Below are 56,419 nucleotides of genomic sequence, written 5' to 3' on the forward strand. Positions count from 1 at the left end.
CTCGACCAGCTGGGCGGGCAGATCAACCGCGGGCGCCGGCTGCGCATCGGCGACCGCCATCGTGGGGCCGAACAGCAGATCCGCACCCTGATCCACCAGTGGGCCGCCGCGGTCCGCGCCGGCGACCTCGACGGGGTCCTGGCCGACCACACGGCCGATATCGTCATGTTCGACGTACCGCCGCCGCAGGATGGCGTGCGTGGCATCGACGCCTACCGGGCGACGTGGCCGCCGTTCTTCGCCTGGCTCGTCGACGGCGCGGCCTTCGACATCGTCGACCTGACGGTGACCGCGGGCGCCGACACCGCGTTCGCGCACGCGCTGCTGCGCTGCGGCCGCCCCGAAGAGCTTGCCGCCGAACCCGATACGCGATTGCGGCTCACCCTCGGCCTGCGCAAGGAGGGGGGACGGTGGGTGGTCGCGCACGAACACCACTCGTTCCCCGACACCACCGTGGCCGACCCGGCCGCGCTCAGTCCGCGCGGGTGAAGGTCACCAGCGGGAGCGGCTTGTCGGTCTTGGACTGGTAGTCGGCCAGCAGCGGGTTCTGTGCCAGCGCCCAGGTCGCGAACTCGGCGTAGCGGTCCCCGGTGAGGACATCGGCTGTGGCGGCGAACTTCTCGCCGCCCAGTTCGATCGTCACCCGCGGATTCGCCTTGGCGTTGTGGTACCAGGCCGGGTAGCGGTCCTCCATGAACGAGCTCACGTACAGCACGTCATCGCGATACAGCGCGCCGAGCGGAACCACATGTGGCTTACCGCTCTTGGCGCCGGTGGTGGTGAGCAACAGCAGCGTGGCGCCCGCGTAGTCGCCGCCGACCTTGCCGCCGTTCTCCCGGAACTCCCGGATCACGTCGTCGTTCCAGCCGACCATCTCGTCGGGGGAGAACTTCTTGTTCCACGGTGCGTCCGGATCGTCGTAGGAAGTGACCTGCTTCTCTGCGTCCATGCCCGAAGTGTGACAGGGCCCACCGACAGATTCGGTGGACGTCGTTCAGCTCGGTGGGCGCAGGGCGGCGAACTCGTCGGTGACGCGCAGGCCCGAGTCGGTGAAGCGGTAGAGCGCGGCGGGGCGTCCGCCCGCGCGGCCCGACGGCGCGGTGTCGCCGGTGGGGGTGATCACCTTGCGGCGGGAGAGGACGCGTTGGAGGTTGGTGGTGTCCACGTCGTATCCCAGTGCCGCGCAGTAGATCTCGCGCAGCGTCGACATCGTGAAGGTGTCGGGAGCCAGGGCGTAGGCGATGTTGGTGTAGGAGAGTTTGGCGGCCAGGCGGGTGCGCGCGTGGTCGACGACGGTGCGGTGATCGAAGGACATGTCCGGCAGCGCCGCGACCGGGTGCCAGGTGGTGTCGAGCGGCAGTTCGGGCTCGGTGGTGAGCGGGACGAGGCCGAGGTAGGCCGAGGCGATGCGGCGCGGGGCGGGAACGCGATCGGGGGCGCTGAACACCGAGAGCTGCTCCAGATGGGCCAGCTCGCGCACGTCGACCTTCTCGGCCAGCTGACGGCGGGCCGAGGTGTCGAGGTCCTCGTCGTCGCGCAGCCTCCCGCCGGGTAGCGACCACGTGCCCTTCTGTGGGTCCAGGGCCCGCTCCCACAGCAGCACCGCCAGCTCTGGATACCGCGCACCGCGACTACCTGCGGAAACGTCGGTGGGGAAGCGGCGAACCTGGAACACCGCGGTGAGCGATTCATGGATGGTGTTACTATGGGGCACGTTTTCGATTCTAAGTCGAAAACCTGGTTTGGTGCGAATCGAGGCGATGAGCCGCTCGCACGAGGAAGGGAGCCACCATGGCGACGACGACCACACAGCCGACGCTGATGGGTTCGGTCTTCGACGGACCCACCGGGTACGCGGGTGTCGAAGCGACGCCGGAGTGGGCGAAGGAGGTGCGGCGGTTGGCGCGCGAGCGCAACGCCACGATCCTCGCGCACAACTACCAGCTGCCCGAGATCCAGGACGTGGCCGACCACGTCGGCGACTCGCTCGCCCTCTCGCGGATCGCGGCCGAGGCCCCGGAGGACACCATCGTGTTCTGCGGCGTGCACTTCATGGCCGAGACCGCCAAGATCCTCAGCCCGGCCAAGACCGTGCTGATCCCCGACCAGCGCGCGGGGTGCTCGCTGGCCGACTCCATCTCCGCCGAGGAACTGCGCGCCTGGAAGGCCGAGCACCCCGACGCGATGGTCGTGTCGTACGTGAACACCACCGCCGAGGTGAAGGCGCTCACCGACATCTGCTGCACCTCGTCCAACGCCGTCGACGTGGTCGCCTCGATCGACCCCGACACCGAGGTGCTGTTCCTGCCCGACCAGTTCCTCGGCGCGCACGTGAAGCGGGTCACCGGCCGCGAGAACATGCACATCTGGGCCGGCGAGTGCCACGTGCACGCCGGCATCAACGGTGACGAGCTCACCGAGCAGGCGCGTACGCACCCCGACGCCGAGCTGTTCGTGCACCCGGAGTGCGGTTGCGCCACCTCCGCGCTGTACCTGGCCGGTGAGGGCGCGTTCCCGGCCGACCGGGTGCACATCCTGTCGACCGGCGGCATGATCGACGCGGCCAAGGCGTCCACGTCGAACCAGGTGCTGGTGGCCACCGAGGTCGGCATGCTGCACCAGCTGCGCAAGGCGGCGCCGGGGATCGATTTCCAGGCCGTCAACGACCGGGCCTCCTGCAAGTACATGAAGATGATCACCCCGGCCGCGCTGCTGCGCTGCCTGGTCGAGGGCGCCGACGAGGTACACGTCGACCTGGCGATGGCCGAGGCCGGTCGCGCCTCGGTGCAGCGGATGATCGCGATCGGCAACCCCGGCGGTGGGGAGTGACCCCGCGCGCGTCGAACCGGTAGCGACCATGACGGCGACGGTTCCGGTCTCCTGGGAGGCCGAGGTCGATCTGGTGGTCGTCGGTGGTGGCGTCGCCGGGCTCACGGCCGCGCGCACGGCCTCGCTACGCGGGCTGCGCGTGCTGATCCTCAGCAAGGGCGGCCCCACCGACACCTCCACCCAGTACGCGCAGGGCGGCATCGCGGTCGTCGCGCCGCGGGGCGATTCGGTCGATTCGCACGTGCACGACACGGTCGAGGCCGGCGCCGGGCTGTGCGAGGTCGAGGCGGTGCGCTCGATCGTCGCGGGCGGCCAGGCGGCGGTGGCCGCGCTGACCGACCTGGGTGCGGTGTTCGATCTGGGCCGCGACGGGCAGATCTCGCGTACCCGCGAAGGCGGGCACAGCACCCGCCGCATCATCCACGCCGGTGGCGACGCGACCGGTGCCGAGGTTCAGCGCGCGCTGAACGCGGCCGGGCTGCCGGTGATCTTCGGTGCCGCGGCGCTGCGGGTGCTGACCGGACCGGGCGGGGTGCGCGGCGTTGTCGCGGTGTCGGACAACGGCTTCGGGCTCGTGCGGACTCCCGCGGTCCTGCTGGCCACCGGTGGGCTCGGACAGCTCTACGCGTCGAGCACCAACCCGCCCGGCGCGACCGGGGACGGGGTGGCGCTGGCGCTGTGGGCCGGCGCCGCGGTGGCCGATCTCGAATTCGTGCAGTTCCATCCGACGGTGCTCTACACGCCGGGCGGCGTGGGCCGACGGCCGCTGATCAGCGAAGCCGTGCGCGGCGAAGGCGCCATTCTCGTCGACGCCGCGGGCGATTCGGTGACGGCGGGCGTCCACCCGCGCGGCGATCTGGCGCCGCGTGATGTGGTGTCGCGGGCGATCGCGGAGCGGATGCGGGTGACGGGGACCGATCACGTCTTCCTCGACGCGCGCGGCATCACCGGTTTCGCCCAGCGCTTTCCCACGATCACCGCCTCCTGCCTCGCGGCGGGCATCGACCCCGCGGCACAACTGATTCCGGTCGCCCCGGGCGCGCACTACCAGTGCGGTGGGGTACTGACCGACACGCACGGGGGCACGGCGGTTCCCGGGCTCTACGCCGCCGGCGAGGTCGCCAGGACGGGACTGCACGGGGCGAACCGGTTGGCCTCCAACAGTCTGCTCGAGGGATTGGTCGTCGGCGAACGGGCGGGCGCGGCGGCGTCCGAACGGCTCGGTGTCCGCTCCGATGTCGATGAGATCCCTTCGTGGAGTGTGGAAGTCGCGGATCGATCGGTCGTCCAGCAGGCCATGACCGAGCACGCCTCCGTCGTGCGCGACGGCGCCGGGCTCGCGGTGGCCGCGTCGCGGATAGACGCGGCGCGGGCGCGGGTCGCGCTGTTCGAGGTCACGGCAACGCGGGCCGACGAGCAGAGCGCCCCGACCCGGACCGATCAACCGACCGGCGCATCGCGAGCGGTGGCGGACGGCCCGCGGCGCGATGGCACCCGATCGCCGGAGGACCAGCTCACCGGAACCGATTCCGCCGAGCGGACTTTCGCCGCCACACACGTGCTGCGCCGGATCGAGGACGCCGCGCTCACGCTGACCGCCCGTGCGCTGCTGGCCGCTGCCGCCGATCGGGCCGAGAGCCGGGGATGTCACACCCGCGCGGAGTATCCGGGCCCGGTCGAGGATCAGCGGCACAGCACCGCGGTTCGCCTCGGCGCGGACGGCGCGCTCCACCTGTCCACCGTCGCGATCGATGCCCACGCGGTTCCGATCGGTGCGCGGTGAACGACGGACCGCCGGAGCCGGTGGTCCGTGGCGCGATTCATACGGTGGCGAACCACGCAGGATCGAACGGGCGCGCGATGCGTCCGAGAACAGGAGTGCTGTAGTCATGGCTCTGGATGCCGCCCTCGATCGCGAGGAACTGCTGACGTTGATCCGTACCGCCCTCGACGAGGACCTGCGCTACGGACCTGACGTCACCACCGTGGCGACCGTGCCCGCCGACGCCGTGAGCAAGGCGTCGGTGGTGTCGCGCCAGCACGGCACCGTCGCCGGCCTCGAGGTCGGGTTGCTGGTGCTCGACGAGGTGATCGGGACCGGGAACTACACCGTCACCGATCGCGTGGCCGATGGCACCAGGGTCGAGCCGGGCACCGCCGTGCTGAGCGTCGAGGCGCCGACGCGGGGCCTGCTGACCGCCGAGCGGACCATGCTGAACCTGGTCTGCCACCTGTCCGGCATCGCCACCGCGACCGCCGCCTGGGTCGACGAGGTCGACGGGACCGGCTGTGCGATCCGGGACAGCCGCAAGACCCTGCCCGGCCTGCGTGCGCTGCAGAAGTACGCGGTGCGGGTGGGCGGCGGCGTCAACCACCGCATGGGCCTCGGCGACGCGGCGCTCATCAAGGACAACCACGTGGTCGCGGCCGGGTCGGTGGTCAACGCCTTGCGCGCGGTCCGGGAGCTGGCCCCCGACATCGCCTGCGAGGTGGAGGTCGACAGCCTCGAACAGCTCGACGCCGTGCTGGCCGAGAACGTCGAACTCGTGCTGCTGGACAACTTCCCGCTGTGGCAGACCCAGGCCGCGGTCCAGCGCCGCGACGCCGCCGCCCCGAACACGAAACTCGAATCCTCGGGCGGACTCTCACTCGAGCAGGCCGCCGACTACGCCCGCACCGGCGTCGACTACCTCGCCATCGGCGCCCTCACCCACTCGGTGCGCGTGCTGGACCTCGGCCTGGACATGTGACACAGGGTCGGATCGGGCGGCGCTGCCCAGCCCGAGCCGCTGGAAAACCATGAGCCCTTCCGCCTCTCGCTGCCCTAGCGTGGGGTAGTGGAATACGCGCGGGGATGGGACAGTCGTGCGGTGCTGGTCGCGGGGCGCTGGGTGGAACGCCGACCGCGCCGTCCTGAGGTCGCCGAGCAACTGCGGCGCGAGACCCGGCTGATGCCGTGGCTGGCGCCGCGGCTGCCGCTGCCGGTACCGGTCCCACGGCTGTGGAGCGAGACGCCGCTGGCCGTACGCCACGACCTCGTGCCCGGCCGGGCGATCGAATGTGCTGGTGGACGACGGGCGGGTGTCCGGGGTGATCGACTTCGGCGACGTCCATCTCGGCGACGCCGCGAACGACCTGGCCTGGCCGCTGTACGGCGCGACGGCGGAGTTCGCCACCGCCCTCGCCGCCGCGTACGGGGTGACCGACGAGCTCCGCGAGCGCGCGCTGCTGTGGCATCGCCTCGGGCCCTGGTACGAGGTGACGCACGGGCTGGACATCGGGGACGCCGAGGTGGTCAGCGCCGGCGTCACCGGGGTGCTCGACCGGCTCGCGGAGCCCTCCTGAGCGCCGCGGCCCTCACGGCTCCACGGTGACCTTGATGGCCTCGCCGTTCTCGACGACGGTGAACGCGTCGAAAACCCGCTCCAGCGGGATGCGGTGGGTGATCAGATCCTCGACCGGCACGCGGCCGGTGGCGATGTAGTCGAGCGCGCGCCGATTGTGTTCCGGCGCCGAACCGTTGGCGCCGTGGATGTGCAGCTGACGGTAGTGCACCACGTTGGAATCACAGGTGATGGTCGGGTTCGTCTTGGGGAGGCCGCCGAAGAAGGAGATGCGGCCGTTGCGGGCGGCCATCGCGATCGCCTGCTCCTGGGTGACATTGGCCGCGGTCGCGGTGATCACCACGTCGGCGCCGCGGCCGCCGGTCAGTTCGAGCACCCGCTCGACCACATCGACCTGGGACGCGTCGATCACCTCGTCGGGCTGGACCGCCTTCGCCGAGAGCGCCAGCCGTTCGGCGTTCACGTCGACGAGATACACCGGCCCGCACCGGTGGACGCCGCGCGCGATCCGGATGTGCATGCACCCGATCGGGCCCGCGCCGAAGATCACCACCGTGTCACCGGGCTCGATCCCCAGCAGTTCCTGGGCGTTGATCGCGCAGGCCATCGGCTCGGCCGCGGACGCCTCGGCGAAACCGACGTTCGCCGGGATCCGGTTCACCCCGTCGACCCGCAGCACCTCCGCGGGCACGATCATGTACTCGGCGAATCCGCCCTCGTACTGGTAGCCGACCGAGGTCTGGTTCTGGCAGACCGCCATCCAGCCCTTCGCGCACTCGTGACACGTACCGCAGGGCACCGCCGCGATCACCTGGACACGATCGCCCACCCGCCAGTCCGTGCCGTACCGCGCGGCCACCTCGGCGCCCACCTCGACGACCTCGCCGGCGACCTCGTGCCCGAGAGTGCGTGGGGGCGTGAGGTTCTGGTGCCCGTTGTGCCGGATCTTGACATCGGTGCCGCAGGTGGAGCAGTTGCGTACCCGCAGCTTGAGCTCGCCGGGACCGCACTCGGGCTCGGGGATGTCCTCCAGGCGGAGATCCTCGGGTGCGTAATAGCGCAGGGCCTTCATGGAGCCGTTCCTTCCCGCCGTCTCCGGCCGGTGTGAGCTGGGTCGCTACGTACACGGTAGCGACCATTCGGGCACAAATACAAGCGAAAATCTGCCCAGTTGTGCCCGAATGCTTGTCATGATGCCCGATTGTGCGCTCTACTGGGGTGACCAATGTGGCTAGGGTCACATCTGATCGAGTGGTTTCGAGGAAAAGCGATGTCTGTCTCCCCACCGGAAGCCCGTACCGGGCTGCGCGTGCACGTGCAGCGGGTCGGGACGTTCCTGTCCAGCATGGTCATGCCGAACATCGGCGCCTTCATTGCCTGGGGCCTGCTCACGGCCCTGTTCATCGAGAAGGGCTGGATCACCTCCCTCACCGACGCCTGGGGCGCCGACAGCTGGGTGGCCGAGATCGGCGGCTGGGGCGATTTCGACGGCGGCGGCATCGTCTCGGCGATGATCACCTACCTGCTGCCGATCCTGATCGGCGCCCAGGGCGGACGGCTGATCTACGGCACCCGCGGCGCCGTCGTCGGCGCGATCGCCACCATGGGCGTGGTCGCCGGCGCCGAGGTGCCGATGTTCCTCGGCGCCATGATCGTCGGACCGCTCGGCGGCTGGCTGATCGAGAAGCTCGACGGGTTGTGGGAGCACCGGATCCGGCCCGGCTTCGAGATGCTGGTGAACAACTTCTCCGCCGGGATCAGCGGCGCGGTGCTCGCGGTGTTCGGCTTCTTCGGGATCGGGCCGGTGGTCACCGCGTTCAGCGAGCTGGCGAGCAATGTCGTCGACTTCCTCGTCGAACACAGCCTGCTGCCGTTGACCTCGGTGTTCATCGAACCGGCCAAGGTGCTGTTCCTCAACAACGCGATCAACCACGGCATCCTCACCCCGCTGGGCACCAATCAGGCGGCCGAGACCGGCAAGTCGATCCTGTTCCTGCTCGAGGCCAACCCGGGGCCGGGCCTCGGACTGCTGCTGGCGTTCGTCGTGTTCGGGCGGGGCGCGGCCAAGGCCTCGGCCTCCGGCGCGGCGGTGATCCACGTCCTCGGCGGCATCCACGAGATCTACTTCCCGTATGTGCTGATGAAGCCGAAGCTGATCGTCGCGGTGATCGCGGGCGGGATGACCGGTGTGCTGATCAATGTGATCTTCGATTCCGGGCTGCGCGCGCCCGCGGCGCCCGGCTCGATCCTGGCGGTGTACGCGCAGACCGCGAGCGGCAGCTACCTGGGCGTCACACTGTCGGTGATCGGCGCGACGGTGGTGGCGTTCCTGATCGCGGCAGTGCTGTTGCGGACCGATCGGGCCGACGCCGAGCCGGATCTGGCCGCGGCGACGGCCGAGATGGAGGCGATGAAGGGCACACGCTCGATCGCGTCGACGGCGCGGCGGACCGCCGCGCCGTCGGCGGTGTCGAAGATCGTGTTCGCCTGCGACGCCGGGATGGGCTCCTCGGCGATGGGCGCCTCGGTGCTGCGCAAGAAGATCCGCGCGGCGGGGTTCACCGAGGTGAGTGTCGTGAATCAGGCGATCGCGAATCTCACCGACAGCTATGACCTCGTGGTCACCCACACCGATCTGGCCGAGCGGGCCCGCGTGCGCACCCCCTCGGCCGTGCACGTCACCGTCGACAACTTCATGGACAGTCCCGCCTACCGCGAGATCGTCGAGATGCTCTCCGGGACAGCGGATCCGGCGGTGGCCGTGCCCGCATCCGAGCCGGCGGCCGGGCTGCTCGCCGAGGACGCCATCGTGCTCGCGGGCCGGGCGCGTGACGCGGCCGCGGCCATCGACGAAGTGGGCGCGCTGCTGGTGGCGTCCGGTGCGGTCGGCGCGGACTATGTCGCGGCGATGCACGAGCGGGAGCGCACGGTGTCGACGTTCATGGGCAACGGCCTGGCCATTCCGCACGGCACCCTCGCCGCCAAGGACGGCATCCGGCACAGTGCCATCGCGGTGGCGCGGTATCCGGAGACCATCGAGTGGAACGGGCATCCGGTGGAGTTCGTGATCGGCATCGCCGCCGCCGGGGACGACCATCTGGCACTGCTGTCGCGGATCGCGGCCGTCTTCGCCGACACCGACGAGGTCGAACGGCTGCGATCGGCGGCGACACGCGCGGAGGTCGCGGCCGTACTCGGTGCCGTGGACGCCGCGGCCGGTGTCGCAGAATAGCCAGGTGGATTCGGAGTCGAGGCAGTCGCTGATCGTCGAGTACGCCCGCGCCCGCGGCCGGGTGGACGTGCTCGGCCTGGCCGACGAGCTGCAGGTCGCGGCGGAGACCATCCGTCGCGACCTGCGCGCGCTCGCCGAACGCCGGCTGCTGCGGCGCGTGCACGGCGGAGCCATCCCGCTCGAGAGCGCGGCCTTCGAATCCAGCCTGGAATACCGCAGCCGGGTGGACCTGGCGCAGAAACACCGGATCGCCGCAGCCGCGGCCGAGCAATTGCACGGTGCCGAAACCGTCTATCTCGACGAGGGATTCACGCCGCGGCTGATCGCGGAGAAGCTGGCCGAGCGGGAACTCACCGTCGTCACCGCGTCGCTGCTGGCGGCCGAGGTGCTGGCCGACAGCCCCGGGATCACGGTGCTGCTGCTGGGTGGGCGCATGCGTGGCCGCACCCTGGCGACCGTCGACCACTGGGCCCTGCGCATGCTGGGCGAACTCACCATCGACCTCGCCTTCCTCGGAACCAACGGCGTCTCGGTGGAGTACGGCCTGACCACCCCGGACCCGGCGGTCGCCGCCGTGAAGGGGGCGGCGGTGACGCGGTCGCGGCGCCGCGTCCTGGTGGCGGCCGACAGCAAGTTCGGGATGAGCAGCTTCTGCCGCTTCGCCGAGATCGCCGACTTCGAGACGTTGATCACCGGGACCGAGTTGTCGTCCGCCGAGGCGCGACGTTATGAGGCGTTGGGGCCCACGGTGATCCGCGCCTGAGCCCCGTGCGAGCCGGACACCGTGTGACGAGATCTGAGGAGCACCGGTGACCGCGCGCGTCGGTCAGCTGGTGAGTTCGCGCTGGAGCGGGGTCCGGAAGCGGGGGATGGCGCGGACGTCGCCGAACCACTCCGCGGTGCGGACGATCTCGGCGTCGATGAGCTTCTCGGTGTCGCTGCCGACGTCCTCGAGCAGCCGGGTGACGATCTCGCCGTCGGCGCGCTGGGCCCAGCCGCCGACGATGCGGCCGTCGGCCCAGATGGTGGGGCCGATATTGCCGTTGCGGTCGAACAGTGCGGACGTGTGCGGGCCGAGGAACCAGTCGCGGGTCTGCCAGCCCATCGGGGTGGGGTCGAGGGCGGGCAGCAGCGCCGCCCACGGTTCGGCCGCCGGGACCGGGTCGAGGTCGTCGGTGAGCAGGATGCCGACGCTGCCGTCGTCGAGTGCCACCTCGGTGATGTCCAGCTCCGCCAAGGCCTTTCGGACGTCGCCGAGAGTCCAGCCGGTCCACCACTTGAGATCGGTCACCGGCGCGGGGCCGAAGGCGTACAGCCACCGGCGGACCAGATCGACGCGCGCCTCGGCGGCGGGTACGGGGGTGAGATCCCCGGGCAGCCAGGTTTCCACGGGCGACCAGGTGTACTGGCTGCTGGTCCAGCCGCCGTTCGGGCGGCCGCGCACGATGCGTCCCTCGGCGCCGAGCACCACCAGGACCCAGGTGGTGATGCTGGTCGGCTTCGAATAGGGCTTCCCGGGCGCGGTGTCGACCTGGGTGCGCAGCCGCGGCACCGCCTTGCTCAACTGGGCGCCGGTCGCCGCGCCCAGCGTCAGCAGCGCCGAATGCGTCTCCGTCTCGACCTCGGACCACCACGCCTGGACATCGCCGTCGACGACGCCCGCCTGCTCGAGATAGCGGCCGTAGGTCTTGCGCTGCTTGGTCGCCAGCGCGTCACAGCACGCGCCCTGCAACACCGGGACCAGCTCGGTCGGCGCCACGAACATGGTGCGCCGCATGGCGAGCAGCCGCACCAGCGCGCGGTCGTCGTAGAGGGCGCGTTCGACATCCGCGGGCGCGAGGTCGACGCCACGGGCCCCGACCGACAGATACACCGTCGCAGGGTCGGTCGCGTGCAGCACCACCAGCGAGCGGGCGATGTCCACCGGATCACCCGAGCGCGCCGAGGGCGCGAGCCGATGCCGGTCCGCCAACCTCGCCCGCCGCTGCCCGGTATCGATCGAAAGCATGCCCGGATGGTAGGCGCCCCCACCGACAGAACTGTCGAGGGCGCATGCTCCCGCGGTTATCCGCGCGCTCCGTCGGCGGCCGCGCCCTCGAGAGCGTCGAGGAACCTGGCCACTTCGCGCCGAGAGCGCAGCCGGATGAATGTGATCTCCGAGTGCGCGGGATCCTCCAGCGCGGCAAGATATCTCGTCCGGTTCGTGGCATGCGTGGTCCACGCCCACCGGATTACCGACTGCGCCGGGTCGGCCGAGAACATGCTCGACCACGATTCCCGGTTGCCGTTCCAGAGCTCGCGCCTGGTCAGGGCGCGGCCCACCGTCCGGGTGACGACCTGGTACATGACCAACCATCGGGGCAGATCGAGCCACACGACGGTGTCGGCCCGCTGCCACACCAGGTCACCGAGCTTTGTCCGGTAGTTGCCGTCGGCCACCCAGGCGTCCCCGGCGGTCCGCTCCGCGACCGCGACCCGGAAATCAGCTGCTGACATGGGTGTCCAGTTCGCCTGGTGATGGATGGCGTCCAGTTCGATGTACGGGACCTCGAGGCGCCGCGCGATGTTCCTCGCCACGGTGCTCTTGCCGGAACCCGACGTCCCCACCACCGAGATTCTCCGCATCAGGGCATTATCCACGCCGGGCGGGCGGGAATTAGTGTCCATTTTGTACAGACTCAACGGTTGCCGATTTCGCTCCGGCGGTGCGAAACACGTTGCTATCGTCCGCTCATGAGCGCAGCGCCACCGGTCGTGACCTCGGCGGAACTCGGCGTCGACGATCAGGAACGTCCGGCCAGGACGCTCGGTGGGTTCCCGGCGCGGCTGGTGGCCGTGGTGTCGTTCGGGCTGGCCTTGCTCGCGCTGTGGCAGGTGTTCCGGCCACTGCCGCAGGGGAGTCAGTACTACCTCGTCGTCTTTCTCGCCATCGCCCTGCCGCTGGTGTTCCTCGCGTATCGGTCTGGGTGGGGCAGGCTCGACCGGGTCGACGGACCCGCGCCGCTGGACTGGGCGCTCGCCGTGGTCACCGCGGTCGTCTGCCTCTATCCGGTGCTGCCGTTCACGCTCGGCGACGGCGGCGGGGGCTACGACGCGTTCCTCGACCGGCAGGGCATGCTGGCGCCCCTGGACGTGGTGATGGGCGGACTGCTGCTGGTGCTGGTGCTCGAGGCTTGCCGGCGCACCACCGGGATCATCCTGCCCGCGGTGTGCCTGGCTTTCCTCGCCTACGGCTACTACGGCGGGCTGCTGCCGCAGAACTGGACGATCGCGCACGCCGGACTCGATGTCGACCAGATCGTCGACGCGCTGTACAACTCCGGCAGCGGCTTCTACGGCACCCCGCTGGACGTCGCGGCCAGCTACATCGTGCTGTTCACCCTGTACGGCGCGGTGCTCGAATTCTCCGGCGCCGCACGGTTCTTCGTCGACCTCTCGGTCTCGCTGTTCCGCCGCTCGCACAGCGCGGCCGGGCGCACGGCCGTGGTCTCCGGCTTCCTGCTCGGCACCGTCTCGGGCTCGGGTACCGCGACCGCGGTGAGCACCGGCGCGGTCACCTGGCCGATCCTGCGCCGGGCGGGCTATCGGCCCGAACAGGCGGGCGGCATGCTCGCCGCCGCCGGTGTCGGCGCGATCCTGTCCCCGCCGACGCTCGGTGTGGCGGCGTTCATCGTCGCCGAGTACCTCGATGTCGCGTACGTGACGGTGCTCGGCTGGGCGCTGATCCCCACCCTGCTCTACTACCTCGGCATCCTGCTGTCGGTCGAGATCGACGCCCGCCGCATCCACGCCGAGGGCCGTGCGCCCGCCGACCTGGCCGACGGACCGCTGCCGACGCCGTGGTGGAAGCTACTGGGGCGCTTCGGCTATCACTTCTCCTCGCTGATCGTGATCGTCGTGCTGCTGCTGGCCGGCATGAGCGCGACCCGTGCCGTGGTCTACGCGATGGTGCTCGCCCTGATCCTGGCCGTTCCGGACCGCATCTTGCGCGCCAGGTCGGAATCCGCTGCGCGAAAGGATGATTCGGGCACACCGCGTCGGCGCTGGTCGCGGCGGGAGACCGGCGCCTTCGTCCTCGACGCGCTGCGGGCGCTGGCCTACGGCATGCGCTCGGCGCTGCCCGTGGTGGCCGTGTGTGCCGCGGCGGGCGTGATCACGGCGATGACCACCAAGACCGGTCTCGGCGCACAACTGGCGTCGCTGCTGGTGCGGGCCGGTTCGGTGCTGTCCGACGACCCCGCGGTGGTACTGGCGACCACCGCGGTGCTCGCCGCGATCGCGCTGTCGCTGCTCGGCCTCGCGGTGCCGGTGACGGCGTCGTTCGTCATCGGCTGGGTGATCATCGGCCCCGCCCTGCTCGACCTGGACGTCGCGGCGCCCGCGGCCGCCATGTTCGTCTTGTACATATCGGTGGTCTCGGAGGTGACGCCGCCGACGGCGCTGGCCGCGGTCGGCGCGGCCGCGGTCACCGGCGCCAAGGCCGTGCCGACGATGTGGGCGGCGCTGCGCTACGCGCTGCCCGCCTTCCTGGTGCCGCTGATGTTCGTGCTCACCGACTCCGGCCAGCACCTGCTCGGACGCGGGGCGGTGCTCGACGTGCTGTGGGTGAGCGCGGCAGCCTGCGTCGGCGTCGCGGCGCTGGCGGCGGCGACCGGCGGCTGGCTGTTCGGCATCGGCGCGATCGGGCCGATCCCGCGTGGGCTGGCCGCGGCGGCCGGCCTCACGTTGCTGTACCCCGATCCGACCGCGACCGCCCTCGGGCTGGCGGTGCTGCTCGCGGCGGTACTCGCGGGCACGGTCGAGCGGATGCGGCGTCGAACAGCCACGGGCACACCGTGATCCGTGGACATCAGCAGGCGGCAGCGTGGCCGTCGACGAGAGGGGACCTCATGGTCAGAACAGTTGTCACCCTGGTCGCGGTGTCGGCCGCGGCCGCCCTGCTCACCGGCTGCGGTGGGCGCCAGGACACGCCGACGGCCGACGGGGGCGGCGAGGTGACCTGCGAGGTGAAGCAGGACACCAGGATCGGCATCGCCACCGGCAACGCCACCGGCGTGTACTTCGCGCTCGGCAACGCCTACGCCGAGCAGGTCTCGGCCGCCACCGACGGCAAGGTCAAGGCGACCGCCGCCGAGACGGGCGCCTCGGTACAGAACATCCAGCAGGTCGTCGGCGGCACCTACCAGGTGGGCTTCTCGCTGGCCGACACCGCCGCCGACGCGGTCCAGGGCAAGGGCAGCTTCACCAGCGCGCAACCGGTGCGCGCGCTGGCCCGGCTCTACGACAACTACACCCAGGTACTCGTGCGCGCCGACGCGGGCATCAATTCCCTGGCCGACCTGCGTGGGAAGCGGGTGTCCACCGGATCGCCCAAGTCGGGCACCGAGGTGATCGCCCAGCGGGTGCTGCAGGCCGCCGGGCTCAACCCCGACACCGACGTCTCCGCACAGCGGCTCGATCTGACCAAGACCGTCGACGGGCTCAAGGACGGCTCGATCGACGCCATGTTCTGGTCCGGTGGCCTGCCGACACCCGGCATCACCGACCTGTTCACCACCGCCAGGGACAAGGTCCGCTTCCTCGACATCACCGGGGTGCTGCCGAAGCTGAAGGAGATCAACCCGGTCTACGAGACGGCGCCCATCCCGGCCGCCACCTACGGCCTCGCCGCCGACGTGCCCACCATCGTGGTGCCCAACCTGCTCGTCGTCCGCGACGACCTCGATGCCGATCTGGCCTGCGTCCTCACCAAGACGCTGCTGGACCGCAAACCCCAACTGGAACAGGCGAACCCGGCCGCCAAGGGCATCAACGCCGATACCGCGAGCAAGACCGCTCCGGTGCAGTTGCACCGCGGGTCCGAGGTCGCGCTCGGCTGATCAGGCGTCGGAGCGTGGGGGGCCGCCCGGCCGGCGGGGGGGGGGCGGGGCCCGGGGGACCCCCGCGCCGGTGGGGGGGGGGAAGGGGAGCAGGTGCGGGCGGCGACGGCCCCCCCGCCGGCGGCCGGCCCCGCCCCCCCCGCCCCCCTCCCCCACTCGCCATCGCCGAAGGAGCACCTCATGCCCTCCCCCATCGCGCCCGGACAGCTGAACGTGCAGTGCACCGCCGAGCAGATCCGCGCCGCGCTCTACGCCTCCAATCACGATCCCGAGTACTTCGACACCGCCGAGGCCGTCGCCGAGCGCGACGCGCGGATAGCCGCCGGGGTGCCCGTCGTTCGGGTGACCGCGTGCAACTCGGGTGGCTCCGGCCGCGAGGCGTACGCCCTGATCCAGTCCGGAATCCGGCACGCCGACGGCACCTTCTGGCCCTCGATCGAGGGCTGCCCGATCGTCCACTTCCGCCGCCGCGACGGACGGCTGACCGACGCCGAGAACGCCCGGCGGCTGCTCCACCGCCGCTTCTGGGGCGTGGAAGTGCCGATCGAGTGGGTCAACGGCTGAGCCGCGCCCGGCTCCCTCCCTCCTTTTCCTATCGACGAAAGGTTCCGATCGTGATCCGCAAGATTCTCAACAAGCTGTTCCCCCTGACCATGTTCGTGGCGGCCGCCGCGATCGGCTCCAGCCTGTACACGGCCGTGCAACGGCGCGCTTGGCTCGACGTCGCGGGCTTGCTCGTCAGCGGGACCGTGTTGTTCTGCATCGCCCGGTTCCATCGGGGCGACAGCCGCGCATGGTGGCGGACGCCGGACTACGAGGCGCGTCACGCGGCGTTCGTGGAGACCCTGACCGATCTCACCCGCACCGGCCCCTACACCGCCTGGCACGCGGGCACCCGGCAATGGCTCAGCGTCACTGTGTGCACCGCACCGTTCACCGCGATCTTCTCTGGCTACCGCTACTTCGAGGTGGTCGTCCGCGACGCCCCCGAACCGGCCCTTGCGTTCGGAGCCGACATCGAATTCGACTACGTCACCACGCGCTGCTTCCTGGTGTTCCGCCGGAACCCGTTGATCGACATCCAGGTCACCGGCGAGCTCGTGGACCCGCGCACCGGCGACCGGCATCCAGTGTCCGATGGTCCGCGCGGCACGCTGCACGCCGTAGTCACCCGCATGCGGACACCCCTCGCCGCCCGCCTCGCGGGCTCTAGCGACATCAAGGCCCTGCTCGAACTGCTCGCCACCGCAGAACCGCGCGAGCGCCACTGACACCACCTGAGCAACACCGAAGCCGGGCGGGACCGGACACCCCGCCCCCTTCGATCCCCACTCGCATATCCCCCGAAGGGAGCAGGGCAATGCCCTCCACCAAATTCGACGCTCTCGTCGCCGAGGCACGGGTGCGCTACGCACCTGAGTTGACCGCGCTGACCGAACTCGGTTACGACGCGCAGGTCCGCGTCGTAGGCCACGTGAACATCTACATTCCCGTCGGCGAAGTCCGGGGCATCCCGCTGGAGATGCTTGTGTGCAACGGCGACGGCCTGGCGCTCGACGCGGACGAAATCGCCGCTAGCACCGATTGGTGCGCCTCGGTCTACTCCCGTCTCGACGGCACCCCGCTCGAGATCTTCTGCTACGGCTACACCGCCGTGGCCGCCGTGCAGGCCGCCGCCGCGCTGCTGCACGATCCGGTCCGCGTCGCAGTCCTGTCCTCTTCCCGGCGCTGGGATTTCGCGATGCTGCCCGCCGCCGCGCTCGGCGACCCGGACCGGGAAGCCACCCTGCTCGGCCCGCTCACCTCCGACGGCTTGGTCCCTACGAACGTCATCGTGCTCGACGAGGACGTACCCGGTTGGACTCAGGGCTGCTCGACGCATTCGCACTGCTACCCGATCGAGCGCGCCGCGGCGGTGGTCGCGCACCGCGATTGCGCGCACGCCCAGCTCGCGGACTGGACAGCGCACGGCCTCGTCGACGGCTGGTGGGCCTCGCTGACCGACGAGGGGCGGGCGTGATGTCGCGCAAAGACCAGGACGCGCGGGCGTGGTCCTCGGTGCTGGACACCCCGTTCCGCGACGAGCTCGACCTCATCGACCGCTACAGCGTCGACTCCGCCCAGGTGACCCCGCTCGGGCCGACCGGCTGGATCATTCGCGGGCTGCTGGCCAACGGGCTGGCCGTCGGCGCGGCCACCGACCGCGCCGACGAGTTCGGGCTCTGGCTCGACTTCTACGACCTCGATGGGCGGCTGATCGCCTACAGCGGCGACGGCGAGCTCGAACTCCGGCTGCGCACCGCGAGCGTGCTGACGCCCGAGACCGTCGCCCTGCTGCGCCACGGCGTTCGCCCGGCGGGCCTGCCCGACAGCATCCGCGTCATGCCTCACACCGTCGTCGAAGACGCCGACGGCGACCGGCTCGAGGTCACCGACCTCGGCGACGGCCGGGAACGACTCACCATCGCCCCGGACGCCGACGCGGTGCGCTTCGGCGGGTCCTTCCAGTCGGTCGACGTTCCCCGCGACCAACTGCTCGCGCTGCTGGCACAGCTCACCGACCGGTTCGCGCGCGACTTCAGCCCGCGCTCTCTCGTCACGGGCGGCGGCACCGACGCCGAACCGGACACGGCGCGCTGACCGCCATCCGCCCATCCCCACTCGCGCATTCCCGGAGGAGTTTTCCCGTGAACAACTTCCAGCACGACGGACGTCATGACGAACAGCACGACCAGAGTTGGCTCGCCCAGGCACACGCCGTTGTGGCCACCGGCTGGCTGACCGGGGGCTCGATGTACGCCCTCGGCGCGGTGTCGTCGGAGTTCCCCGCGATCATCTCCAGCCTGATGTTCCTCGCCGGTGCGGTGGCCGTCGAGGGCGGACTACGGCACTACCGCGCCTGGCGGCGCATCACCGACGAGCTGCACGCGGCGGGCTGCACCTGCCCGCCGGGCTCGGGCGGGGTGGCCCTGCGCGTCCGCGATCGGGCGAACCGGTGACCGGGCTCGCCGTGCCCGCGGCACTGCGGGAGCAGTTCGCCGCGCACGAACCCGCGCCCCGAGTCGTGCTGTCCTATGGACTCGGGGCCGACAGCACCGCCCTGCTGCTGCGCTGGATCTTCGACCCCGACAGCCGCGACTTCGACCTGGCGGAGCTGGCCGTCATCACCGCCATGGTGGGCGACGAATGGGAAGACACCGCGCGGGACGTGGCCGAGGTCGTGCTCCCGCTACTGGCCCAGCACCGGATTCGGTTCATCCAGGTCGGGCGGGCCGACCGCCGGGTGCGCACTGATGGCACCGGCGTCATCGTCTTCGACGACTCCCGATCGCCGCACCGCCTCTATATCGAGGGCGCCTACACCCTCGGCACCGAGATGCTCACGGCCGGCACTCAGCCGCAGATCGGTGGCAGTCGTCGGTGCAGCATGTCGGCCAAGGGCGAAGTGCTCGACCCGGTGATCGCCGCGATCACACACGAACGGCCGTACCGGCACGTCGTCGGATTCGAGGCAGGTGAGCTGACGCGGGCCCGCCGCGACGCCGGATACGACACCGCGCTGCGGCGTGGTGAGTACCCACTGATCTCCTGGGGCTGGGACCGGGAACAGGTGCTGGCCTACATCCGGGAGAAGACCGGCCGAGCATGGCAGAAGTCGGCGTGCGTGTTCTGTCCCTTCGCGCTGGTCACCGCTGCCAATCGAGTCGCCACCCTGGCGCGCTACGCGGCGTTCCCAGATGCCGGGGCGCGGATGCTGCTGATGGAGCACACCGCACTCGCGCTCAACGCCAAACAGGGCCTAGTCGGCGGCAAGCGCGCCATCGACTACGTGCGCGCGGCCGGACTCACCGGCGTCCTGGCCGCCTTCGAGAGTGCGCTCGCCGAGCAACCTCACGCCCTCTACGAGGTCCGCCGCCTCGCCCGGCGCACCCAAACCGGCGGGGCCAAGATGGTCGCGCGATCGGTTCGGTCGGTCGACGTCGGCTCTCGCGAAGAGATGGCCGCCTGGCTCGACGGCGCTCCGCTGCGGGTCGATATCGGCGGGCCCGACGGCTCCCAGGCGCTCGTCGACACCCGCCGCGAGCTCGGGGACGACGGCATCGCCCGCGCGGTCGTCCCTGGCCGGGACGGCACGGGCCCGCACGAGCTGGAGCACTTCTTCGTCGTCGCCCCCGCCGTCGTCGCCGACAAGGAACGGCCAGGATTCGCCGACTGGTGGGCGCAGGCCACCGGCACCGACCTGGCGCTGTTCCCAATATCGGCCTGACCGGCGACACACACATACGCGGGAAGACTTGACTCATTCCAGATAACGGGTAATATATGACACAGAAGGCGGCGGGACCGGACACCCCGCCCCTTCATCCCCCACTCGCACACGGCGTGTGGGGTCCAGTGACGAGAAAAGTCGCGCTAAGCGGTATCTGACTTCCCTCGGTTGTCGAGATGGGTTGTGTAGCAGTTGGTTTCGGATGGATGGGCACGATGCTCGGCCCAAATCCGGGAAAAGTCGCGCTAAGGAGTTGCCGCAGACAATGGCCTATTATCTGCGGTAGCTTCGATGGCGAGCTGGCGCGATGCCTCTTCCCGGGCGGAGCGACTCCGTAAATTATCTGTGGTAGCGCCGATCGGGTCCGGTGACCGGGGGCGGAAGGACTGATCGTGGGACAGGTGCGGGCGCTGCCGGTGCGGGGCGTGCGATTGAAGGATGCGGTGGATCACTTCTTGTCCACGATCCCGAGCGCCAACACCCGCCGCGGGTATGCCGTGGCCCTCAACCGGCTGGTGAGCGATTTCGGTGCCGATTCGGATGTGGGCCTGCTGGAGGCCGAGCGGGTCGGTGGCTGGTTCGTGTTCAAGTGGGGCGGTAGTTCAGCGCAGACGTTCAATGTCCGCCTCGCGTCGCTGCGCGCGGCGTGTGAGTACTGGCGTGCGCAGCAGTGGCTGGTCGGCGATCCTCTCGTCCGACTGGTGCCGCGGAAGGTGCCGCCGGATCACTCGCGGGCGCTGACCCGCGACGAGGTGACCTGGTTGCTCGCGGCGGATGTGCCGCTACGGGAACGGGTGCTGTGGACGATGCTGTACGAGACCGCGGCTCGTGCCGAGGAGCTGCTGATGCTCGACATCCCGGACCTGGACATGGGCAACCGGTGCGCCGTGGTGACCCGCAAGGGCGGGGCCCGCGACGTGGTCGCGTGGCAGAGCGGCACCGCGCGGCTGCTGCCCCGGCTTCTGGCCGGGCGGAAGTCCGGGCCGGTGTTCCTGACCGACCGCAAGGCGAAACCCGGTGTTGCTGTGGGCGATATCGACCCTTCCACGCTGCGGGGGAGGTTGTCGTACCGGCGGGCCCTGGAATTGTTCGAGCACCACACCGGCGGGTTCGCGCGTGGACCGTTCACGCTGCATCAGTTGCGTCATTCGAAACTCACACACGCCGCCGAGGACGGGGCGTCGACACCGATGCTGATGCGGATGAGCGGGCACACCTCGGTGCGATCCCTGGGTAAGTACTCGCGGCCATCCGCGGAGGCGCTGATCCGGTGGCAGGCCCAGACCGACCCTGCCGCGCGGCGGCGGCGCTGAGCGGTCCGGGCCCAGGGTTCCCACCGCGCAGTCATCGGACATGACGGCCTCGCACTGCGCGGCCGGTGCCGTCGGCGCGGATCTTCATGATCGCTTCATCGGGGGTGTCTACCGTCGGTTCGGCAAGCATCCGAATCGATCGAGAAAGGGAGTGGGTTCGATGAACCGTAGGGCGAGGATCGCCACCACTGCCGCTGCCGGCGTCGCGATTGTGGCGGCGGCCGGGGTGGGTATCGGGTACGCCTTCGACGGTGACGATGACGAGGTGACCGGGCCGGCCGCCGATCGGGCGCGTGCCGCGGCCGTGGAGGCGGTGCCCGGCGGCACGACCGGTGAGGTCGAAACCGAATCCGATGAGGGCGCTGCCGCCTATGGGGTGCAGGTCACCGCCCCCGACGGCTCGGTGCTCGAGGTGCACTTGGACAAGGACATGAAAGTCCTGGGGACAGAACCGGCCGACGACGACGAATGACCCCGGCGGTCGGTGACGCGGATCTGGGGTAGACCGCGTGCACCACCCGTGTGGCCAGGGTCGCGGCCGGGCCCGTACTCGGCTGCGGCCTGGTCATGTGACGGGTAGTCCGAGTGCTGCGGCGGCCGCGCCGAGTGCGGCGCAAACGGTGAGTACACGCAGCATGGGCCATTTCAGCCCGAACACGAGGACTGCCGCGACGGCGGTGAGGGCGAGGGCGACGGGTTTGGCGGTGTCGAGGGCGGGCAGGGCGATGCGCAGTGGCCCGGTGTGGATGTCGCGGGTGCCGGTGAACAGGGTGTGGGTGGCGAAGAAGACGGCGAGGTTGGCGATGACGCCGACGACGGCGGCGGTGATGCCGGTCAGGGCGCCGGACAGGGTGGTGTTGTGGCGTAGTCGTTCGACGTAGGGGGCGCCGAGGAAGATGAACAGGAAGCACGGCACGAAGGTCACCCAGGTGGTGAGCAGGGCGGCGATGATGGCGGCGAGCCAGGGGTTCAGGCCGCCGGGGTGGTGGTAGGCGCCGAGGAACGCGACGAATTGCACGACCATGATCAACGGTCCCGGGGTGGATTCGGCCAGTGCCAGGCCGCGCACCATCTCCGTGGGGGTGAGCCAGGCGTAGACCTCGACGGCGCGTTGGGCCACGAAGGCGAGCACGGCGTAGGCGCCGCCGAAGGTGACCAGTGCGGTGCCGGAGAAGAAGACGGCTTGGGTGGTGAAGATGCTGTGCGCGCCGGTGAGCACGGCGACCGCGATGATCGGCAGCGCCCACGCCACCAGCCCGACGGTCAGTATTCGCAGGTTGCGGCGCGCGGAGGGGGGTTCGTGGTGCAGGGTGTCGTCGTTGATCACGGGTGCGGGGCCGTCGTCGCCGGTGTCCTTTTGGGGGTGGATGGTGTGCGGGGCCAGGCGGCTCAATGCCCACCCGATGCCCGCGGCGGCGGCGATCACGAGGGGGAAGGGGATCGCGAACAGGGTCAGGGCCGCGAACGCGGCGACGGCGATCGCCACCAGGGCGGGGTGGTGCAGGGCGCGGCGGCCGACCCGGATGACGGCTTGGGCGACGATGACGACCACGGCCGGGCCGAGCCCGGCGAAGACGGCGGTGACGGCGGTGGTGTCGCCGACGGTGACGTAGATCGCCGACAGCGCGAGCAGCGTGAGCACGCCGGGCAGTACGAACAGGGTGCCGGCGGCCAGGCCGCCGCGGGTGCCGTTGAGCAGCCAGCCGACATAGATCGCCAGCTGTTGGGCTTCGGGTCCGGGCAGCAGCATGCAGTAGGACAGGGCGTGGTTGAACCGCCGCTGTCCGATCCAGCGTTTGTCCTCCACCAGGGTGCGTTGCATGACCGCGATCTGCCCGGCCGGTCCGCCGAAGGTCTGCAACGAGATCACGAACCAGGTGCGCAGCGCGTGGCGGAACGGGACCAGATCACGCCGCGGTGGCGGTCCCGGCTTCCCGGATCCGGTGTCGTTGGGCGGTGGTGAGGCGTGGTCGGGGGCGGTCACCGGCGGGTCTCCTTCGGACGAGCGTGAGGTCGCAGCGGTAGTCGTTCGCTGTGGGCCTTTGCGACCCGTTCCTTTTGATGTAACCATGGTTGCATTGATGTAGTGAAGTGAGGGAGCGCGGCAGTGACGAACGCGACGCAGGCCGGGTGGGTGCTGCTGTGCTATCGGATGCCGCGCGAGCCGTCCACCGCCCGTATCGCGGTGTGGCGCAACCTCAAACGGCTCGGTGTCGCGCAGCTGGGCGACGGGCTGGTGGGGTTGCCTGCCGATGCCCGCACGCGCGAGCATTTGGAGTGGATCGCCGAGGAAGTCCTCGCCGCGGGCGGGGACGCGACGATCTGGCTGGCCCAGCCAACCGTCACTGCACAGGAACGTGCGCTGGCCCGGGAGCTGGCCGCTGCCCGGGCCGCCGAATACGGCGCGGTGCTGGCCGAGGCCGAGCAGGCGCGCGCCGCCGATGCGGCGACCCGGCGGCGGGTGCTGCGCAGGCTGCGCGCCGAGCTGCGGCGCATTCACCGCCGTGACTACTTCCCGCCCGCCGAGCGGCGCGCCGCCGTCGCCGCCGTTGATGCCCTGCATCCCGATCATTCCGACCGCGAGGAGATTGAATCCGCATGAAATGGGCCACCCGTGCCGGAATCCATATCGACCGCGCCGCCTGCGCGTGGTTGATCCGCCGCTTTATCGACCCCGATGCCGTGTTCGTGTTCGTCACCGACCCCGACCAGGTTCCCGATGAGGCGACCGCGTTCGACATGCGCGGAGTGGAGCTGGGCCACCATGGTGGCGATTGCAGTTTCGAGACCATCGTGGCGCGCTATGAGCTCACCGGCGACGCCGCCCTGGCTCGGATCGCCGAGATCGTCCACGAAGCCGATATCGACGACGAACGCTACGACGCTCCCGAAGCCCCGGGCCTCGATGTCGTCCTGCGCGGGCTGTCGATGATCGGCGACGACGAACACACCCTCGCCGTCACCGCACCGGTCTTCGACGGCCTCTACGAGTTCTACCGGCGCGCTACCCTCCTCGGCCGCGAACCCGCCTGACCGGCACAGACCACACCATGCCCGCCATCACCCTGGATCAGGTCAGCGTCAGTCATGGCTGCGCACCGGTGCTCGTCGAGGTCGATGCGACGTTTCCCGGTGGTGAGTGTGCGGCGGTGGTCGGGGCCAGCGGGGCCGGGAAGACCACCCTGCTGCGGCTGCTCAACCGGCTCGCCGAGCCCGACCGGGGCCGGATCCTGCTCGACGCCACCCCGATCACCCGCCTCGACGTCCTGGAACTGCGCCGCCGTATCGGACTGGTTTCCCAGCACCCGACCCTGCTCACCGACACCGTCGCCGACGAACTCCGCACCGCCCGCCCCGGCCTGTCGGACGACCGGGTCGCGGCGCTGCTGACCCGGGCGGGGTTGGCGCCGACGTTCGGGGACCGCCGCTGCGCGGAACTGTCCGGCGGTCAGGCGCAGCGGGTGTGCCTGGCACGCTCACACGCTCGAGCGCATGATCGACGGCCGACTCGACACCGTGCTGGGTGCCTGCATCGACAACACCCACAGCCCGCACTCACCCGCCGGGCAGCCGTGCCGGGCCTCGTTCATATTGTGCCTGCAATGCCCCTGTGCGCGGGCGCTACCCCGGCATCTGCCGGTGCAAGTACTCGTCCACGATCAGCTCGCCGAACGCCGTGGTGAAATGACACCGCTGCGGTGGGCGCAGGCGTTTCGCCCGTCCCCACGCTCAACTGTCGGACCTGCTCGACCAACACAGCCGCGCCGCCATCGACACCGCCCGCGCGAACGCCTCCGATGCCGAGCGCGACTTGGTGAGCCGACTTCTGAACAGAGAGCTGGACCTGCGATGATCTCACCCCACCATGCATCGATCCCCGGCACCGACACCGATGTGCCACAGCCGAATACCCGCGTACTCGAGTCGCGTCCGCTACGGCCCGGGACGGGCAGCGATCGGCTGTCTCTGCTCGCTGCCGACCGATGGGACCTTGACCCGGCGATCTTCGAGGACCACTTCAGTGGTCACAGCCTCAACTTCGCGGCCATCCCCTCGCCCTTACGGCAGGAGGTGAAGATCTACTTCTGGCACCTGCTCAACCACACCGGCGCCGCGCGGCTGCGTGGTGGGAACTCCCGGCCGTCGGTGCGCACGGTCATGACAGCGCTGGGCTTGCTGCGGCCGTTCCTCACCTGGATGCACGAGCGGGGCCACAGCAGCTTCGGTCGGGTCACCAACCCGATGCTCGACGACTACCTGGCCGCCCTTGCCCAGGAGCCGATTCGACTGCAAATGAAGTACCAGCGGTTGATGGAGGTCAAACGATTGTGGGCCTACCGCACCGTGCTTCCCGAGTGCCTGCGCTTGCCGCCCGCACCGCCCTGGGGTGGTGAGGAATCCTTCGAAATCTTCGGTCGCGCAGTCAACTACCTCGAAAACCGCACACCACGCATCGCCGAGACCACGATGCAACACCTGCTGTGCTGGGCGATCCGGTTCGTCGACGACTTCGCCGCCGACATCCTTACCGCCCACGCCGAGCACATGCGGTTGCACGACGAAGAACCCGCCCAGCGGGACAACGCCGGGCGCAGCAGCCGCCCGCCACCCGGCGATGTACCCCGCCGCTTGAACGAGTATGTCGCGCGGCTGCAGCGATGTGGCGGTGCCCTGCCCGGCAGCCTCGACGACAATGGGTGCGCGGTGGTGGATTGGCACCCCGTCGGTTTGATCATCGGAGCGGTCGGCGATGGACTGGGCGACACGGTGGCCGGCCGCCGGGTCCTTGAGGCCGGTCTTCCGGTCTCGGATCAAGCCAACCTCGATACCCCGATCTCCGCACTGCTCGACGAGCGGCCGTGGCGGGACCGTCCGATCAGCTACCACGAGGCGCCGAAACTGGCGCGGCTGCTCAGCACCGCCTGCTTCGTGGTGATCGCCTACCTCTCCGGAGCCCGCCCCGGTGAGGTGCTGAATCTGCAACGCGACTGCCTGGAATACGATGCGGTCAACGATCTGTGGTCGATGCAGGGCCTGTATTTCAAGAACGCCGTCGACGCCGACGGTAACAAGTTGGTGGAAGGACAACTTCGCCGTATCCCGTGGGTGGTCATCGGTGTCGTCGCCCGTGCCATCGAGGTCCTCGAGCAGTTGCACTCCCAGCCTCTGCTGTTCCCGACCTGGCTCGAACCCTACCGACGGCCGCGCGATACACCCGCCAAGGCAAGGCCCGCACGTCGACCACCATGGCCCGCGACATTGCCCGCTTCGTCACCTGGGTCAACGACGAATGTCGTCGGCGTGGGCGAGCCGACGCGATCCCCGCCGATCCGAACGGAGGATTGAACGCGTCCCGGTTTCGCAGAACTCTCGCGTGGTTCATTCGGCGCCGTCCGCGCGGCCTGATCGCCGCCTCGATCCAGTACGGCCACGCCCACACCCGCATGCTGCAGGGATACGCCGGAACCTACGAATCCGGATTCCCCGACGACTACGCTTTCGAGGACTGGCTCTGCCGGCTCGAGAACATCGCCGCCGATCGCCGCGCGCTCGATGCCGGTGAACATGTCAGCGGCCCTGCCGACACCGCCTACCGCCACCGCATCGCAGCGGCCGACGCTCAATTCGCCGGCCACGTTTTGCGAAGCCCGCGCCAAACCCGCGATCTACTGGGCAACCCGCTGCTGCAGATCCATCACGGCGAGGGCATGACCTGCGTATTCGACCCCGCACACGCCGCCTGCCAGCTCCGCGGCACCGCCGACGATCCGCTGGTCACTCCCGATCTTGAGGACTGCCGACCCAAATGCCGCAACATCGCCCGCACCGACCGGGACATCGTAGTGATCCGTGCCCGCTACGACGCGCTTACCCGCGTGGTCTCCGATCCACTGGCTCCACCGATCCGCCACGAACGCGAACTGCACGAATTGCACCGTCTGGCAACGATACTCGACATCCACGACCGGCCGCCACGACAGAGGAGCGCAGGTGACTGAATCCGCCTCCGAACCTGACGCGACCCGGGTAGCGATCATCGCGGCAATGGATCGCCTGCTCACCGGCACTCCGCTCCGCGCTACGGGACGGCTGAGCGTGTCCCAACTGGCAGTCGAAGCGGGTGTCAAACGCTGGCAGTTGACCCACCGGCACCTCGATCTGAAGGAGAAGTTCCAGGCGAGGGTGAGAACCACCGTGTCCCAACCAGCGGTGAGCTGCCGATGCGGCAGCGACGTTCCTCGCCTTCGCGCCGAGCGCGCCGCCCTGCTCGAGCAGGTCGCGGACCTGGAACAACGACTCCGGTTGTACGCGACAGTGATCAACACCCTCGCCGGCGAGAATGCGGCCCTAACCTCGATCCCTCACGCCAATTCCGGCACAAGGTGCCGGAATTGGCGAAAAGGTGCTCTGAACTGCGATAATTCGGCTTGTCTAAGGTCGAATCGAACAGTTTCAGGAGCACCTTTTCGGTGAGTGAGTCTATGTCGTGGTATCCGTCGCTGAAAATCGAGGTCGGCGGGTCGCCGGTCGTGTCGCAGGCCGGGGCGGGATTGCTGCTACGGACCGTGGAGAAGACCGGGTTGAGCAGGGGTTTGTCCGAGAGGCTGTCGCCGTGGCGTAGCTCGGGTGCGGTGCATGATCCGGGCAAGGTCGTGTGTGATCTGGCGGTGATGCTCGCACTCGGCGGGGACTGCGTGTCAGACCTGGCGCTGCTGCGGGCCGAGCCCTGTGTGTTCGGTGCGGTGGCCTCGGACCCGACGGTATCGCGGCTGATCACAGTGTTGGCTGGTGATTCGCGCAAAGCGTTGGCGGCCATTGCTTCCGCTCGCGCGCAGGCGCGAGCACGGGCGTGGGAATTGGCGGGAACGGCCGCCCCGGATTACGGGGTCGACGCGGCGGCGCCGTTGACGATCGATCTCGATGCCACCTTGACCGAGGCCCACTCGGACAAGGAACACGCGGCCCCGACCTTCAAACGCGGTTTCGGGTTTCACCCGTTGCGGGCGTTCGTCGACCACGGCGAGACCGGCACCGGGGAACCGGCCGCGGTCATGCTGCGCCCGGGAAACGCCGGCTCCAATACCGCGCACGACCACAAACAACTACTGGCCGACGCGTTGACGCAGCTACCGCGGGTCGACCGGTGGCGGATCGGTCGCAAAGTCCTGGTCCGCGCCGATTCCGGCGGCGGCACCCACGAATTCCTCGACTACTGCCACCGCCGCCGCGTTCAGTATTCGATCGGTTTCGTTCTCACCGACGACATCGTCGCTGCCCTCGACAACCTCATCGACACCGACTGGATCCCCGCCCTCGATGCCGGCGGGAAGACCCGGCCCGGCGCCTGGGTTACCGAGGTCACCGGCCTGCTGGACCTGTCGGGTTGGCCGCGCGGGATGCGGCTGGTGGTGCGCAAGGAACGCCCGCACCCCGGCGCGCAGTTGCGGTTCACCGACCACGACGGGCTGCGGCTGACCGCGTTCGTCACCAACACCACGACAGGGCCGCTGCCGGAATTGGAGTTACGGCACCGTCGCCGCGCCCGCTGCGAGGACCGCATCCGCGCCGCGAAAGACACCGGCCTGCGCAACCTTCCGTTCCACAGCTACAACGCCAACCGCATCTGGACAGCGATCGTCGCACTCGCCATGGACCTGACCGCCTGGACGCAAATACTGGCCTTCGGACCGGATTCCGCACGCCGCTGGGAACCGAAAACACTACGACTGCGACTGTTCTCGATCCCCGCACGCCTGGCCCGTCACGCCCGCCGGGTCCACCTGCGCCTACCCGCTCACAACCCGTGGACCGGTCTCGCTCTCACCGCTTTCGCCCGCCTCGCAGCACCCTGACCAGCAAAAACCCGCCCCTACGAAGCAAGAAAGACACCCTCCGGACTTGTGGAACCCGGCAGCCCACCCGCGGGGGGGTGACCCCGGCGCCGGACGGCTGGCGCTGGGGCGGCCTCACCTGCGGCGCGGGCGCGACCGCGCACCGCCGCAACGGACTGGCCGCGCTGCTGTGCGCCGAGCTGATCCGCTGGGGTGCCGAGCACGGCGCCACCCACGCCTACGTGCAGGTGGAGGTGGGCAATGCCGCCGGACTCGCGCTGTATCGCGAGCTCGGCTTCCTCGAACACCACAGCTACCGCTACGCCGCGCCGCCGAGCGCGGTCTAGAAAGGACCTCCGTTGCGTCTCGCCACCTGGAACGTCAACTCGGTACGCTCCCGCGTCGACCGGGTGATCGCCTTCCTGGACCGCCACGACATCGATGTGCTGGCGTTGCAGGAGACCAAGTGCCGCGACGACCAGTTCCCGTACGAGCGGTTCGACGCGGCCGGCTACGAGGTCGCCCACGTGGGCCTCAATCAGTGGAACGGCGTGGCCATCGTCTCCAGGGTGGGGCTGGCCGATGTCGAGATCGCGTTCCCCGATCAGCCCGGTTTCGACAAGAACGCGGGCGACTCGCTGATCGAGACGCCGGTCGTGGAGGCCAGGGCGCTCGGCGCCACCTGCGGCGGGGTCAGGGTGTGGAGCCTGTACGTGCCCAACGGCCGGGCGCTGAACGACCCGCACTACGCCTACAAGCTGAGCTGGCTGTCGACACTGCGCGACACCACCGCCCGCTGGCTGGCCGAGGATCCGACCGCCAAGATCGCGCTGGTCGGCGACTGGAACATCGCTCCCACCGACGACGACGTGTGGTCGCCTGCGTTCTTCGCGGGCAAGACCCACACCTCGGGTCCCGAGCGCGCCGCCTTCCAGGCGATGCTCGACACCGGCCTGCGCGATGTGGTCCGCTCCTTCACCCCGGGCGCGTTCACCTACTGGGACTACACCCAGCTGCGTTTCCCCCGCAAGGAGGGCATGCGCATCGACTTCATCCTCGCTTCACCCGCCCTGGCCGACCAGGTCAAGGACGCGTCGATCGACCGCGAGGAACGCAAGGGCAAGGGCGCCAGCGACCATGCCCCGGTGATCGCGGAGTTCACCGACTGATCACGCCGCCGGCGGTACCGTGGAAGCAGGTCCATCCGGCCTGCGACGTAGCGGGAGGTGTGGTTGTGGCGTTCTATCGGCAGGTGGGGAATGTGCCCCCGAAGCGGCATACGCAGCATCGGGACGAGCGCGGTCAGCTCTATTACGAGGAGTTGATGGGCGAGGAGGGATTCTCCGGCGACTCCTCACTCCTCTACCACCGCGGCATGCCACCGGCCATCGTCGACGCGACGGTCTGGGAGCTCCCCGATCAGACACTGACCCCGAATCATCCACTGCGCCATCGGCATCTACGCCTGCCCGAGCTGTTCCCCGGGGACACCCCGGCCGCGACCGACCCGGTGACCGGGCGCCGGCTCCTGCTCGGCAACCCCGACGTGCGGATCTCCTATGTCGTGGCCAAGGGCGCGTCACCGCTGTACCGCAATGCCATCGGCGACGAGCTGGTGTACGTGGAATCCGGTGCGGCCGTGGTGGAGAGCGTGTTCGGCACGCTGCCCGTGCGGCAGGGCGATCAGGTGATCATGCCGCGCGCCACCACGCACCGCTGGCTGCCCGCGGGCGAGGAACCGTTGCGCGCGTATGTGATCGAGGCATCGAGTCATCTCACGCCGCCCAAGCGGTACCTGTCGAAATTCGGTCAGCTGCTGGAGAATTCACCGTACTGCGAGCGCGACCTGCACGGTCCGGCGAGCCCGCTGCTCGCCGAGGGCACCGACGTGGAGGTGCTGGTGAAGCACCGGCCGGGCGCCGAGGTGGTCGGCACCAGGATGATCTACGCGACGCATCCGTTCGACGTGGTCGGCTGGGACGGGTGCCTGTATCCGTACACCTTCAACATCGCCGATTTCGAGCCGCTCACCGGCCGCGTGCATCAGCCGCCGCCGGTGCATCAGGCCTTCGAGGCGATCAACTTCGTTGTCTGCAATTTCGTCCCGCGCAAGGTGGACTATCACCCGCTGTCGATCCCGGTGCCGTACTACCACTCGAACGTCGACTCCGACGAGATCATGTTCTATTGCGGCGGAAACTACGAGGCGCGCAAGGGTTCCGGAATCGCGCAGGGTTCGGTGTCGGTGCATCCCGGCGGCTACGCGCACGGCCCGCAACCCGGCGCCTACGAGCGCAGCATCGGCGCGGAGTTCTTCGACGAGCTGGCGGTGATGGTCGATACCTTCCGGCCGCTGCAACTCGGCGAGGGCGCGCTGGCCTGCGAGGACCCGGGGTATGCCTGGACCTGGTCGGGTCGCGGGCCGGGGCTGCGATGAGCGCGCGGCTGCTGCGCGTCGAGGTCGCGCCGGACTCGCTGTTCGGGCCGGAGAACCTGCCCTACGGCGTCTTCGCGCCGCCGGGCGGCCCATTCCGGGTGGGCGCCCGCCTCGGCGACACCGTGCTCGATCTGGTCGCGCTGCTGGGTGATCCGATCTTCGCGCGGCCCGATCTGAACGCCTTCCTCGCCGCCGGGCCCGACCGCTGGCGCTCCGTCCGCGCGCGGCTGCGAGAGCTCGCCGAGGCCGAATTGCCGATCGACGCGGTGCATCCGGTCAACGCCGTCGAGCTGGCCTTGCCGGTGCGGATCGGCGACTACGTCGACTTCTACGCCAGCATCGACCACGCCACCAATCTCGGCCGGCTGTTCCGGCCGGACAGTGAACCGCTGCTGCCGAATTGGCGGCATCTGCCGGTCGGCTATCACGGCAGGGCCGGGACGGTCGTCGTCTCCGGGACGCCGGTGATCCGGCCGCGGGGACAACGTCGAACCGATTCGGGGACACCGGACTTCGGCCCTTCGCGGCGGCTGGACATCGAGGCGGAGCTGGGATTCGTGGTGGGTGCCGGGTCGCCGCTCGGCGTGCCGGTCGGGGTCGACGAGTTCGCCGAGCACGTCTTCGGCGTCGCCCTGGTGAACGACTGGTCGGCCCGCGACATCCAGGCCTGGGAGTATCAGCCGCTCGGCCCGTTCCTCGGCAAGTCGTTCAGCACCTCGCTGTCAGCCTGGATCACGCCGCTCGACGCGCTGGCCGCGGCCCGGGTCCCGCTGCCGCCCCAGACCCCCGAACCACTGCCCTACCTGCGCGGCGCCGACGACTACGGGCTCGACATCGAGCTGGCGGTGGCCTGGAACGGCCGGGTCGTCACGCGCCCGCCCTACGCGCGGATGTACTGGTCCCCGGCGCAGATGCTCGCCCATCTCACGGCCAACGGCGCCTCCGTCCGCCCCGGTGACCTGTTCGCCTCCGGCACCATCTCCGGCCCGGAACCGGACCAGCGCGGCTCCTTCATCGAATTGTCCTGGGGCGGAACACAACCCATCTCCATCGACGGCTCGGAACGGTCCTTCCTCGCCGACGGCGACGAGGTCACCATCACCGCGACCGCGCCGGGCACCGCCGGGCGAGCGATCGGCCTCGGCGAGGTACGCGGCCGGATCATCCCCGCACGAACGACGTGACGCCGCAGCGCCCCTGAGATCTGGGGCTCTCGCCGTGTCGAACACTCCAATACGCTCGGTTTCGCAATCATGCGTCGGGATATTCGATAGGAAATACACACTCATGCGCACAACCCTCGCCGCCATCGCCGGTCTGGCTCTGATCGGCCTCGTCCAGCTGCCCGCGGCCGGACCCGCCGCGGCGGCTACCTGCGGTCCCTACCCGGTGCCGTGCGCCCCGAGCTCGTCGGAACAGGCCGCCGACTTCTTCTCGCTCCTGCGCAACGCCCTGTTCAGCGGATCGGCGTAACCACCCACGGCATCCGACCAGGGGCGGAGATGGTACTCGTCTCATCTCCGCCCCGAGGGGGTATCGACAAGAATCCGTGCGGGATACGGTGACTTTCGACATTTCCTAGAGAGAGCCCCCGACGATGTTGACGAGAATCGCCCGCGCCGCCGTGGGCAAGCCACGGCTGGTGGTCGCGGTCGCCCTGCTGCTGATGATCCTGTGCGGCGCGATCGGCGCCACGGTGCACTCCCACATGAAGTCGGGCGGCTTCGTCACCGAAGATCTCGATTCGGTGCGCGCGAGCCAGTACCTGAGCGAACACTTCCCCGGCAGCGAGCCGAACTACGTCCTGCTGGTGAGCACCGAGGAGGGCGCCGATTCCCCGGCGGCCCGCGCGGCGGCGGAGGGCGCGATCGCCCAGCTGCGGACCCACCCCGACATCGTCAGCGGCGTGCAGTCGTACTGGACCTCGCGGCCCGACCTGAAGCAGGCGCTGCGCAGCAAGGACGGCAAGCGGGCGCTGATCCTGGCCAGCATCGAGGGTGACGACGCCGAGTTGCCCGTGCGCGCGGCCGCGCTCAGCGAGGAACTGCGGGTCGACAGCGGGCCGGTGACGATCGTGCCCGGCGGCCTGGCGGCCTCCTTCTCCGATATCAACACCCAGATCAGCAAGGACCTGGTGATCGCCGAGGCGGTCGCGATTCCGATCACCGGCCTGCTGCTCGCGCTGGTGTTCGGCAGTCTGATGGCCGCCGCGCTGCCCATCGCCATCGGCCTGTTCGCGATCGCCGCCGCGCTCGGCATCCTGCGGGTACTCACCGCCGTCACCGACGTGTCGATCTTCGCGCTGAACATGACCACCGCGCTCGGTTTGGCGCTGGCCATCGACTACAGCCTGTTCATCGTCAGCCGGTATCGCGAGGAACTGGCGGCGGGCGCGACCCCGGCCGCGGCGGTGCACCGGTCGATCCGGACCGCCGGCCGCACGGTCGTCTACTCGGCGCTGGTGGTCGCCCTGTCGCTGTCGGCGCTGCTGGTCTTCCCGCAGTACTTCTTCAAGTCCTTCGCCTACGCGGGCATCGCCGTCGTCGCGGCCGCCGCGGCCGCCGCGGTGATCGTGCTGCCCGCGCTGCTGATCCTCGTCGGCGACCGGATCGAGGCGGGCGATCTGCGCGCGCCGCTGCGCAGGCTGTTCCGGCTCGCGCCGCGCACGGAGAAGCAGCCACGCGAGACCTTCTGGTATCGCCTGGTCACCGCCGTGATGAAACGCCCGCTGCCGATCGCCCTGGCGACCACGGCGTTCCTGCTGCTGCTCGGTTCGCCGTTCCTCGGTGTCCAGTTCGGCTACCCCGACGACCGGTCCCTGCCCGCCGGCGTGGCCAGCCGCGATGTCGGCGATGTGCTGCGCACCGAATTCGACGCCGACATGGCGGCGAGCGCGACCGTCGTGCTGCCGGAGTTCCGCGGCGTCCCCGCCGACCTGGAGGCCTACGCGCGCGAGCTGTCGAAGGTGCCCGATGTGCCTGCCGTACTGAGCAGCGCCGCGGTCTACCGCAACGGCTTGCGGGTCGCCGCGGGCGTGCCGGAGATGTCGGACCCGGCCGAGGGCGCGTACCTGTCGGTCGCGACCAGCCTCGATCCGTACTCCGACGCCGGGCGCGCCCAGCTCGACGCGATCCGCGCCGTCGACGCGCCCACCGAGGCCCTGGTCACCGGGCCGGCCGCGCTGAACCAGGACTCGGTCGAAGCGATCACCGGCAAGCTGCCGCTGGCCGGTGCCCTGATCGCGCTGGCCACCCTGGTGCTGCTGTTCCTGTTCACCGGAAGTGTGGTGCTGTCGGTGAAGGCACTGGTGCTCAACATGCTGTCGCTGGCGGCGACGTTCGGCGCGATGGTGTGGATCTTCCAGGAGGGGCACCTGTCCGGCCTGCTCGGCTTCACCGCCACCGGCACGCTCAACCTGGCCATGCCCATCCTGATGTTCAGCCTGGCCTTCGGCGCGTCCATGGACTACGAGGTCTTCCTGCTCTCCCGCATCCGCGAGGAATGGCTGGCCGGGCCCAAGACCACCGAGGGCAATACCGAGGCGGTCGCCATGGGTGTGGCGCGCACCGGCCGCATCTTCACCGCCGCGGCACTGCTGATGAGCATCGTCTTCCTCGGCGTGGCGACATCCGGCGTGTCGATGATGAAGCTGTTCGGTCTGGGCTGCGCGCTGGCGGTGATCAGCGACGCGACCGTCATCCGCGGGCTGCTCGCACCGGCCCTGATGCGGATGATGGGCAAGTGGAACTGGTGGTCACCGAAGCCACTCGCGATGTTGCACAACAAGTTCGGGCTGAAGGAAGCCGACGAGCCGGTGCCGGCCGAACTCGGGAAACCCGAGCCGGCGGCCACCTCGGCCTGAGGCATTCGCGCGGCCCGTCCGGACTACCCGGGCGGGCCGCCGTCGTATCGGGGTAGGGTCGGCGACGGAAAATTTCACATGCCAACGGGGGCTCGCACCAGCGGGCTGAGAGGACGGCTAGCCCATTCCATGGGCGATCAGGGCCGTCGACCGTATGAACCTGACCGGGTAATGCCGGCGTAGGGAGGAAACACCATGGGCACAGCCACGTCTGTCACCACCGGCCCCATCGAGGGCAGCGTCAAGCACTACAAAGAGGTCGACGGCCTGCGCATTCCGGTGCGCCGGATCAACCTCACCAACGGCGAGCACTTCGACGTCTTCGACACCTCGGGCCCGTACACCGACGAGAACGCGGTGATCGACCTCGAGGCCGGGCTGCCGAAGCTGCGCGACGACTGGGACAAGCCGCGGGTCGACGGTCCGCGCACCCAGCTGCACTGGGCCCGCCAGGGGATCATCACCCCCGAGATGCGGTTCATCGCCGCCCGCGAGGGTGTGGCGCCGGAGCTGGTGCGCGACGAGGTCGCCGCGGGGCGCGCGGTGATCCCGGCCAACCACAACCACCCGGAGCTCGAGCCGACCATCATCGGCAAGAAGTTCCTGGTGAAGATCAACGCCAATATCGGCAACTCGGCGGTGTCGTCCTCGATCGCCGAGGAGGTCGAGAAGATGGTGTGGGCCTCGCGCTGGGGCGCCGACACCATCATGGACCTGTCGACGGGCAAGAACATCCACGAGACCCGCGAGTGGATCCTGCGCAACTCCCCCGTCCCGATCGGCACCGTACCGATCTACCAGGCGCTGGAGAAGGTCAACGGCGATCCCACCAAGCTCACCTGGGAGTTGTACCGCGACACCGTGATCGAGCAGTGCGAGCAGGGCGTGGACTACATGACCGTGCACGCGGGCGTGCTGCTGCGCTACATCCCGCTCACCGCCAAGCGCGTCACCGGCATCGTCTCGCGCGGTGGGTCCATCATGGCGGCCTGGTGTCTGGCGCATCATCAGGAGTCGTTCCTGTACACGCACTTCCGGGAACTCTGCGAGATTCTCGCGAAGTACGACGTGACGTTCTCCCTCGGTGACGGCCTGCGTCCCGGCTCGATCGCCGACGCCAACGACGAGGCCCAGTTCGCCGAACTGCGCACGCTCGGCGAGCTCACCAAGATCGCGAAATCCTATGGCGTGCAGGTGATGATCGAGGGCCCCGGCCACGTGCCGATGCACAAGATCGTCGAGAACGTCCGGCTCGAGGAGGAGCTGTGCGAGGAGGCGCCGTTCTACACCCTCGGCCCGCTGGCCACCGATATCGCGCCCGCCTACGACCACATCACCTCCGCGATCGGCGCCGCGATCATCGCGCAGGCCGGTACCGCGATGCTCTGCTATGTGACGCCCAAGGAGCATCTGGGCCTGCCCAACCGCGATGACGTGAAGGTCGGCGTGATCACCTACAAGATCGCCGCGCACGCCGCCGACCTCGCCAAGGGTCACCCGCACGCCCAGGACCGCGACAACGAATTGTCCAAGGCCCGTTTCGAATTCCGCTGGCACGACCAGTTCGCGCTCTCGCTCGACCCGGACACCGCCCGCGAATACCACGACGAGACGCTGCCCGCCGAGCCCGCCAAGACCGCCCACTTCTGCTCCATGTGCGGCCCGAAGTTCTGCTCGATGCGCATCTCCGCCGACGTCCGCGAATACGCGGAGAAGCAGGGTCTCACCGACGTGGCCGCCATCGAAGCGGGCATGGCCGAGAAGTCCGCCGAATTCGCCGACCACGGCAACCAGGTCTACCTCCCGGTCGTCTCCTGAGCACCCGGCGCCCGCCCCCACCGGGCGGGCGCCGGTACCGGGGACCGCCGCCCGACACCGGTATCGCGCGGGTACGGTCGAGCTCGTGACCGATGCCTTCTATGTTCCCGATCCGGCGGAGCCGAACCGGTTCGTCTCGACCGAGCTGACCCGGGGTCCGTGGTCGCCGGACGCGCAGCATGCCGGGCCGCCGTCGGCGCTGCTCGGGCATGTCATCGAGCGATGCGAGCCGCGCGAGGGGTTCCAGGTCGGCCGCGTCGCGGTGGAGATCCTCGGGCCCGTGCCGCTGGCCCCCCTGACCGCCGAGGCCAGGGTGGTGCGGTCGGGGCGCAGCGTCGAGTTGATCGAAGCGACGCTGTCCTCCGAGCGCGGGCCGGTGATGCAGGCCAACGCGTGGCGGCTCAAGCTGGCCGAACCGCCGCTGGACCTGCCGCCGGAGTTCCTGCCCACCGGCGAGCGCACGATGCCCGCCGAGCAGGAGCCCGCGGTGTTCCCGTCCGAGCAGAAGGTCGGCTTCCACACCGGCATCGAATACCGCTTCGCCAGTGGTTCCTTCGCCGCGCCCGGACCCGCCGTCTGCTGGATCCGGCTGAAGTACCCGATCGTCGCGGGCACCACCCCCAGTCCGCTCGAGCGCACCCTGGCCGCCGCCGATTCCGGCAACGGCGTGAGTGCCGTCCTCGACTGGTCCAAGTACCTGTTCATCAATACCGACCTCACGGTCACCCTGCACCGGCACCCGGTCGGCGAATGGGTGTGCCTGGACGCGGTGACCCATCCGCAGCCGCACGGCATCGGCCTCGCCGAATCGGCGCTGTTCGACGAGACCGGACCGCTCGGGCGCAGCACGCAGACCCTGCTCATCGCGCCGCGCGGGTGATCAGCCGATGGCGTCCAGGTCGACCAGGTCGGTGTTGCCGTGCTTGCGCAACTCGGACTCGGCGGTGCTGGTGCGCCGGAACGGATCACCGACCCCGGTGGTGAGCAGGCCGCGCAGACTGGTGGTGATGTAGGCGCCCCAGGCATTGGTGCACACCGCGTAGCACTCGCCGGTGGGCACCAATCCCCGATGGGTGAAACGCAATTCGGTGCCGGTCGCGGTTTCGGTGAGGTCGAAGACGATGTCGGTGTTCTCCCATTCGGCGGTGTCGGTGACGAACGACAGCCACGAGTCGGTCACGTGCCACACCAGGCGTCGGCCGGGTACGGACTCGGTGGTCGTCATCGTGCAGCGATGAATGCCGGGAACCTCGAAAAGGTACTTGTCACCGACCTTTCCGGTGCTGCCTTCGATGGTCTCCGACCACCACGCCCGCACGTCGTTGACCGCGGCGAACACCTCCTCGGGTGTCTTGTCGACGGTGATGGTCACGGTGTAATCGTCGGCGCCCATTGCGCTTCCTTCCGGCTCAGCCGTCGAGATGACGGCGGAGCGCGTCGAGGGGGCTGTCCCAGTCACGCGAGAGGGCAGCCAGGAATTGTTGTGCCACTTGCATCGGCGCGGAGTCGAGCCGGTAGCGCACGCGCCGCCGTTCGCCCGGTTCCGCGATCACCAGGCCCGCGTCGGCGAGCAGACCCAGGTGTTTGGCGATCGCCTGCCTGGTGATGGGCAGGCGATCGGCGAGGTCGGTCGCGGTGGCCGGGCCGTGCGCGGCGAGCGCGGCCAGGATCGACCTTCTGCTCGGATCGGCCAGCGCGACGAAGACCCGTTCGGCGGTGGCCTCCGGTTCAGGCCGCATCGAGGTACTCGACGAGCTCGCCCAGCTCGCTCTTCCAGCCGCCGACATTGCCCTCGAAGGCCTCCTTGTGCAGGTCCTCGGGCAGCTGGGCGAAGCCGGTCTCGACGACCGTGAGCCGGGTGCCGACACCGACTGGCTCGAGGGTGAACTCCACGTAGGTGCGGCGCGGGTCCTCGTCGGGCAGCCCGTTGATCGGCCAGGTGTAGCCGAATACCGACGGCTCCTCGACCCGCTCCACCCGCATATCGGCCGAGAATCCTTCCTTCCAGGTCATCCGCATATCGCCGCCGGGCCGCAGGTCGATCTCCGCGGTATTGCCGAACCAGCTCGCCAGCCCCTCGGCGGTGGTGATCGCCGCCCAGACCTTGGCGGGCGGGTGCGCGAGCTCGACGGTGCGCACGATCTGATCAGGGAATCCCATGACGCCTCCTCTAATAGCAACCAGTTGGTTGCAACTCAGAGTATGGCAACCGTTCGGTTGCGTCAAGGGTCAGTGTCCGCCGGTCACCCGGAAACCGCGCGGGACCAGCCACACCGCGCCGACGGCGACGACCGCCACGGCGGCGGCCGAGAGATAGGACGTCGCGGTGAGGGCGGTGTCGAAGGCGTGGCCGGACGCTTCGAGAAGCTGGGTGCGCGCCGGTTCGGGCAGCTCGGTGGCCACCTCCGCCGCGCCGCCGACCGAGCCGGCGGCCTGCTCCAGCCTGTCGGCGGGTACCGGTAGATCCGTCATGTGCTGACTGAAGATCCGGGCGTGCAGACTGCCGAGCAGCGCGACTCCGAAACCGACCCCGACCTCGTAATTGGTCTCCTCCACCGCGCCGGCCTGACCGGCCCGGTCGGCGGGCACGGCGCCGACGAGGACGGCGGCCGCGGCCGTCACCGCCATGCCGTCGCCGATCCCGAACGACACCAGCACCAGCGCGACCACCGGATAGGTCGTCGGCTCCGGACTCACCGCCAGCAGCAGGAAGCCCAGCGCCACCGCACCGAGGCCAACGCCGAGCACCGTGCGCACGCCGAGCCTGTGCATCAGCATGGGGGTGAGCAGTGAGGCGGTGAGCAGGGTGAGCGCGGCGGGGAGCATCCGGACACCGGCCTGCGACGGGCTGTACCCGTGGACGTACTGCAGCCACAGCGAGATCAGGAACATCGCCGCGCCGATGGCCATCATGGCCAGCAGCGTCGCGACGGCGGCGGCGGTGAACGCGCCGTTGCGGAACAGCCGCACGTCGAGCAGCGGGTCGGCCGCGGTGAGCTGACGGCGGGTGAACCAGGCCAGCGCGCCGACGCCGACCACCAGGATCACCCAGTCGACAACGCTCGCCTCCCCTTTCGCGAGATGCTTGATGCCCCAGGCCAGGCAGACGATCCCCGCCACCGAGAGCACCGCCGCGAACCAGTCGAGACCGCCCGCCTGCGGCGCTCGATATTCCGGCAACACCCACAGCCCGACGACCACTGTCACGACCACCACCGGCACGTTGAGCCAGAACGCCGAAGCCCACCCGAAGTGCTCGACCAGGAACCCGCCGATGATCGGCCCCACCGTCGCGCCGACGCCGGCCACCGCCGCCCAGATCCCGATGGCCGTGGTGCGCTCACGCGCGTCGGTGAAGATGTTGCGGATCAGCGAGAGCGTGGAGGGCATCACCATCGCGCCACCGATACCGAGCAGGACCCGTCCGCCGATCAGCTGGGCCGCGCTGCCCGCGGTCGCCGCGATCACCGAGGCGACGCCGAACAGCACGAAACCGGTGAGGAACAGCAGCTTTCGGCCGACCCGGTCGCCGAGCGCGCCCGTGGTGATGAGCAGACCGCCGAGCACCAGGCCGTAGATGTCGATGATCCACAGCTGCTCGAGCGGGCCGACCTGGAGGTCATCGATCAACGAGGGCAGCGCGACATTCAGGATCGTCGCGTCCATGGCCACCAGCAACAGGCTGGCACACAGCACACCGAGCATCACCCAGCGGATCGCACCGTAGGTCTCCGTCGTCTCGCTCACCATGTCGCCTCACCGCCGATTCCTGGTCATGGCCGGTCTCCGGATCCGTGGCGCTCGATCCGTCGCTCAACCTACCCAGTTCCGAGCGGTTCGGACGGCAACGTCGCGGTGAGCTGTCAGCGTCCGGGCAGCACCGCGTCGATGAGCGTGCGCGCGGCCCGCCCCGTGCGCTCGCGGTCCCCGGTGATCACCCGGTCCTGCAGGATCCCGCGCAGCCCGGAGACGAGCAGGGTGGCCACCACCTCGGGGTCATCGGCCAGGCCGGTGCGGCGCAGCGCCGCGGCGAGCTCGGCGACGAAGGTGGCGATCGCCGCGTGCGCGTAGTCCTGATACGGCGAATCGGGGGCGCACGCGGCGCCGATCACCTGCAACAGCACCCGCGAGCTGTCGGCCTCCACGCCCACCGAGTTCAGGTCGAAGAAACCGATCAGCCGTTCGCGCAGCTGTCCGGCCTCGGTCACGTCGGCGAAGACCGCGGCGAGGTCGGGTCGCTGCGTCGCCAGGGCCTGGACCAGCAGTTCCTCCTTGGTGCCGAAGTAGTAGATGAGCATGCGCGAGCTGGTGCCGAGGGCGGCCGCGAGCGGGCGCAACGACAGCTCGGCCAGGCCGTGCGCGGCGATGTACGCCACGACGCCTGCCAGCAGTTCGGCGCGTTTGCGGTGGTCGAGGGGGCGGGCCATGGGTTGACTGTACCGATCGCTACAGGTATTCATGACGGCATGACTGTACCGATCGCTTCAGAAACTCCAGCGCGCATCGGCCAGGTGCCTGAGGCCGTCGTCGTGACGGGCTACGCGGCGACCACCGCCCTGGCCGACACCATGGACGACACCTGGACGCGACTGCTCCGCGGCGAGAGCGGAATCCGTTCACTCGCACCGGAATTCCTCGCCGACCACGACCTTCCGGTCCGGATCGGCGGCCCGCTGGTCACCTCGCCGGACGCCGAACTGACCCGAATCGAACAGCGCAGGCATTCCTACGTAGAACGCATGGCCCTCGTGCTCGGCCGCCACGTCTGGCGGGCCGCGGGGACACCCGATGTCGACCCGGAGCGGCTGGCCGTCGCCATCGGGACCGGCCTCGGCGGCGGTGACGCGCTGATCGACGCGGTCGACGCGATGCGCGCGGGTGGCTACCGCAAGGTGTCCCCGCTGGCCGTGCCGATGGTGATGCCGAACGGCCCCGCCGCCACGGTCGGGCTCGAACTCGGCGCGCAGGCAGGCGTTTTCGCGCCGGTCTCCGCCTGTTCCTCGGGGTCGGAGGCGATCGCGCAGGCCTGGCGGCTGATCGCCACCGGCGAGGCCGACGTGGTGGTGACCGGCGGCGTGGAGGGCCATATCCACGCCGTCCCGATCGCGGGCTTCGCCATGATGCGGGCGATGAGCACCCGCAACGACGAACCCGACCGCGAGGCCGGTGCGCTGCTCGTGCTCGAATCCGAGCGGCACGCCAGGGCGCGCGGCGCGCGGGTCCATGCCAGGGTGCTCGGCGCCGGCATCACCTCCGACGCCTTCCACATCGTCGCCTCCGATCCGGCCGGCATCGGCGCGGCCCGGGCGATGCGCAAAGCTGTTCGGACAGCGGGTCTTCGGGAATCCGACATCGATCACGTGAACGCCCACGCCACCTCCACCCCGATCGGCGACGCCTCCGAGGCCGCGGCCATCACCGCGGTCGCCCCCGGAGCCTCGGTCTACGCGCCCAAGTCGGCGCTCGGCCATTCCATCGGTGCCGTCGGCGCGCTCGAATCCGTCCTCACCGTGCTGAGCCTGCGCGAGCAGATCGTGCCGCCCACCCTGAACCACGACAACGCCGATCCGGCGATCGACCTGGATGTCGTCGCCGGATCGGCGCGGACGCAGCGCATCGACTACGCGCTCAACAACTCCTTCGGCTTCGGCGGCCACAATGTGGCGCTCGCGTTCGGCCGAGCGTGACTCAGGACTTGTCGAAGCGGGTGTCGACGAAGGACTCGAAATCGACCTTGCCCGGAATGGCCTTGGCTTCGGTGAACGCGTCGGCGATCTGCTGCTCGGAGGCGATCACCTTGTCGTCCAACCTGATCGGCTCCTTGATGGACCGGGTCCAGGTGGTGCGGGAGGCGTCGACGCTGATCTGGGTGAGCTCGGCGTACTTGGTCGACCACACGTCGAGATTCTCCGACGACCACCGGGTGGCGGCGGCATAGCGCTGGAAGAAGTCGGCGATGGCGGCGGACTTGCTCGCGTCGCGGAGTGCCTTGTTGCCGGCGGCCCAGAAGTTGTAGCCGTTGGCGGCCTGGTCGGCGGTGGCGATCGATGTGGCGCCGATCTCCTTCTCCGCGATGGCCGTGTAGGGATCCCAGGTGGCCCAGGCGTCCACGTCACCGCGGGTCAATGCCGCGTATCCGTCGGCGGGAGCGAGGTAGACCGGCTCGACGTCGCGCAGGGACAGACCAGCCTTCTGCAACTGCAGCAGCAGGTTCGCGTTGGCGGAGCTGCCCTTGTAGACGGCGACCTTCTTGCCCTTCAACGCCGCGACCGAACCGATCGCCGAGTCCTTGCCGACCAGGATCGCGTCGCCCTTGCCGGTGGCCGCCAACGCTCCGACCACCTTCACGTCGGCGTCGGCCGCCGCCCCGAAGATCACCGGTGTATTGCCGGTCTGGGCGATATCGATACCGCCCGCGCTGGCCGCCTCCACCAGCGGCAGACCTGCGGTGAAGGTGGAGAACTCGATCTTGTACGGCAGGTTCTCCAGCTGGCCGGACGCCTTCATCAGCACCTCGATCGAGATCGCCTTCTGGTCACCGACTTTCAGCGTCACGGTGCTCAGGTCGACCGGTCCCGATGGCGCGGCCTCGGTGGCCGCGTCGTCACCGCAGGCGCTCAGCGACAGCGTGGCGACGACGGCGAGGGCGAGCCCGGCCAGGCGGGACTTCGGAGTGCGTTTCACAACAACAACTTTCGTGCGATGGAGCGGAGGTTCCAGCTCAGTGCGTGACACCGAGCAGTGCGAGCAGGCGGGTCGCGTACCCGGCGACCTCGCCCGAGGCGGCGGTGCGCGGACGCGGCAGCTCGATCGGGACATCGGCGGCGATGCGGCCGTCGTCGAGTACGAGCACGCGGTCGGCCAGGGTGATCGCCTCGAGCACGTCGTGGGTCACCAGCAGCACGCCGAAGGCGCGCTGGGCGTGCAGCCCGAGCAGCAGCTCGTGCATGCCCAGGCGGGTCAGCGCGTCGAGCGCGCCGAATGGCTCGTCGAGCAGCAGCAGTGTCGGCTCGGCCACCAGCGCGCGGGCCAGCGCCGCACGCTGGGCCTCGCCGCCGGACAGGGTGAGCGGCCACGCGTCGGCGCGTTCCCCGAGGCCGACCTCGGCGAGCAGGTCGCGCGCGGCCTGCTCGTCGGCGCGCCGGTTCCGCGGCCTCGGTCTGCCGAGGGCGACGTTGCGCACCACCGGTTGCCAGGGAATGAGGCGCGGTTCCTGGAAGACGATCGTCGGTGTTCCCGCGACGGAAACCTCACCGCGCGTCGCCGTGTCGAGGCCGCCGAGGATGCGCAGCAGGGTGGACTTGCCCGATCCGCTGCGCCCGACCAGGGCGACGATCTCGCCCGCGCCGATCTCGAGCTCGATCCCGTCGAGCACGGTGCGATCGCCGAAACTCTTGCGCAGACCGGTGACCCGGGCAGCGGCCACGCGCTCGGGCTGGGTGGTGACAGTGGCAGCGGTCATGGTGTGGACCTCACGATCGGGCGGCGGATGGCTGTCGGTCGAGCACGGGACGGGGTGTGTCCCGGGTCGACGGGGTCGGTACGGGTGGGTATCAGCGCGACATGGCGGGACGCCACCGCAGCGCGCGGCGTTCGAGCACGCGCACGATCGAGTCGGTGAGCAGGCCGAGCAGGCTGTAGATCACCAGGCCGAACACCACGATGTCGGTGCGCAGGAACTCGCGCGCGTTGTTGACCACGAAGCCCAATCCCGCACTGGCGTTGATCTGTTCGGCCACGATCAGCGAGAGCCACGCGATGCCGAGACTCTGCCGCGCGCCGACCAGGATCTGCGGCAGCGCGCCGGGCAGGATCAGCAGCCGCAGCCGCTCGGCCAGGCCGAGGTGCAGTGCGTCGCTGAGCTCGAGCAGTTTGGGGTCGAGCTGGCGGATGCCGGAATAGGTGTTGAGGTACAGCGGGAAGAACACGCCGAGCGCGACGAGGTAGATCTTGGGTTCCTCGCCGATCCCGAACCAGATGATGAACAGCGGGATCAGCCCGAACAGCGGAATCGTGCGGATCATCTGCAACGGCGGGTCGACGGCGTATTCACCGATCCGGCTCAGCCCGGCGAGTACACCGAGCGCGAGCGCCAGCACCGCGCCGAGCACGAAGCCGTACAGCGCGCGCTGGCCGGAGATCAGCAGGGCCTCTCCGAGCTGCCCGGACCGGTAGGTCTCGAGGCCCGCGTCGAGCACGGCGGACGGGGCGGGCAGCTTCTTGGCCGGTATCCAGCCGCTGGTGCTGCCGACCTGCCAGACGATCAGCAGCAGGATCGGCGAGATCGCCCGGAGGAACCCCGTGCGACGGTACAGCGGGGTCCGTCGCGCGCCGGTTTCGGTGGGTTTCGCCAACAGCATGCGTGCATGGTGCCCGCCCGGCCGCGCCCGCCGACAGGGTTCGAATCAGCTCGAGGCTTACTCCGCCCGGCTCGAGATCTGCTGCACTCCCCACTCGTTGCCGTCGGGATCACTGAAGAACACGAAGCCGACATTGTCGAGCGGATGCGGGGTGGGCCGCGGATTCTTACCGATCTCGCGCACCTCGGTGACCTCGACACCGCGCGCCACCAGTTCCGCGTGCGCCTGTTCGATATCCGGGACGACGAGCTGGAGTCCCTTCAGCGAACCGGGCGGCATCTCGGGCACCGCGCCCTTGCCGATGACGATCGAACAGCCCGACCCAGGCGGGGTGAGCTGCACGATGCGGACGTCGTCGGAGATCACGGTGTCGTGGTCGACGGCGAAGCCGAGCTTGTCGGCGTAGAACGCTTTGGCCCGGTCGATGTCGGAGACCGGGACGATCACCACTTCCAAGGTCCAGTTCACGCGTTCGAGTCTGCCACCGGTGGGGCCGTGGCGTCGCCCGAACGGCCAGCTCAGCCCCGGTATTCCCACCGCCACGCGTATTCGCCGTCGGCGGGCGGTGGGCCGGGTAACTCGCCCTCGGCGGTCATCCCGTCGAGCAGCAGGGCCAGCACCCGCTGACGCAGCTGCGCCGTGCGCGCCGGATCGGGCATGGTGACGGCGGCGCAGGCCTCCAGCAGCAGGCCGAGGTCCTGCGCGCCGACATCGGATCGCAGCCGGCCGCTCGCGTGGGCCCGGCGCACCAGCTCCGCGGTGACTTCGCCGGAGTGCGTGACGTCGGGCAGCATCGATTCGTCGGGCGGGAAGGTGCCCGCGAGCTTCACCGTCAGCGAGTGCACGTCGGCCTCGACGACCCGCCGCAGGAAGCCGACGAAGCCGCGCCAGCCGTCCGGATCCGCCAGCGCCGCATCGGCTTCGGCGTTGTAGCGGCGCAGGCCCTCGTGGCACAGCGTGCGCAGCAGCACCTCCTTGCTCGGATAGCGGCGATAGAGGGCGCTGATCCCGACACCCGCCCTGGTCGCGACGGCCGCGATCGGCGCGCTCGGATCGTCGAGGAAGACCGCGCGAGCGGCCTCCAGGATGAGGCCGTCGTTGCGCGCGGCCTGCGCCTTGCGGCCGGGTAGCCGGGGCTGAGCTGGGGTTTCGGTCTTGTTCGGCATGAATATCAGCCTACCACTTGAAACGGAATAATCCGTTCTGATACGTTTGAAACAGAACGAAGCATTCCGCTCCAACGAAGAGGATTCGACATGACCGCCACGGCCACCATCACCCCCTTCCGCATCGACGTCCCGCAGGCCCAGCTCGACGATCTCGCCGCCCGGCTGCGCGGCGCGCTCTACCCCGACGAGCTGCCGGGCGTCGGCGACGCCTACGGCGTCCCGGCGGGCCGGGTGCGGACGCTGGCGCAGTACTGGCTCGAGGAGTTCGACTGGCGCGCACTGGAATCCGAGCTCAATGCCTACCCGCAGTTCACCACCGAGATCGAGGGCGAGGACATCCACTTCCTGCACATCCGGTCCTCGCGCCCCGACGCGACGCCGGTGATCCTCACCCACGGCTGGCCCGGCTCGATCCTGGAATACCTCGACGTGATCGCCCCGCTGACCGAGCCGGAATCGGCCGAGGACCCGGCCTTCCACCTGGTCATTCCCTCGCTGCCCGGTTTCGGGTTCTCCGGCCCGACCCGCAGCACCGGCTGGAACCGCTACCGCACCGCCCGCGCCTGGGCCGAGCTGATGGCGCGCCTCGGCTACGAGCGCTACGGCGCCATCGGCAACGACGGCGGCTCGATGGTCTCGCCGGAGATCGGACGGATCGCGCCGGAGCATGTGATCGGCGTGCACGTCACCCAGCTGTTCTCGTTCCCGTCCGGCGACCCGGCCGAATTCGAGAACCTGTCGGAGGCCGACATGGCCGCGCTGGGGCACCTGCAGTGGTTCCACGAGAACAAGATGTCGTTCAACACCCTGCACAGCCAGCAGCCGCAGACACTGGCCTACGCCCTCGCCGATTCGCCGCTCGGCCTGCTCGGCTGGAATTCCCAGCTGTTCGGCGAATCGCTCGACGCCCAGTTCGTCGTCGCCAACGTGGCGCTGTACTGGCTCACCCGGACCGCGGGCTCCTCGCTGCGCTTCTACTACGAGGACGCGCACGCCACCGAGCACCCGACCGAGCCGACCGTGGTGCCGACCGGATTGGCGATGTTCGCCGGCGACTTCCAGTCGATCCGCCGCTTCGCCGAGCGCGACCACGGCAATATCGTCAGCTGGAATTCCTACGACACCGCCGCGGCCTCCGGCGGCGCGAACGACGCGGCCGGACACTACGCCGCGCACGAGGCGCCCGAGGTCCTCGTCGGCGACATCCGCCGATTCTTCGCCGCTCTGCGCTGACCGCGCCTCGGTGCCGCGGCCCACGCTCCCCTCATCGGTGCGTGGGTCGCGGCCCTTTCGAATCATGCACCAGCGCAGGGTGATACGCGCACCAAAGGGGGCAATCAGTGGTGTTCGTGCAGGTCACCCCAGGCGGGGAACGGATCGGCGTAGGCCGCCCAGCCCGCCGGACCCGCGGCGAACTCGGCATCGGTGAGCAGCGCGGCGTCGAGTTCGCGGCGCACCGCGGCCGCGTCGAGGCGCACGCCGATGAAGACGATCTCCTGCCCGGCGGGCACGTCGAGGGAGGACCACCACGCACCCGGCTCGAAGGTCAGATTCGGCCCCGCCTGCGACCAGATCGCGGCCAGTTCGGGGCGACTGGCGATCCAGCAGAAGCCCTTGCTGCGCAACATTCCCCGCAGCGTGGACAGCGCGTCGCCGAGGCGCTCCGGATGGAACGGCCGGTCGGCGGTGTAGGTGAGGCTGCTGATCCCGTACTCCTCGGTCTCGGGCGTGTGCCCGCCGGCCAGCTCCTCGGCCCAGCCCTCCGCCTCGGCGGCGACCACCGGGTTGTAACGGCCGGTGCCGAGCACCTCGCCCAGGTCGACGACGCCGCGTTCGGTGCGCAGGATGTGGGCGCGGGGGTTGAGCCTGCGGATCGTCGCCTCGACGGTGGCCGCGGCGTTCGCGCTCACCAGGTCGGTCTTGTTGATCAGCAGCACGTCGGCGAACTCCACCTGGTCGACCAGCAGGTCGGCGATGGTGCGCGAATCCCCCTCGCCCGCTTCGAGTTCCCGTTCGGCCAGGGCCTGGCCCTTGACCAGCTCGGCCAGGAAGGTCGAGGCGTCGACGACGGTCACCATGGTGTCGAGACGGGCGATGTCGCCGAGGCGGAAGCCGTCCTCGAACTCCCAGTCGAAGGTGGCGGCCACCGGCATCGGCTCGGAGATTCCGGTCGACTCGATCACCAGCTGGTCGAACCGGCCGTCGCGGGCCAGCCGCGCGACCGCCTCGATCAGGTCCTCGCGCAGGGTGCAGCAGATGCAACCGTTGGTGAGCTCGACGAGCTTCTCCTCGGTGCGGTCCAGGTGGCCCTGCCCCGCGACCAGCGCCGCGTCGATGTTCACCTCGCTCATGTCGTTGACGATCACCGCGACGCGGCGGCCGTCCCGGTTGGCGAGGATGTGGTTGAGCAGCGTGGTCTTGCCCGCGCCGAGGAAGCCGGACAGCACGGTGACGGGCAGGTTCGCGAGGGAGTCGGAGTTGGTCACGGGTTAATGATAATGGTTTTCATTTGCTAATGGCGGGTGGGGTCTCGAAATCGGACACGCGGTCGTAGGGTTGGAGCGTGAAGATGCTGCCGCTGACCCCCGATGGCCAGACCCCCGTTCGCGCGCTCACCATCGCGGGCACCGACTCCGGTGGCGGCGCCGGTATCCAGGCCGACTCGCGCACGATGGCACTGTGCGGCGTGCACGCGTGCGTGGCGGTGGCCGCGGTGACGGTGCAGAACACGGTGGGCGTCAGCGGTTTTCACGAGATCCCGCCGCACATCGTGGCCGATCAGGTGCGGGTGGTGGTGCGCGATATCGGGATCGGGGCGGCCAAGACCGGCATGCTCGCCTCCACCGCGATCATCGAGGCCGTGGCCGGGGTGTGCCGCGAGGTCGGGATCGGGCGCGACGCGGCGGTACCGCTCGTCGTCGATCCGGTCGCCGCCTCCATGCACGGCGACCCACTGCTGCACGCCGAAGCGCTCGACGCGGTGCGCAATACGCTCATCCCGCTGGCGACGGTGGTGACCCCGAATCTCGACGAGGTCCGGCTGATCACCGGCATCGAGGTCGTCGACGACCCCACCGCGCGCAAAGCCGCCGAGGCGCTGCACGCGCTCGGCGCCCAGTGGGCGATCGTCAAGGGCGGACACCTGCGGTCCTCGGAGGTGAGCACCGACCTGCTCTACGACGGCGACACCTTCCGCGAGTTCACCGCGCCGCGCATCGCCACCGGCAACGATCACGGCGGCGGTGACACCCTGGCCGCGGCCATCGCCAGCGCGCTGGCCAACGGCTACTCCGTGCCCGACGCCGTCGCCTTCGCCAAGGAGTGGACCTATCGCTGCCTGGCCGCCTCCTACGATCTCGGCGCGGGCCACGGCCCCGTTTCACCGCTGTGGCGGTTGCGCGCCGACGCCTAGCGTGGCGTCGCGAACTTGTCGGTGGGCGGGTTCATACTGAACTCATCGCACCCCACCGGTTCCAACGACGTAGCCGGGAGAACAACGGAGTTCGCGCAGGGCGCGAGGTTTTTCAGCCGACAACGAAGGCGTCGCGCAGCGGCCGCGACGGGTCGATCGCGACCCCGTTGAACCGCGCGTGCGCCCGCGCCAGCGCCGAGATGCTCTCGGCGAGATAGTCGATGAACCGCTCCACCGGCATCGCCGAGACCTCGCGCTGATTGGCGCCGAGCCACCAGTCCGTGGCCGAGGCCACCGCGCCGAAAATCGAATAGTTCACCAGCTCGATCCCGGCCACGTCGATCGACTCGGTCGGCAGCAGCCCGGCGAAGAATTCGGCGGCGCGCCGCGCGGACTGCCTGGCGGCGACCAGCGCGCGCTCGGTCTCCTTGGCCTGCTGGCTGAAGTGGCTGTGCAGCATGAAGCGGAAGACGTTCGGATGTTCCGACACCACCGCCACATACTCGGCGGCGGCCCGGTGCACGAGGTCGGCGACGGAATCGTCGGTGAGGTTCACGCCGGTGAGAATGCGCTCCCACAGCATGTCGCGCACGCGGTCGACGATCGCGTTGTAGAGGTCGGTCTTGTCCTCGAAGTGCCGGTAGAGCTTCGGCTTGGCGGCGCCCGCCTCCTTGGCGATGTCGCCCATGCTCACCTCGGGTCCGACCCGGTCGAGCGCGCGGAACGCGGCGTCGACGAATTCGGTCCGAACCCGCACCCGGTGTTCGCGCCACCGTTCGGTCCGCGCGTCGACCCGGCGGCCCTCGTCTGCCTTCCGGTAACCGCGCGTCACGGCCAGAAGCTTATTGGCGTGGTCGACCTGGGGTGTTGCCGGGTCAGACTTTGCCGGAACGGCAATTTTTCTTGCGTGTTTTCGCGCGGGTGACGGACCATCGAATCGTCCCCGATCGACAAGGAGCACCGATGACCGAGACCGCACCGACCGCCGAGCAGTTCTGGGAAGACTTCTACCGCGAACGCGACCAGGTCTGGACCGGCAACCCCAACCGGACGCTGGTCCGCGAGGTCAGCGAGCTCACCCCCGGCACCGCGCTCGACCTGGGCTGCGGCGAGGGCGGGGACGCGATCTGGCTGGCCGCTCGTGGTTGGCAGGTCACCGCCGTCGACATCTCCACGACCGCCATGGAACGCGGCGCCGAGCACGCGGCCGCCGCCGGCGTGCAGATCACCTGGCAGCGTCACGACCTGCACGCGGACTTCCCCGAGGGCACCTTCGACCTGGTCTCCGCGCAGTTCCTGCACTCACCGGTCGAGCAACCCGACGAGCGCGCGACCATCCTGCGCAAGGCCGCGGCCGCCGTCGCGCCGGGTGGCGTGCTGGTCGTCGGCGGTCACCACGGCTGGCCCACCTGGGTGACGACCCCGCCGCAGCACGTCGACTTCCCCACCATCGAGCAGGTGCTCGAACAGCTCGCGCTCGGGCCCGAGTGGCAGGTGGAGACCGCCGAACTCGTGCACAGCCCCTCGACGAGTCCCGAGGGCGTCGAGGGCGAGCGCGCCGACAGCGTGCTGCGCGTGCGCCGCGGCTAGCGATCCCCAGCAACCTCCCAGCTCGGTCCCAGCCCGGTGGCAGCGCCGCCGTCGAGGGTGGGCCCATGACCCAGACCGAGCCTCAGACCACGTCGAGCACCCGCGCGCCGGTGCTCGACCTGGTGATCCCCGTCTACAACGAAGAAGTCGACCTAGGACTGTGCGTGCGGCGTCTGCACGCCCACCTGCGCGCCGGGTTCCCCTTCAGCACCCGGATCACGATCGCCGACAACGCGAGCACCGACGCCACCTTCGCCGTGGCGCAGCTGCTCGCCGCCGAACTCGACGGCGTCCGGGCGCTGCACCTGGACGCCAAGGGGCGCGGCCGGGCCCTGCGGACCGCGTGGACCGAGTCGGACGCGGCGGTGGTCGCCTACATGGACGTCGACCTCTCGACCGATCTGAACGCCCTGCTGCCGCTGGTCGCGCCGCTGGTGTCCGGGCACTCCGATCTCGCGATCGGCACCCGGCTCGACGCCGCGGCGAGGGTGGTGCGCGGGCCCAAACGCGAGATCATCTCCCGCTGCTACAACCTGCTGCTGAAAACCACCTTGCGCGCGCACTTCTCGGACGCACAGTGCGGATTCAAAGCCATCCGCGCCGACGTCGCGCGCGAGCTGCTGCCGCTGGTCCGCGACGGCGAGTGGTTCTTCGACACCGAGCTGCTCGTGCTGGCCGAGCGGGCCGGGCTGCGGATCCACGAGGTACCGGTCGACTGGATCGACGATCCGGACAGCCGCGTCGACATCGTCGACACCGCGCGCAAGGACCTGCGCGGAATCTGGCGGCTGACCAGGGCATTGGCCACCGGCGCGCTGCCGCTGCCGGAATTGCGCGCCGCCGTCGGCCGGGAGCCGCTCGTCGCCGGGGTGCCGCTGGGGATGGTGGGCCAGCTGGTGCGGTTCGCGATCGTCGGCGTGCTGTCGACGCTGGCGTATGTCGTGCTGTATCTGCTGCTGCAACCGCTGTTCGGCGGGCAGGGCGCCAATCTGGTGGCGCTGCTGGTGACCGCGGTGGCCAATACGGCGGCCAATCGCGCGTTCACCTTCGGCGTGCGCGGCCGCGATGATGTTGTCGCGCACCAGTTCCAGGGCCTGGCCATCTTCGCCTTCGGACTCGCGGTGACGAGCGGGTCGCTGTTCGCCCTGCACCGCTGGGCGCCCGACGCGCCCGTCGCGGTGGAGCTGACCGTGCTGATCACCGCGAATCTCGTCGCGACACTGGCGCGGTTCGTCGGGCTACGGTGGGTGTTCCGGAATGCCGGCGCACGACACGCGCCCGACGGTGACCTCCCCGTAGACGGCAGTCGCCCGCGGTCGCGGCAACTGTCGGACCACCGCGCCGCAGGTGCGCTGATGACCGCCGGGCCATCGGCACCGGCCCGCACGGTACTGGAGAACGCGACCCAGCGTCTCCACGCCGCACAGAAGCCCGCGGGCTCCCCGGATCGCTCGACCCACACCACCGGCCCCGCTCGCTCGACGTCGCCGGAGGTCTCCCGATGACCACGACGATCTCACCCCCGGTTCCCCTCGCTCCCGCTGCGGCGGAGCGCCGAAAGCGCTGGGAGATTCCAGCTTTGGCGGCGCTGCTGGTCGGGACTCTCGTCTCCTACCTGATCAATCTCAGCGCCAACGGGTGGGCCAACGATTTCTATGCCGCCGCGGTGCAGGCGGGGTCGCGGTCGTGGACGGCGTTCTTCTTCGGCTCCTCCGACGCCGCCAATTCGATCACCGTGGACAAGCCGCCCGCCTCGCTGTGGGTGATGGAGCTGTCGGTGCGGCTGTTCGGGCTCAACAGCTGGAGCATGCTGGTGCCGCAGGTCCTGCTCGGCGTCGCGAGTGTGGCCGCGCTGTGGGCGGCGGTACGGCGCTCGTTCGGGCCGGTGACGGGATTGCTCGCGGGCGCGGTGCTCGCGGTGACGCCCGTCGCGGTGCTGATGTTCCGGTTCAACAACCCCGACGCGCTGCTGGTGCTGCTGATGACGGCGGCCGCCTGGGCGATGACCCGTGCCGTCGCGGACGGCAGGTGGCGGTGGCTGCTGCTCACCGGCGGGCTCATCGGCTTCGGGTTCCTCGCCAAGCAGTTGCAGGTGTTGCTCGTCGTGCCGGCGCTGGCGCTGACCTATCTGGTGGCCGGGCCGCCGAAGCTCGGGAAGCGGATCGCCCAGTTGTTCGCCGCCGGTGCGGCGATGGTCGTAGCGGCGGGCTGGTGGCTGTTGGCCGTCGAGCTGTGGCCCGCCGACAAGCGGCCGTGGATCGGTGGGTCGCAGAACAATTCGATCATCGAGCTGACCCTCGGCTACAACGGGCTCGGCCGGTTGAACGGCAACGAGACCGGCAGTGTGGGGCCGGGCGGCGAACTACCCGCCGGCGGCAACGGTATGTGGGGCAGCACCGGCATCACCCGGCTGTTCGAGCCGGCGCAGGGTGGTCAGATCGCCTGGCTGCTGCCCGCCGCGCTGGTGGCACTGATGACCGGGCTGGTGCTGCGCGGACGCGCACCGCGCACCGACAAGCGCCGCGCCGCGCTGATCCTCTGGGGCGGTTGGCTTCTCGTCACCGCGTTGGTCTTCAGCTACATGGCCGGGATCTTCCACCAGTACTACACCGTGGCTCTCGCCCCTGCCGTCGCCGCGCTCGTCGGGATCGGCGCTGTCCAGCTGTGGGGTGCGCGCGACCACCTGTGGGTGCGGCTGACCTGCGCCCTGGCCATCGGGCTCACGACCGCGACGGCATGGGTTCTGTTGTCGCGCAGCGCGTCCTTCCAGCCGTGGTTGCGCTGGACGATCCTGCTCGTCGGCGTGCTCACGACGGTGGCGCTCGCCTTCCCCCTGGCACGCAAGCAATCCCTGGTCGCCGCACTGGCCGCCGCCTTCGTCGGCCTGGCCGGACCGGTCGCGTATTCCGTCGACACCCTCGCCTCGGCCCACTCCGGCGCCATTCCCTCCGCCGGACCGAACGTCGGCGGCATGGGCCCTCGGGGCGGACCGGGGATGCGACCCGACGGACAGATGGGTGCGCTCCCGGACGGCGCCGCTGTTCCGCCGGGCACCGGTGGTGCTCCCATGGATGGCAGTACGTCAACGGACGGCGACTCGGGGAGCGCGCCGGGCGACGGTTCCGCGAACGGGACCGCGACCGGGGGCCGCCCGCAAGCCGAAGGTGACGGAGGCGCTCCGATGGGTGGGCCGGGTGGCCTGCTGGGCGGGTCGCGGCCCAGCGAGCAGATTGTCGGCCTGCTCGAACAGAACGGCACCTCCTACACCTGGGTCGCCGCCACCGTCGGCTCCAACAGCGCCGCCGGATACCAACTGGCCACCGAACTACCGGTGATGCCGATCGGCGGCTTCAACGGCAGCGACCCGTCCCCCACCCTCGAACAGTTCCAGCGCTACGTCGCCGAGGGCGAGATCCATTACTTCGTGGCGGGCGGCCGTGGCGGCCCCGGCGGGGGTAGCGAGTCGGTCGCGTCGGCCATCACCGCCTGGGTCGCGAAGAACTACACAGCGACCACGGTCGACGGCGTCACCCTCTACGACCTCACCCAACCGAAGACCTAGTCGCTCACTGGGTTCCGGTGGAACTGGCCCACTGGCGATCGGCAGCGCTGAATCCCCTTGGCGCAGCCGCGAGATCAGGAGGTGCCGAGGGTGCCGCGCGGCGCGATCCACCGGTGGTTGAGGTCGACGATCGAGGCGACGGCTTCGAAGTCGGCGTCGTAGTGGTAGAGGACGAGACGGTGTTCGATGGCCAGGACGGAAGCGAGCAGATCGTGGATACCGACCGCCCGATGGCGACCGGATCGGGCCAGCTCACGCTGGATGGCGAACGCGCTCTGCCAGTGTTCGTCATCGGTCGGCAGATACTCGAACAGCTCGCGGCGGTCCGCCCTTACCTGTTCGTACTCGGCCGGATTGCGAGCGCTGTAGAGCACTTCGGCGTCGATCGCGGCGCAGGTCGCGACATAGCCCGCATCGATCAGTGGGATGAGCGCCCCGGCGACTTCCGTATGGCGCATCCGCGCGAGCGCGCTGGTATCGACGAGGTACCGCGCGGTTATCGCCATACGCCGTCGCGCCGTTCCTTGTCGGCCATCTCCGCCAGGCCGCCGTTGACCAGCCACTCGACGTGACGCGCCCGAGCGGCCGCGACCGTCGCCGAGCGCAATGCCGCGCGCACCGTATCGGAGACACCCGAGGTGCCCAGCGCCTCGCGCGCGGACTCGAGTAGTTCGTCTTCGATCTCGATCAGTCGCTTGGTCATCTCGAAGTCCCTCATAGAGCCCCCTTCGATATACTCCCCGCGCAGAGAATATATACCCGGAACGTGCTGGTCACAAGGGTCGATCGCTCGCGTGCAGCGCCTTGTGCAAGGTGGCGGCCCACTGGTCGACGATCTGTTTGCGGCGGGCCGAGTCGTCGGTCAGGACGTCGGCGAGACCGAGCCCGCGGGCCAGGTCGAGAGTCGCCTGGACGAGATGATGGGCGACCGGATCGGAATCGTCGACGCCGAGCGCCTGCACCGCGCGCCGGTGGGCGATCCGGCCGAAGCGGGCCTCCAGCGGGACGATGCGTTCGCGCAGCGCCGGATCGGCGGCGGCGTGCGTCCAGACCTGCAGCGCCGCCTTGAACAGCGGCGAGGTGTAGGACTCCACGAGCGCGGATACCACCGCGCGTGTCCGCCCCTCGCCCTGCGCGACCTCGTTCACCAGCTCGTCCTCGACGGTCGACTGGTCCATCCGCACGTCGAACATGTACTCGAGCGCGGCGGTGATCAGATCCTCGCGGGTGGGGAAATGGTGCTGGGCGGCACCGCGCGACACCCCGGCCCGTTCGGCGACCACCGACACGGTGGCGGCGGCCCAGCCGGTCTCGGCCAGGCAGTCGATGGTCGCCTCGAGCAGCCGCAGCCGGGTGGCCCGGCTGCGGTCCTGCTTGGGTTCGTGGGGTGTCGCCATCGGACTATTGTGCCCAGCTCGGTGGACGCTTCTGGAAGAAGGCGGTCATGCCCTCGATCACCTCGGGGGTGCCGAAGAACCCGGCCGAGCGCCGCGCCAGCTCCTCGGCCTCG

General features: G+C 69.8%; 59 protein-coding genes and 2 pseudogenes (1 of these 61 cut by a window edge). 39 read left to right on the plus strand and 22 right to left on the minus strand.

Annotated features, from left to right (window positions below; translation table 11 throughout):
- Positions 1-45 precede the first annotated feature (45 nt).
- The gene (locus QH270_RS33885; protein WP_280348946.1) at positions 46-489 is read left to right on the plus strand and encodes a YybH family protein; all 444 of its coding nucleotides are present in this window, start codon (positions 46-48) and stop codon (positions 487-489) included.
- Here QH270_RS33885 and QH270_RS33890 read toward each other — a convergent pair.
- Both QH270_RS33890 and QH270_RS33895 read right to left on the minus strand, forming a co-directional pair.
- Positions 473-949 (minus strand): nitroreductase/quinone reductase family protein, encoded by a 477-nt coding sequence (locus QH270_RS33890; protein ID WP_280348845.1) that lies wholly within the window; start codon positions 947-949, stop codon positions 473-475. The genes QH270_RS33885 and QH270_RS33890 overlap by 17 nt on opposite strands.
- Positions 950-994: 45 nt before the next feature.
- Positions 995-1,714, minus strand: a complete 720-nt coding sequence (locus QH270_RS33895) for an NUDIX hydrolase (RefSeq protein ID WP_280348847.1) — start codon at positions 1,712-1,714, stop codon at positions 995-997.
- A gap of 77 nt (positions 1,715-1,791) precedes the next feature.
- Here QH270_RS33895 and nadA point away from each other — a divergent pair, with 77 nt between their 5' ends.
- From nadA to QH270_RS33915, 5 genes and pseudogenes are all read left to right on the plus strand, one after another.
- On the plus strand, positions 1,792-2,829 hold the full coding sequence (gene nadA / locus QH270_RS33900; protein WP_280348849.1) for a quinolinate synthase NadA: 1,038 nt from the start codon (positions 1,792-1,794) through the stop codon (positions 2,827-2,829).
- 28 nt (positions 2,830-2,857) lie between these two features.
- A complete protein-coding gene (locus QH270_RS33905) occupies positions 2,858-4,612 on the plus strand; it encodes an L-aspartate oxidase (RefSeq protein WP_280348851.1) in 1,755 nt (584 codons plus the stop codon).
- Positions 4,613-4,718: 106 nt separating this feature from the next.
- Positions 4,719-5,579 (plus strand): carboxylating nicotinate-nucleotide diphosphorylase, encoded by an 861-nt coding sequence (gene nadC, locus QH270_RS33910; RefSeq protein ID WP_280348853.1) that lies wholly within the window; start codon positions 4,719-4,721, stop codon positions 5,577-5,579.
- 87 nt (positions 5,580-5,666) lie between these two features.
- Positions 5,667-5,871: pseudogene (locus QH270_RS34585) on the plus strand (phosphotransferase); the annotation flags it as partial.
- A 24-nt stretch (positions 5,872-5,895) separates the two neighbouring features.
- Positions 5,896-6,174, plus strand: coding sequence for a phosphotransferase (locus QH270_RS33915; protein ID WP_280348855.1), 279 nt, complete (start codon positions 5,896-5,898; stop codon positions 6,172-6,174).
- Positions 6,175-6,186: 12 nt separating this feature from the next.
- Here the strand turns inward: QH270_RS33915 and QH270_RS33920 are convergent, their stop codons facing one another.
- Positions 6,187-7,245, minus strand: coding sequence for a zinc-dependent dehydrogenase (locus QH270_RS33920; RefSeq protein WP_280348857.1), 1,059 nt, complete (start codon positions 7,243-7,245; stop codon positions 6,187-6,189).
- Positions 7,246-7,443: 198 nt separating this feature from the next.
- Here QH270_RS33920 and QH270_RS33925 point away from each other — a divergent pair, with 198 nt between their 5' ends.
- Both QH270_RS33925 and QH270_RS33930 read left to right on the plus strand, forming a co-directional pair.
- Positions 7,444-9,405, plus strand: a complete 1,962-nt coding sequence (locus tag QH270_RS33925) for a PTS mannitol transporter subunit IICBA (RefSeq protein WP_280348859.1) — start codon at positions 7,444-7,446, stop codon at positions 9,403-9,405.
- Between the two features lie 4 nt (positions 9,406-9,409).
- A complete protein-coding gene (locus tag QH270_RS33930) occupies positions 9,410-10,168 on the plus strand; it encodes a DeoR/GlpR family DNA-binding transcription regulator (RefSeq protein WP_280348861.1) in 759 nt (252 codons plus the stop codon).
- A 63-nt stretch (positions 10,169-10,231) separates the two neighbouring features.
- Here the strand turns inward: QH270_RS33930 and QH270_RS33935 are convergent, their stop codons facing one another.
- Together QH270_RS33935 and QH270_RS33940 are read right to left on the minus strand one after the other, a co-directional pair.
- Entirely contained in the window at positions 10,232-11,413 is a 1,182-nt protein-coding gene (locus QH270_RS33935) for a winged helix DNA-binding domain-containing protein (protein ID WP_280348863.1), read from the minus strand.
- A gap of 56 nt (positions 11,414-11,469) precedes the next feature.
- Entirely contained in the window at positions 11,470-12,030 is a 561-nt protein-coding gene (locus QH270_RS33940) for a shikimate kinase (protein ID WP_280348865.1), read from the minus strand.
- 108 nt (positions 12,031-12,138) lie between these two features.
- Here QH270_RS33940 and QH270_RS33945 point away from each other — a divergent pair, with 108 nt between their 5' ends.
- The 10 genes from QH270_RS33945 to QH270_RS33990 all read left to right on the plus strand — a co-directional run bounded on the left by QH270_RS33945 (position 12,139) and on the right by QH270_RS33990 (position 21,339).
- Positions 12,139-14,244 (plus strand): TRAP transporter permease, encoded by a 2,106-nt coding sequence (locus tag QH270_RS33945; RefSeq protein ID WP_280348867.1) that lies wholly within the window; start codon positions 12,139-12,141, stop codon positions 14,242-14,244.
- Between the two features lie 50 nt (positions 14,245-14,294).
- Positions 14,295-15,284: a TAXI family TRAP transporter solute-binding subunit gene (locus tag QH270_RS33950; RefSeq protein ID WP_280348869.1), complete on the plus strand. Its 990-nt coding sequence runs from the start codon at positions 14,295-14,297 to the stop codon at positions 15,282-15,284.
- A 180-nt stretch (positions 15,285-15,464) separates the two neighbouring features.
- Positions 15,465-15,848 carry a hypothetical protein gene (locus QH270_RS33955; RefSeq protein ID WP_280348871.1) on the plus strand — a complete coding sequence of 128 codons (384 nt, stop codon included), beginning with the start codon at positions 15,465-15,467 and terminating at the stop codon, positions 15,846-15,848.
- Positions 15,849-15,898: 50 nt separating this feature from the next.
- Positions 15,899-16,555 (plus strand): hypothetical protein, encoded by a 657-nt coding sequence (locus QH270_RS33960; RefSeq protein WP_280348873.1) that lies wholly within the window; start codon positions 15,899-15,901, stop codon positions 16,553-16,555.
- Positions 16,556-16,644: 89 nt separating this feature from the next.
- Positions 16,645-17,304 (plus strand): hypothetical protein, encoded by a 660-nt coding sequence (locus tag QH270_RS33965; protein ID WP_280348875.1) that lies wholly within the window; start codon positions 16,645-16,647, stop codon positions 17,302-17,304.
- A complete protein-coding gene (locus tag QH270_RS33970) occupies positions 17,304-17,924 on the plus strand; it encodes a hypothetical protein (protein WP_280348877.1) in 621 nt (206 codons plus the stop codon). The genes QH270_RS33965 and QH270_RS33970 overlap by 1 nt, the downstream gene beginning before the upstream one ends.
- 47 nt (positions 17,925-17,971) lie before the next feature.
- Positions 17,972-18,283: a hypothetical protein gene (locus QH270_RS33975; RefSeq protein WP_280348879.1), complete on the plus strand. Its 312-nt coding sequence runs from the start codon at positions 17,972-17,974 to the stop codon at positions 18,281-18,283.
- Entirely contained in the window at positions 18,280-19,551 is a 1,272-nt protein-coding gene (locus QH270_RS33980) for a hypothetical protein (RefSeq protein WP_280348881.1), read from the plus strand. Before QH270_RS33975 ends, QH270_RS33980 begins: the two co-directional genes overlap by 4 nt.
- Before the next feature lie 395 nt (positions 19,552-19,946).
- Entirely contained in the window at positions 19,947-20,867 is a 921-nt protein-coding gene (locus QH270_RS33985) for a tyrosine-type recombinase/integrase (RefSeq protein ID WP_072740120.1), read from the plus strand.
- 160 nt (positions 20,868-21,027) lie between these two features.
- Positions 21,028-21,339, plus strand: a complete 312-nt coding sequence (locus QH270_RS33990; RefSeq protein WP_029930724.1) for a PepSY domain-containing protein — start codon at positions 21,028-21,030, stop codon at positions 21,337-21,339.
- A 93-nt stretch (positions 21,340-21,432) separates the two neighbouring features.
- Here QH270_RS33990 and chrA read toward each other — a convergent pair whose 3' ends face one another.
- Positions 21,433-22,851 carry a chromate efflux transporter gene (gene chrA / locus QH270_RS33995; protein ID WP_307718306.1) on the minus strand — a complete coding sequence of 473 codons (1,419 nt, stop codon included), beginning with the start codon at positions 22,849-22,851 and terminating at the stop codon, positions 21,433-21,435.
- Between the two features lie 123 nt (positions 22,852-22,974).
- Here chrA and QH270_RS34000 point away from each other — a divergent pair, with 123 nt between their 5' ends.
- The 15 genes from QH270_RS34000 (at position 22,975) to QH270_RS34070 (ending at position 37,696) form a co-directional block, all read left to right on the plus strand.
- Positions 22,975-23,469: a Chromate resistance protein ChrB gene (locus QH270_RS34000; protein WP_235204492.1), complete on the plus strand. Its 495-nt coding sequence runs from the start codon at positions 22,975-22,977 to the stop codon at positions 23,467-23,469.
- Complete coding sequence (locus QH270_RS34005; RefSeq protein WP_029930721.1) at positions 23,466-23,900, plus strand: chromate resistance protein ChrB domain-containing protein; 435 nt, start codon at positions 23,466-23,468, stop codon at positions 23,898-23,900. Before QH270_RS34000 ends, QH270_RS34005 begins: the two co-directional genes overlap by 4 nt.
- A gap of 17 nt (positions 23,901-23,917) precedes the next feature.
- Positions 23,918-24,550 (plus strand): ATP-binding cassette domain-containing protein, encoded by a 633-nt coding sequence (locus QH270_RS34010; RefSeq protein WP_052373435.1) that lies wholly within the window; start codon positions 23,918-23,920, stop codon positions 24,548-24,550.
- A 166-nt stretch (positions 24,551-24,716) separates the two neighbouring features.
- Entirely contained in the window at positions 24,717-26,213 is a 1,497-nt protein-coding gene (locus QH270_RS34015) for a hypothetical protein (RefSeq protein ID WP_218017189.1), read from the plus strand.
- A complete protein-coding gene (locus QH270_RS34020) occupies positions 26,210-26,866 on the plus strand; it encodes a hypothetical protein (protein ID WP_217631342.1) in 657 nt (218 codons plus the stop codon). The genes QH270_RS34015 and QH270_RS34020 overlap by 4 nt, the downstream gene beginning before the upstream one ends.
- Positions 26,859-27,341 carry a hypothetical protein gene (locus QH270_RS34025; protein ID WP_139183358.1) on the plus strand — a complete coding sequence of 161 codons (483 nt, stop codon included), beginning with the start codon at positions 26,859-26,861 and terminating at the stop codon, positions 27,339-27,341. The genes QH270_RS34020 and QH270_RS34025 overlap by 8 nt, the downstream gene beginning before the upstream one ends.
- Positions 27,338-28,720, plus strand: a complete 1,383-nt coding sequence (locus tag QH270_RS34030) for an IS1380 family transposase (RefSeq protein ID WP_072740121.1) — start codon at positions 27,338-27,340, stop codon at positions 28,718-28,720. The genes QH270_RS34025 and QH270_RS34030 overlap by 4 nt, the downstream gene beginning before the upstream one ends.
- A gap of 77 nt (positions 28,721-28,797) precedes the next feature.
- Entirely contained in the window at positions 28,798-29,046 is a 249-nt protein-coding gene (locus tag QH270_RS34035) for a GNAT family N-acetyltransferase (RefSeq protein ID WP_432420473.1), read from the plus strand.
- 12 nt (positions 29,047-29,058) lie between these two features.
- Positions 29,059-29,868: an exodeoxyribonuclease III gene (locus QH270_RS34040; protein ID WP_280348895.1), complete on the plus strand. Its 810-nt coding sequence runs from the start codon at positions 29,059-29,061 to the stop codon at positions 29,866-29,868.
- A 65-nt stretch (positions 29,869-29,933) separates the two neighbouring features.
- Positions 29,934-31,136: a homogentisate 1,2-dioxygenase gene (locus tag QH270_RS34045; protein WP_280348897.1), complete on the plus strand. Its 1,203-nt coding sequence runs from the start codon at positions 29,934-29,936 to the stop codon at positions 31,134-31,136.
- Entirely contained in the window at positions 31,133-32,320 is a 1,188-nt protein-coding gene (gene fahA / locus QH270_RS34050; protein ID WP_280348899.1) for a fumarylacetoacetase, read from the plus strand. The genes QH270_RS34045 and fahA overlap by 4 nt, the downstream gene beginning before the upstream one ends.
- Positions 32,321-32,423: 103 nt before the next feature.
- Complete coding sequence (locus QH270_RS34055; RefSeq protein ID WP_280348901.1) at positions 32,424-32,609, plus strand: hypothetical protein; 186 nt, start codon at positions 32,424-32,426, stop codon at positions 32,607-32,609.
- 124 nt (positions 32,610-32,733) lie between these two features.
- A complete protein-coding gene (locus QH270_RS34060; protein ID WP_280348903.1) occupies positions 32,734-34,998 on the plus strand; it encodes an MMPL family transporter in 2,265 nt (754 codons plus the stop codon).
- Positions 34,999-35,193: 195 nt separating this feature from the next.
- Positions 35,194-36,816 carry a phosphomethylpyrimidine synthase ThiC gene (gene thiC / locus QH270_RS34065; RefSeq protein ID WP_280348905.1) on the plus strand — a complete coding sequence of 541 codons (1,623 nt, stop codon included), beginning with the start codon at positions 35,194-35,196 and terminating at the stop codon, positions 36,814-36,816.
- Positions 36,817-36,901: 85 nt separating this feature from the next.
- Positions 36,902-37,696 carry a thioesterase family protein gene (locus QH270_RS34070; protein ID WP_280348907.1) on the plus strand — a complete coding sequence of 265 codons (795 nt, stop codon included), beginning with the start codon at positions 36,902-36,904 and terminating at the stop codon, positions 37,694-37,696.
- On the opposite strand, the gene QH270_RS34075 is transcribed toward QH270_RS34070, so the two are convergent.
- The 5 genes from QH270_RS34075 to QH270_RS34095 all read right to left on the minus strand — a co-directional run bounded on the left by QH270_RS34075 (position 37,697) and on the right by QH270_RS34095 (position 41,243).
- A complete protein-coding gene (locus QH270_RS34075; protein WP_280348909.1) occupies positions 37,697-38,209 on the minus strand; it encodes an SRPBCC family protein in 513 nt (170 codons plus the stop codon).
- Positions 38,210-38,225: 16 nt separating this feature from the next.
- Positions 38,226-38,555, minus strand: coding sequence for an ArsR/SmtB family transcription factor (locus tag QH270_RS34080; protein WP_280348911.1), 330 nt, complete (start codon positions 38,553-38,555; stop codon positions 38,226-38,228).
- Positions 38,545-38,976: an SRPBCC domain-containing protein gene (locus QH270_RS34085; RefSeq protein WP_280348912.1), complete on the minus strand. Its 432-nt coding sequence runs from the start codon at positions 38,974-38,976 to the stop codon at positions 38,545-38,547. The genes QH270_RS34080 and QH270_RS34085 overlap by 11 nt, the downstream gene beginning before the upstream one ends.
- Positions 38,977-39,045: 69 nt before the next feature.
- A complete protein-coding gene (locus tag QH270_RS34090) occupies positions 39,046-40,566 on the minus strand; it encodes an MFS transporter (protein WP_280348914.1) in 1,521 nt (506 codons plus the stop codon).
- Between the two features lie 113 nt (positions 40,567-40,679).
- Positions 40,680-41,243 (minus strand): TetR/AcrR family transcriptional regulator, encoded by a 564-nt coding sequence (locus QH270_RS34095; protein ID WP_280348916.1) that lies wholly within the window; start codon positions 41,241-41,243, stop codon positions 40,680-40,682.
- 39 nt (positions 41,244-41,282) lie between these two features.
- Between QH270_RS34095 and QH270_RS34100 the strand changes: the two genes are divergently transcribed.
- Positions 41,283-42,503, plus strand: a complete 1,221-nt coding sequence (locus QH270_RS34100; protein WP_280348919.1) for a KasA/KasB family beta-ketoacyl-ACP synthase — start codon at positions 41,283-41,285, stop codon at positions 42,501-42,503.
- Between the two features lies 1 nt (position 42,504).
- On the opposite strand, the gene QH270_RS34105 is transcribed toward QH270_RS34100, so the two are convergent.
- The 5 genes from QH270_RS34105 to QH270_RS34125 form a co-directional block, all read right to left on the minus strand.
- Positions 42,505-43,500, minus strand: a complete 996-nt coding sequence (locus tag QH270_RS34105; RefSeq protein ID WP_280348921.1) for an ABC transporter substrate-binding protein — start codon at positions 43,498-43,500, stop codon at positions 42,505-42,507.
- Between the two features lie 37 nt (positions 43,501-43,537).
- Positions 43,538-44,278, minus strand: coding sequence for an ABC transporter ATP-binding protein (locus QH270_RS34110; RefSeq protein ID WP_280348923.1), 741 nt, complete (start codon positions 44,276-44,278; stop codon positions 43,538-43,540).
- Positions 44,279-44,369: 91 nt separating this feature from the next.
- Entirely contained in the window at positions 44,370-45,176 is an 807-nt protein-coding gene (locus tag QH270_RS34115) for an ABC transporter permease (protein WP_280348925.1), read from the minus strand.
- A 57-nt stretch (positions 45,177-45,233) separates the two neighbouring features.
- Positions 45,234-45,644 carry a VOC family protein gene (locus tag QH270_RS34120; protein ID WP_280348927.1) on the minus strand — a complete coding sequence of 137 codons (411 nt, stop codon included), beginning with the start codon at positions 45,642-45,644 and terminating at the stop codon, positions 45,234-45,236.
- 50 nt (positions 45,645-45,694) lie between these two features.
- Entirely contained in the window at positions 45,695-46,342 is a 648-nt protein-coding gene (locus QH270_RS34125; protein WP_280348929.1) for a TetR/AcrR family transcriptional regulator, read from the minus strand.
- A gap of 90 nt (positions 46,343-46,432) precedes the next feature.
- On the opposite strand from QH270_RS34125, the gene QH270_RS34130 reads away from it, so the two are divergent.
- Positions 46,433-47,578 carry an epoxide hydrolase family protein gene (locus QH270_RS34130; protein WP_280348931.1) on the plus strand — a complete coding sequence of 382 codons (1,146 nt, stop codon included), beginning with the start codon at positions 46,433-46,435 and terminating at the stop codon, positions 47,576-47,578.
- Positions 47,579-47,682: 104 nt separating this feature from the next.
- Here QH270_RS34130 and QH270_RS34135 read toward each other — a convergent pair whose 3' ends face one another.
- Positions 47,683-48,831: a GTP-binding protein gene (locus tag QH270_RS34135; protein ID WP_280348933.1), complete on the minus strand. Its 1,149-nt coding sequence runs from the start codon at positions 48,829-48,831 to the stop codon at positions 47,683-47,685.
- A 77-nt stretch (positions 48,832-48,908) separates the two neighbouring features.
- On the opposite strand from QH270_RS34135, the gene thiD reads away from it, so the two are divergent.
- Complete coding sequence (thiD, locus tag QH270_RS34140) at positions 48,909-49,757, plus strand: bifunctional hydroxymethylpyrimidine kinase/phosphomethylpyrimidine kinase (RefSeq protein WP_280348935.1); 849 nt, start codon at positions 48,909-48,911, stop codon at positions 49,755-49,757.
- Positions 49,758-49,869: 112 nt separating this feature from the next.
- Here the strand turns inward: thiD and QH270_RS34145 are convergent, their stop codons facing one another.
- Positions 49,870-50,589, minus strand: a complete 720-nt coding sequence (locus QH270_RS34145; protein WP_110039033.1) for a TetR/AcrR family transcriptional regulator — start codon at positions 50,587-50,589, stop codon at positions 49,870-49,872.
- 131 nt (positions 50,590-50,720) lie between these two features.
- On the opposite strand from QH270_RS34145, the gene QH270_RS34150 reads away from it, so the two are divergent.
- The 3 genes and pseudogenes from QH270_RS34150 (at position 50,721) to QH270_RS34160 (ending at position 54,909) form a co-directional block, all read left to right on the plus strand.
- Entirely contained in the window at positions 50,721-51,347 is a 627-nt protein-coding gene (locus QH270_RS34150; protein WP_280348937.1) for a class I SAM-dependent methyltransferase, read from the plus strand.
- A gap of 65 nt (positions 51,348-51,412) precedes the next feature.
- Positions 51,413-52,609 (plus strand): annotated as a pseudogene (locus QH270_RS34155) (glycosyltransferase); the annotation flags it as partial.
- A 239-nt stretch (positions 52,610-52,848) separates the two neighbouring features.
- A complete protein-coding gene (locus QH270_RS34160; protein WP_280348938.1) occupies positions 52,849-54,909 on the plus strand; it encodes a glycosyltransferase family 39 protein in 2,061 nt (686 codons plus the stop codon).
- A 74-nt stretch (positions 54,910-54,983) separates the two neighbouring features.
- Here the strand turns inward: QH270_RS34160 and QH270_RS34165 are convergent, their stop codons facing one another.
- The 4 genes in view from QH270_RS34165 to QH270_RS34180 are tightly spaced (at most 55 nt apart) and all read right to left on the minus strand, a layout consistent with a single transcriptional unit that may run on beyond the window.
- The gene (locus tag QH270_RS34165; protein WP_280348940.1) at positions 54,984-55,415 is read right to left on the minus strand and encodes a PIN domain-containing protein; all 432 of its coding nucleotides are present in this window, start codon (positions 55,413-55,415) and stop codon (positions 54,984-54,986) included.
- Positions 55,406-55,627: a DUF2191 domain-containing protein gene (locus QH270_RS34170; RefSeq protein WP_348537703.1), complete on the minus strand. Its 222-nt coding sequence runs from the start codon at positions 55,625-55,627 to the stop codon at positions 55,406-55,408. The genes QH270_RS34165 and QH270_RS34170 overlap by 10 nt, the downstream gene beginning before the upstream one ends.
- A 55-nt stretch (positions 55,628-55,682) precedes the next feature.
- Positions 55,683-56,306 carry a TetR/AcrR family transcriptional regulator gene (locus tag QH270_RS34175; protein WP_280348942.1) on the minus strand — a complete coding sequence of 208 codons (624 nt, stop codon included), beginning with the start codon at positions 56,304-56,306 and terminating at the stop codon, positions 55,683-55,685.
- A gap of 4 nt (positions 56,307-56,310) precedes the next feature.
- Positions 56,311-56,419, minus strand: partial view of an enoyl-CoA hydratase family protein gene (locus tag QH270_RS34180; protein ID WP_280348944.1) — the end only. It continues 674 nt past the right edge of the window; the window shows 109 of its 783 coding nt (coding positions 675-783); the start codon falls outside the window, past its right edge; it ends in the stop codon at positions 56,311-56,313.

This window comes from Nocardia neocaledoniensis (assembly GCF_029868625.1).
GTDB classification, from domain to species: Bacteria; Actinomycetota; Actinomycetes; order Mycobacteriales; family Mycobacteriaceae; genus Nocardia; species Nocardia neocaledoniensis_A.

Excerpts from the sequence above, each read along its gene's own strand:
- QH270_RS33890 (WP_280348845.1), bottom strand. The coding sequence starts at position 949 with ATGGACGCAGAGAAGCAGGTCACTTCCTACGACGATCCGGACGCACCG.
- nadA (WP_280348849.1), top strand. The coding sequence starts at position 1,792 with ATGGCGACGACGACCACACAGCCGACGCTGATGGGTTCGGTCTTCGAC.
- QH270_RS33905 (WP_280348851.1), top strand. The coding sequence starts at position 2,858 with ATGACGGCGACGGTTCCGGTCTCCTGGGAGGCCGAGGTCGATCTGGTG.
- nadC (WP_280348853.1), top strand. The coding sequence starts at position 4,719 with ATGGCTCTGGATGCCGCCCTCGATCGCGAGGAACTGCTGACGTTGATC.
- QH270_RS33920 (WP_280348857.1), bottom strand. The coding sequence starts at position 7,245 with ATGAAGGCCCTGCGCTATTACGCACCCGAGGATCTCCGCCTGGAGGAC.
- QH270_RS33925 (WP_280348859.1), top strand. The coding sequence starts at position 7,444 with ATGTCTGTCTCCCCACCGGAAGCCCGTACCGGGCTGCGCGTGCACGTG.
- QH270_RS33935 (WP_280348863.1), bottom strand. The coding sequence starts at position 11,413 with ATGCTTTCGATCGATACCGGGCAGCGGCGGGCGAGGTTGGCGGACCGG.
- QH270_RS33940 (WP_280348865.1), bottom strand. The coding sequence starts at position 12,030 with ATGCGGAGAATCTCGGTGGTGGGGACGTCGGGTTCCGGCAAGAGCACC.
- QH270_RS33945 (WP_280348867.1), top strand. The coding sequence starts at position 12,139 with ATGAGCGCAGCGCCACCGGTCGTGACCTCGGCGGAACTCGGCGTCGAC.
- QH270_RS33950 (WP_280348869.1), top strand. The coding sequence starts at position 14,295 with ATGGTCAGAACAGTTGTCACCCTGGTCGCGGTGTCGGCCGCGGCCGCC.
- QH270_RS33955 (WP_280348871.1), top strand. The coding sequence starts at position 15,465 with ATGCCCTCCCCCATCGCGCCCGGACAGCTGAACGTGCAGTGCACCGCC.
- QH270_RS33965 (WP_280348875.1), top strand. The coding sequence starts at position 16,645 with ATGCCCTCCACCAAATTCGACGCTCTCGTCGCCGAGGCACGGGTGCGC.
- QH270_RS33970 (WP_280348877.1), top strand. The coding sequence starts at position 17,304 with ATGTCGCGCAAAGACCAGGACGCGCGGGCGTGGTCCTCGGTGCTGGAC.
- QH270_RS33990 (WP_029930724.1), top strand. The coding sequence starts at position 21,028 with ATGAACCGTAGGGCGAGGATCGCCACCACTGCCGCTGCCGGCGTCGCG.
- QH270_RS34005 (WP_029930721.1), top strand. The coding sequence starts at position 23,466 with ATGAAATGGGCCACCCGTGCCGGAATCCATATCGACCGCGCCGCCTGC.
- QH270_RS34010 (WP_052373435.1), top strand. The coding sequence starts at position 23,918 with ATGCCCGCCATCACCCTGGATCAGGTCAGCGTCAGTCATGGCTGCGCA.
- QH270_RS34015 (WP_218017189.1), top strand. The coding sequence starts at position 24,717 with ATGATCTCACCCCACCATGCATCGATCCCCGGCACCGACACCGATGTG.
- fahA (WP_280348899.1), top strand. The coding sequence starts at position 31,133 with ATGAGCGCGCGGCTGCTGCGCGTCGAGGTCGCGCCGGACTCGCTGTTC.
- QH270_RS34055 (WP_280348901.1), top strand. The coding sequence starts at position 32,424 with ATGCGCACAACCCTCGCCGCCATCGCCGGTCTGGCTCTGATCGGCCTC.
- QH270_RS34060 (WP_280348903.1), top strand. The coding sequence starts at position 32,734 with ATGTTGACGAGAATCGCCCGCGCCGCCGTGGGCAAGCCACGGCTGGTG.
- thiC (WP_280348905.1), top strand. The coding sequence starts at position 35,194 with ATGGGCACAGCCACGTCTGTCACCACCGGCCCCATCGAGGGCAGCGTC.
- QH270_RS34075 (WP_280348909.1), bottom strand. The coding sequence starts at position 38,209 with ATGGGCGCCGACGATTACACCGTGACCATCACCGTCGACAAGACACCC.
- QH270_RS34080 (WP_280348911.1), bottom strand. The coding sequence starts at position 38,555 with ATGCGGCCTGAACCGGAGGCCACCGCCGAACGGGTCTTCGTCGCGCTG.
- QH270_RS34085 (WP_280348912.1), bottom strand. The coding sequence starts at position 38,976 with ATGGGATTCCCTGATCAGATCGTGCGCACCGTCGAGCTCGCGCACCCG.
- QH270_RS34090 (WP_280348914.1), bottom strand. The coding sequence starts at position 40,566 with ATGGTGAGCGAGACGACGGAGACCTACGGTGCGATCCGCTGGGTGATG.
- QH270_RS34095 (WP_280348916.1), bottom strand. The coding sequence starts at position 41,243 with ATGGCCCGCCCCCTCGACCACCGCAAACGCGCCGAACTGCTGGCAGGC.
- QH270_RS34100 (WP_280348919.1), top strand. The coding sequence starts at position 41,283 with ATGACTGTACCGATCGCTTCAGAAACTCCAGCGCGCATCGGCCAGGTG.
- QH270_RS34110 (WP_280348923.1), bottom strand. The coding sequence starts at position 44,278 with ATGACCGCTGCCACTGTCACCACCCAGCCCGAGCGCGTGGCCGCTGCC.
- QH270_RS34115 (WP_280348925.1), bottom strand. The coding sequence starts at position 45,176 with ATGCTGTTGGCGAAACCCACCGAAACCGGCGCGCGACGGACCCCGCTG.
- QH270_RS34125 (WP_280348929.1), bottom strand. The coding sequence starts at position 46,342 with ATGCCGAACAAGACCGAAACCCCAGCTCAGCCCCGGCTACCCGGCCGC.
- QH270_RS34130 (WP_280348931.1), top strand. The coding sequence starts at position 46,433 with ATGACCGCCACGGCCACCATCACCCCCTTCCGCATCGACGTCCCGCAG.
- QH270_RS34150 (WP_280348937.1), top strand. The coding sequence starts at position 50,721 with ATGACCGAGACCGCACCGACCGCCGAGCAGTTCTGGGAAGACTTCTAC.
- QH270_RS34160 (WP_280348938.1), top strand. The coding sequence starts at position 52,849 with ATGACCACGACGATCTCACCCCCGGTTCCCCTCGCTCCCGCTGCGGCG.
- QH270_RS34165 (WP_280348940.1), bottom strand. The coding sequence starts at position 55,415 with ATGGCGATAACCGCGCGGTACCTCGTCGATACCAGCGCGCTCGCGCGG.
- QH270_RS34170 (WP_348537703.1), bottom strand. The coding sequence starts at position 55,627 with ATGAGGGACTTCGAGATGACCAAGCGACTGATCGAGATCGAAGACGAA.
- QH270_RS34175 (WP_280348942.1), bottom strand. The coding sequence starts at position 56,306 with ATGGCGACACCCCACGAACCCAAGCAGGACCGCAGCCGGGCCACCCGG.